Source organism: Vibrio sp. MMH1-50 (assembly GCF_022347645.1).
Taxonomy (GTDB): Bacteria; Pseudomonadota; Gammaproteobacteria; order Enterobacterales; family Vibrionaceae; genus Vibrio; species Vibrio harveyi.
This window is the reverse complement of sequence record NZ_JAKRGG010000002.1, coordinates 172,788-230,458: the sequence shown is the minus strand read 5'-3', so window position 1 is coordinate 230,458 and position 57,671 is coordinate 172,788. Positions and strand designations below refer to the sequence as shown.

Annotated in this window: 50 protein-coding genes and 1 riboswitch (2 of these 51 cut by a window edge); of the genes, 25 read left to right on the top strand and 25 right to left on the bottom strand. The window is 44.7% G+C overall.

What is annotated here, in order from left to right:
* Positions 1-65, bottom strand: the start of a protein-coding gene (locus MHO32_RS03095) for a DUF3360 family protein (protein ID WP_005446706.1). 1,483 nt of this gene lie to the left of the window's left edge; 65 of the gene's 1,548 nt are visible here — the first part of the coding sequence; it begins with the start codon at positions 63-65; its stop codon lies off the left edge, out of view.
* Positions 66-522: 457 nt separating this feature from the next.
* On the opposite strand from MHO32_RS03095, the gene MHO32_RS03090 reads away from it, so the two are divergent.
* The 5 genes from MHO32_RS03090 to MHO32_RS03070 all read left to right on the top strand — a co-directional run bounded on the left by MHO32_RS03090 (position 523) and on the right by MHO32_RS03070 (position 5,352).
* The gene (locus tag MHO32_RS03090; protein WP_053052838.1) at positions 523-1,989 is read left to right on the top strand and encodes a hypothetical protein; all 1,467 of its coding nucleotides are present in this window, start codon (positions 523-525) and stop codon (positions 1,987-1,989) included.
* Positions 1,990-2,228: 239 nt separating this feature from the next.
* Positions 2,229-2,999, top strand: coding sequence for an ABC transporter ATP-binding protein (locus tag MHO32_RS03085; RefSeq protein ID WP_005446708.1), 771 nt, complete (start codon positions 2,229-2,231; stop codon positions 2,997-2,999).
* A gap of 79 nt (positions 3,000-3,078) precedes the next feature.
* A complete protein-coding gene (locus MHO32_RS03080) occupies positions 3,079-3,849 on the top strand; it encodes an ABC transporter substrate-binding protein (protein WP_009698306.1) in 771 nt (256 codons plus the stop codon).
* Between the two features lie 81 nt (positions 3,850-3,930).
* The gene (locus tag MHO32_RS03075) at positions 3,931-4,671 is read left to right on the top strand and encodes an ABC transporter permease (protein ID WP_017819029.1); all 741 of its coding nucleotides are present in this window, start codon (positions 3,931-3,933) and stop codon (positions 4,669-4,671) included.
* Positions 4,672-4,674: 3 nt separating this feature from the next.
* On the top strand, positions 4,675-5,352 hold the full coding sequence (locus MHO32_RS03070; RefSeq protein WP_005446711.1) for an ABC transporter permease: 678 nt from the start codon (positions 4,675-4,677) through the stop codon (positions 5,350-5,352).
* 100 nt (positions 5,353-5,452) lie between these two features.
* Here the strand turns inward: MHO32_RS03070 and xthA are convergent, their stop codons facing one another.
* Positions 5,453-6,259, bottom strand: coding sequence for an exodeoxyribonuclease III (gene xthA / locus MHO32_RS03065; protein ID WP_009698305.1), 807 nt, complete (start codon positions 6,257-6,259; stop codon positions 5,453-5,455).
* 177 nt (positions 6,260-6,436) lie between these two features.
* On the opposite strand from xthA, the gene MHO32_RS03060 reads away from it, so the two are divergent.
* The gene (locus MHO32_RS03060) at positions 6,437-8,554 is read left to right on the top strand and encodes a methyl-accepting chemotaxis protein (RefSeq protein WP_239210634.1); all 2,118 of its coding nucleotides are present in this window, start codon (positions 6,437-6,439) and stop codon (positions 8,552-8,554) included.
* A gap of 74 nt (positions 8,555-8,628) precedes the next feature.
* Here the strand turns inward: MHO32_RS03060 and rsmS are convergent, their stop codons facing one another.
* Genes rsmS through dinG form a run of 4 tightly spaced genes read right to left on the bottom strand, consistent with a single transcriptional unit; the run spans position 8,629 to position 12,210 of the window.
* Positions 8,629-8,793, bottom strand: coding sequence for a pleiotropic regulatory protein RsmS (gene rsmS, locus MHO32_RS03055; RefSeq protein WP_005449861.1), 165 nt, complete (start codon positions 8,791-8,793; stop codon positions 8,629-8,631).
* Positions 8,794-8,795: 2 nt separating this feature from the next.
* Entirely contained in the window at positions 8,796-9,338 is a 543-nt protein-coding gene (locus tag MHO32_RS03050) for a primosomal replication protein (RefSeq protein WP_050936480.1), read from the bottom strand.
* A complete protein-coding gene (locus tag MHO32_RS03045) occupies positions 9,335-10,120 on the bottom strand; it encodes a sulfite exporter TauE/SafE family protein (protein ID WP_239210633.1) in 786 nt (261 codons plus the stop codon). Before MHO32_RS03045 ends, MHO32_RS03050 begins: the two co-directional genes overlap by 4 nt.
* Positions 10,121-10,134: 14 nt before the next feature.
* A complete protein-coding gene (dinG, locus tag MHO32_RS03040; RefSeq protein ID WP_239210632.1) occupies positions 10,135-12,210 on the bottom strand; it encodes an ATP-dependent DNA helicase DinG in 2,076 nt (691 codons plus the stop codon).
* Positions 12,211-12,724: 514 nt separating this feature from the next.
* Here dinG and MHO32_RS03035 point away from each other — a divergent pair.
* Together MHO32_RS03035 and MHO32_RS03030 are read left to right on the top strand one after the other, a co-directional pair.
* The gene (locus tag MHO32_RS03035) at positions 12,725-13,708 is read left to right on the top strand and encodes a porin (protein WP_009698301.1); all 984 of its coding nucleotides are present in this window, start codon (positions 12,725-12,727) and stop codon (positions 13,706-13,708) included.
* A gap of 264 nt (positions 13,709-13,972) precedes the next feature.
* Entirely contained in the window at positions 13,973-14,638 is a 666-nt protein-coding gene (locus MHO32_RS03030; protein ID WP_038898166.1) for a DUF2057 domain-containing protein, read from the top strand.
* Positions 14,639-14,735: 97 nt separating this feature from the next.
* On the opposite strand, the gene MHO32_RS03025 is transcribed toward MHO32_RS03030, so the two are convergent.
* The gene (locus MHO32_RS03025; protein ID WP_005449848.1) at positions 14,736-15,440 is read right to left on the bottom strand and encodes a pseudouridine synthase; all 705 of its coding nucleotides are present in this window, start codon (positions 15,438-15,440) and stop codon (positions 14,736-14,738) included.
* 371 nt (positions 15,441-15,811) lie between these two features.
* On the opposite strand from MHO32_RS03025, the gene MHO32_RS03020 reads away from it, so the two are divergent.
* Positions 15,812-18,037 (top strand): NADP-dependent isocitrate dehydrogenase, encoded by a 2,226-nt coding sequence (locus MHO32_RS03020; protein WP_239210631.1) that lies wholly within the window; start codon positions 15,812-15,814, stop codon positions 18,035-18,037.
* 129 nt (positions 18,038-18,166) lie between these two features.
* On the opposite strand, the gene cspD is transcribed toward MHO32_RS03020, so the two are convergent.
* The gene (cspD, locus tag MHO32_RS03015; RefSeq protein ID WP_005427548.1) at positions 18,167-18,385 is read right to left on the bottom strand and encodes a cold shock domain-containing protein CspD; all 219 of its coding nucleotides are present in this window, start codon (positions 18,383-18,385) and stop codon (positions 18,167-18,169) included.
* A gap of 711 nt (positions 18,386-19,096) precedes the next feature.
* Between cspD and clpS the strand changes: the two genes are divergently transcribed.
* Together clpS and clpA are read left to right on the top strand one after the other, a co-directional pair.
* Positions 19,097-19,417, top strand: coding sequence for an ATP-dependent Clp protease adapter ClpS (clpS, locus tag MHO32_RS03010; RefSeq protein WP_005427554.1), 321 nt, complete (start codon positions 19,097-19,099; stop codon positions 19,415-19,417).
* A gap of 48 nt (positions 19,418-19,465) precedes the next feature.
* On the top strand, positions 19,466-21,736 hold the full coding sequence (gene clpA / locus MHO32_RS03005; protein WP_005449844.1) for an ATP-dependent Clp protease ATP-binding subunit ClpA: 2,271 nt from the start codon (positions 19,466-19,468) through the stop codon (positions 21,734-21,736).
* Between the two features lie 347 nt (positions 21,737-22,083).
* Here clpA and infA read toward each other — a convergent pair whose 3' ends face one another.
* The 3 genes from infA to aat form a co-directional block, all read right to left on the bottom strand.
* A complete protein-coding gene (gene infA, locus MHO32_RS03000) occupies positions 22,084-22,302 on the bottom strand; it encodes a translation initiation factor IF-1 (protein WP_001040192.1) in 219 nt (72 codons plus the stop codon).
* Between the two features lie 80 nt (positions 22,303-22,382).
* Positions 22,383-23,084, bottom strand: a complete 702-nt coding sequence (locus MHO32_RS02995; protein WP_005450375.1) for an arginyltransferase — start codon at positions 23,082-23,084, stop codon at positions 22,383-22,385.
* The gene (aat, locus tag MHO32_RS02990) at positions 23,081-23,791 is read right to left on the bottom strand and encodes a leucyl/phenylalanyl-tRNA--protein transferase (protein ID WP_005450374.1); all 711 of its coding nucleotides are present in this window, start codon (positions 23,789-23,791) and stop codon (positions 23,081-23,083) included. Before aat ends, MHO32_RS02995 begins: the two co-directional genes overlap by 4 nt.
* Positions 23,792-23,832: 41 nt before the next feature.
* On the opposite strand from aat, the gene MHO32_RS02985 reads away from it, so the two are divergent.
* Both MHO32_RS02985 and aroA read left to right on the top strand, forming a co-directional pair.
* Positions 23,833-24,309 (top strand): glycine zipper 2TM domain-containing protein, encoded by a 477-nt coding sequence (locus MHO32_RS02985; protein ID WP_005450372.1) that lies wholly within the window; start codon positions 23,833-23,835, stop codon positions 24,307-24,309.
* Between the two features lie 339 nt (positions 24,310-24,648).
* Complete coding sequence (aroA, locus tag MHO32_RS02980) at positions 24,649-25,929, top strand: 3-phosphoshikimate 1-carboxyvinyltransferase (RefSeq protein ID WP_005450370.1); 1,281 nt, start codon at positions 24,649-24,651, stop codon at positions 25,927-25,929.
* A gap of 65 nt (positions 25,930-25,994) precedes the next feature.
* Here the strand turns inward: aroA and MHO32_RS02975 are convergent, their stop codons facing one another.
* Positions 25,995-26,243 carry a YciN family protein gene (locus MHO32_RS02975; RefSeq protein WP_005450369.1) on the bottom strand — a complete coding sequence of 83 codons (249 nt, stop codon included), beginning with the start codon at positions 26,241-26,243 and terminating at the stop codon, positions 25,995-25,997.
* A gap of 479 nt (positions 26,244-26,722) precedes the next feature.
* On the opposite strand from MHO32_RS02975, the gene topA reads away from it, so the two are divergent.
* The 4 genes from topA to MHO32_RS02955 all read left to right on the top strand — a co-directional run bounded on the left by topA (position 26,723) and on the right by MHO32_RS02955 (position 33,482).
* Positions 26,723-29,353 carry a type I DNA topoisomerase gene (topA, locus tag MHO32_RS02970; protein ID WP_029789004.1) on the top strand — a complete coding sequence of 877 codons (2,631 nt, stop codon included), beginning with the start codon at positions 26,723-26,725 and terminating at the stop codon, positions 29,351-29,353.
* Positions 29,354-29,885: 532 nt separating this feature from the next.
* Positions 29,886-31,103 (top strand): glucose-1-phosphate adenylyltransferase, encoded by a 1,218-nt coding sequence (glgC, locus tag MHO32_RS02965; protein ID WP_005450367.1) that lies wholly within the window; start codon positions 29,886-29,888, stop codon positions 31,101-31,103.
* A complete protein-coding gene (gene glgA, locus MHO32_RS02960; RefSeq protein WP_239210630.1) occupies positions 31,093-32,556 on the top strand; it encodes a glycogen synthase GlgA in 1,464 nt (487 codons plus the stop codon). The genes glgC and glgA overlap by 11 nt, the downstream gene beginning before the upstream one ends.
* Positions 32,557-32,678: 122 nt before the next feature.
* Positions 32,679-33,482 carry an alpha/beta fold hydrolase gene (locus tag MHO32_RS02955; RefSeq protein WP_005450365.1) on the top strand — a complete coding sequence of 268 codons (804 nt, stop codon included), beginning with the start codon at positions 32,679-32,681 and terminating at the stop codon, positions 33,480-33,482.
* Positions 33,483-33,514: 32 nt separating this feature from the next.
* On the opposite strand, the gene MHO32_RS02950 is transcribed toward MHO32_RS02955, so the two are convergent.
* The 5 genes from MHO32_RS02950 to torD all read right to left on the bottom strand — a co-directional run bounded on the left by MHO32_RS02950 (position 33,515) and on the right by torD (position 37,816).
* Positions 33,515-33,832 (bottom strand): putative signal transducing protein, encoded by a 318-nt coding sequence (locus MHO32_RS02950; protein WP_005450364.1) that lies wholly within the window; start codon positions 33,830-33,832, stop codon positions 33,515-33,517.
* Positions 33,832-34,521 carry a TVP38/TMEM64 family protein gene (locus MHO32_RS02945; protein ID WP_005450359.1) on the bottom strand — a complete coding sequence of 230 codons (690 nt, stop codon included), beginning with the start codon at positions 34,519-34,521 and terminating at the stop codon, positions 33,832-33,834. The genes MHO32_RS02950 and MHO32_RS02945 overlap by 1 nt, the downstream gene beginning before the upstream one ends.
* Before the next feature lie 120 nt (positions 34,522-34,641).
* Complete coding sequence (locus MHO32_RS02940) at positions 34,642-35,232, bottom strand: TfoX/Sxy family DNA transformation protein (RefSeq protein WP_005450356.1); 591 nt, start codon at positions 35,230-35,232, stop codon at positions 34,642-34,644.
* 116 nt (positions 35,233-35,348) lie between these two features.
* Positions 35,349-35,438: riboswitch (cyclic di-GMP riboswitch) on the bottom strand.
* A 279-nt stretch (positions 35,439-35,717) separates the two neighbouring features.
* The gene (purR, locus tag MHO32_RS02935; protein ID WP_005450353.1) at positions 35,718-36,722 is read right to left on the bottom strand and encodes an HTH-type transcriptional repressor PurR; all 1,005 of its coding nucleotides are present in this window, start codon (positions 36,720-36,722) and stop codon (positions 35,718-35,720) included.
* Positions 36,723-37,168: 446 nt separating this feature from the next.
* Positions 37,169-37,816 carry a molecular chaperone TorD gene (torD, locus tag MHO32_RS02930; RefSeq protein WP_005450351.1) on the bottom strand — a complete coding sequence of 216 codons (648 nt, stop codon included), beginning with the start codon at positions 37,814-37,816 and terminating at the stop codon, positions 37,169-37,171.
* A 233-nt stretch (positions 37,817-38,049) separates the two neighbouring features.
* On the opposite strand from torD, the gene torR reads away from it, so the two are divergent.
* Positions 38,050-38,763 carry a two-component system response regulator TorR gene (gene torR, locus MHO32_RS02925; protein WP_005450350.1) on the top strand — a complete coding sequence of 238 codons (714 nt, stop codon included), beginning with the start codon at positions 38,050-38,052 and terminating at the stop codon, positions 38,761-38,763.
* Between the two features lie 80 nt (positions 38,764-38,843).
* On the opposite strand, the gene elyC is transcribed toward torR, so the two are convergent.
* Entirely contained in the window at positions 38,844-39,635 is a 792-nt protein-coding gene (gene elyC / locus MHO32_RS02920; protein WP_005450349.1) for an envelope biogenesis factor ElyC, read from the bottom strand.
* 114 nt (positions 39,636-39,749) lie between these two features.
* On the opposite strand from elyC, the gene cmoM reads away from it, so the two are divergent.
* Genes cmoM through mukB form a run of 4 tightly spaced genes read left to right on the top strand, consistent with a single transcriptional unit; the run spans position 39,750 to position 47,053 of the window.
* Entirely contained in the window at positions 39,750-40,541 is a 792-nt protein-coding gene (gene cmoM, locus MHO32_RS02915) for a tRNA uridine 5-oxyacetic acid(34) methyltransferase CmoM (protein WP_239210629.1), read from the top strand.
* 2 nt (positions 40,542-40,543) lie between these two features.
* Positions 40,544-41,881, top strand: coding sequence for a chromosome partition protein MukF (mukF, locus tag MHO32_RS02910; protein ID WP_005450346.1), 1,338 nt, complete (start codon positions 40,544-40,546; stop codon positions 41,879-41,881).
* Complete coding sequence (mukE, locus tag MHO32_RS02905; RefSeq protein ID WP_172580476.1) at positions 41,862-42,587, top strand: chromosome partition protein MukE; 726 nt, start codon at positions 41,862-41,864, stop codon at positions 42,585-42,587. The genes mukF and mukE overlap by 20 nt, the downstream gene beginning before the upstream one ends.
* 2 nt (positions 42,588-42,589) lie before the next feature.
* A complete protein-coding gene (mukB, locus tag MHO32_RS02900; RefSeq protein WP_239210647.1) occupies positions 42,590-47,053 on the top strand; it encodes a chromosome partition protein MukB in 4,464 nt (1,487 codons plus the stop codon).
* 125 nt (positions 47,054-47,178) lie between these two features.
* Here mukB and MHO32_RS02895 read toward each other — a convergent pair whose 3' ends face one another.
* The 7 genes from MHO32_RS02895 to MHO32_RS02865 form a co-directional block, all read right to left on the bottom strand.
* Positions 47,179-47,331 carry a hypothetical protein gene (locus MHO32_RS02895; protein WP_005450343.1) on the bottom strand — a complete coding sequence of 51 codons (153 nt, stop codon included), beginning with the start codon at positions 47,329-47,331 and terminating at the stop codon, positions 47,179-47,181.
* Positions 47,332-47,530: 199 nt separating this feature from the next.
* Complete coding sequence (locus MHO32_RS02890) at positions 47,531-48,499, bottom strand: alpha-L-glutamate ligase-like protein (RefSeq protein ID WP_005450342.1); 969 nt, start codon at positions 48,497-48,499, stop codon at positions 47,531-47,533.
* Between the two features lie 3 nt (positions 48,500-48,502).
* The gene (locus MHO32_RS02885) at positions 48,503-50,008 is read right to left on the bottom strand and encodes an inactive transglutaminase family protein (protein WP_005450341.1); all 1,506 of its coding nucleotides are present in this window, start codon (positions 50,006-50,008) and stop codon (positions 48,503-48,505) included.
* A gap of 11 nt (positions 50,009-50,019) precedes the next feature.
* Entirely contained in the window at positions 50,020-50,766 is a 747-nt protein-coding gene (locus MHO32_RS02880) for an ATP-dependent zinc protease family protein (protein WP_005450340.1), read from the bottom strand.
* A gap of 221 nt (positions 50,767-50,987) precedes the next feature.
* Positions 50,988-51,959, bottom strand: coding sequence for a tRNA 5-methoxyuridine(34)/uridine 5-oxyacetic acid(34) synthase CmoB (cmoB, locus tag MHO32_RS02875; RefSeq protein WP_005450339.1), 972 nt, complete (start codon positions 51,957-51,959; stop codon positions 50,988-50,990).
* A gap of 147 nt (positions 51,960-52,106) precedes the next feature.
* A complete protein-coding gene (gene cmoA, locus MHO32_RS02870) occupies positions 52,107-52,844 on the bottom strand; it encodes a carboxy-S-adenosyl-L-methionine synthase CmoA (protein ID WP_005426299.1) in 738 nt (245 codons plus the stop codon).
* Between the two features lie 104 nt (positions 52,845-52,948).
* Positions 52,949-53,815 carry a DUF72 domain-containing protein gene (locus tag MHO32_RS02865; protein ID WP_239210628.1) on the bottom strand — a complete coding sequence of 289 codons (867 nt, stop codon included), beginning with the start codon at positions 53,813-53,815 and terminating at the stop codon, positions 52,949-52,951.
* Positions 53,816-54,087: 272 nt separating this feature from the next.
* Here MHO32_RS02865 and aspS point away from each other — a divergent pair, with 272 nt between their 5' ends.
* The 3 genes from aspS to MHO32_RS02850 form a co-directional block, all read left to right on the top strand.
* Positions 54,088-55,866 carry an aspartate--tRNA ligase gene (gene aspS, locus MHO32_RS02860; protein WP_005426152.1) on the top strand — a complete coding sequence of 593 codons (1,779 nt, stop codon included), beginning with the start codon at positions 54,088-54,090 and terminating at the stop codon, positions 55,864-55,866.
* 100 nt (positions 55,867-55,966) lie between these two features.
* Positions 55,967-56,488, top strand: a complete 522-nt coding sequence (gene ruvC, locus MHO32_RS02855; RefSeq protein WP_005426231.1) for a crossover junction endodeoxyribonuclease RuvC — start codon at positions 55,967-55,969, stop codon at positions 56,486-56,488.
* Positions 56,489-56,610: 122 nt separating this feature from the next.
* Positions 56,611-57,671 carry the 5' portion of a methyl-accepting chemotaxis protein gene (locus MHO32_RS02850; protein ID WP_239210627.1) on the top strand. Its footprint extends 391 nt past the window's final position, so 1,061 of the gene's 1,452 nt are visible here — the first part of the coding sequence; the start codon lies at positions 56,611-56,613; its stop codon lies beyond the right edge, outside the window.

Here is a 57,671-nt window from a genome sequence, read left to right as displayed (position 1 = left end):
AGCTCGCGGTAGCTTTTAGTCTCAATATCCGAATCAGAGTGCGCTTTATTAACTGCGTCTGACATAGATTCCTCATATATTTAAAAGTTATGAATTCTAAATTGAATTGTGTTTTTCCGCTTCCTGCGGCACGTCCTATGCTAGCTATTATTAGATTTTGTCACACGAATATCTCGTGCCTAAGCATAGCTAATAACTTGTTGTGTTGAGGCACAAAAAATTCCTCATCATTGGGGCGGAGTCTAACAAGATAGCCCTTTGGGGTGATTGATTTAGATCACTTTAAGAATAGATGTGAAAGAAAACTACAGAAAGTGTCTGGCATGCGAACAACTTGGTTATTTCGTGTGTAATTCGATTACACAAGTTGCATAAAATTAGATGTGGTTTTGCGGAAATAATACTCAACGATATTTATTGATATCATTCATGAGTGATATTAAAAGCTGGCTTTATTCTTGCTTAGTACCGAGCAAAGACGATTTTTTGGCTAACCATTGCCGCTCAGTTTAGGAAGAAGACATGAAACAGCTTAAAGTACTGCCGCTAGTGGCAATCATTTCGGGATTAATGGTCGGTTGCGGTGGCGGCGGCGGTGGCGGTGGTGGCAGTTCTACACCGAGAACTACATTCACTTTTACTTTTGCTGCCCCAAATGTCATCAGTGAAGCAAACGCACAAAAAGATAGTTGTACTGTTTACGAGCGTAGAGTAGATGGTAATGGCATCAATCAAGTATTAACTTATCAACCAGCTGTAAGTGCACAGTTGACAGGGGATAAGGTTGTTGGTTTCTATTCTGACAAGAATGGTGTCCGTCAAGGCGACTTTATCTACCCATCAGGCACTACTTTAAAATTTGTTCTAGAAGACATTCCTGAGGATGGCTACTTTACTTATCAGTTGCTTGATGCTTCTGGAACCGTATTTACGGCAAACAGCTTTAGTCGAGACTTTTTACAGGACAATAACCTTAGAAACTCAACGTTCTCGATGAATCGAGAGGCGGTGTCTGCTTGTAACAAAAATGGTAACTTTAATAAGACTACCCGAACCGATCTTAACTATGTGGCAACAGAAGCTGGTGGCTTAGAGTACAACTTTATATCTCAAGTTGCTAAAGAGTCTAAGCCTGCTTATTCCATTGACTCTTTGGATGTGAGAGCTATTGGTTCGAAGATGGAGTCGACAGTCGTGCTGCAATATGCGGACGCAGCGAAAACAGAACTGCACCAATATGGTATTCGCGATTGGTCAAGTGAATCACCATTGCCGTTGGTTGGCATGACTGGTTCTTCACCAATCCTGAACCCAACATCTTTTAAATATGACACTTTAGACATCAGTGTACTGGTTGGTGATTACAACTACGAAGTTGCAGAGTTACCTATGTCAACGACGAAGTTCTACCACCCGCTTGAACCTAAAACGGAAACTTGGACTTACAGTGTTGCAGCTGAAAAACCGATCAATGGTTGGACAGTTGTGCTGAACCAAAAGATGTACCAGGACGCAAAATGGGATATCTCAATTGATCCAAGCGCTTACTACAACCTAAATGCTCTGCCTGCAGCGCATGTGGTGAGAGGTTCAACGATTGATACTGGTTTTGCTTTCAATGACCAAGATAAAGGCTTTAGCCGCCTCGCATATCGTGCAGAGTCTAACTCTGGAACACTACACCGAGTAACACACAAGATATTTACAACTTTAGAGAGTGATGTCGTTGTTCCGGAATTGTACTACTACACATTCGATGACAGTGTGAAGCAAGATTTGAAAGTTTCTTCTACCAGTGATTACTCACAATCTATTGTCGTGGAGTCTGCTGAAGCAAACCTAAATAGCTATGACTTTGTTTCTCTATTCTCTCATGGTGATGTGACCGATCTTAAAGTGGATCACGATGGTCTTGTGATCAGTGAAGTTGATTCTGAGAAGGTCAATACGAATGCTCAGAAGTCTGACTTTATGGTGTTGATTAAGTAATAATTAACATTTTTACAAAAAAGAGCCCCTTCCTGTGAGGGGCTTTTTTACGTCTAATATTCAGCATTAAAAGAATATATTGCTAAAAATTGCATATTCATTTGATTGTTGTATCTATCTATTCGAATTATTTAGGTTAATAATTTGTTGCAACTTGCGATGGGTGGTGATAGTTTGTTCCAATTCAAAGAGGGCGGAGTCCCTTAATTGCAGTGACAAAAACACAGGGAGTAAGGCGCATGAATGATGTACCAGCGCTAGATATAAAAGACCTGCACAAAACATTTGGACAAAATGAAGTCTTGAAAGGCATTTCACTTGCCGCTCATAAAGGTGATGTTATCTCCATCATCGGCTCTTCCGGTTCAGGTAAGAGTACCTTCCTTAGATGTATTAACCTTCTTGAAACTCCGACCGCCGGTGAAATTTGGGTAAATGGTGAACTTATCCAGATGAAGAACAACCGAGCAGGAGAGTCAGTTCCAGCTAATGAGAAACAAGTTCAGCGCATTCGCTCTCGTTTAGCCATGGTGTTTCAAGGCTTTAATCTTTGGTCACATCTAACCGTTCTAGAAAATGTGATTGAAGCACCAGTTCATGTGCTTGGCGTACCGAAAGCTCAAGCCATCGAAAACGCTGAACTGCTTTTGAAAAAAGTGGGATTGTACGAACGTAAAGATTACTACCCTGGACATCTATCCGGAGGTCAACAACAACGTGCTGCTATTGCTCGTGCTCTTGCTGTTGATCCAGAAGTGATGTTGTTCGATGAGCCGACCTCAGCACTCGATCCTGAGTTGGTTGGTGAGGTGTTAGGAGTAATGCGAGATTTGGCAGATGAAGGGCGAACGATGTTGGTCGTTACCCATGAAATGGCATTTGCGCGTGACGTATCTAACCATGTGATGTTTTTACATCAAGGCTTAGTGGAAGAACAGGGAGATCCAGCTAAGCTATTTACAAACCCAGATTCAGAACGATTACAGCAATTTATCTCATCTATCTACTAATATTTCTTGGGTGGCAGTCTTTTGCCACCCATAAGCACAACAATCAAAACCAAATAAAAGCAATCACAGGAGTATGGAAATGAAAAAGTGGTTATTAGCAGCAACGCTTGCTGCAACAGCAGTGTCTGGTGTCGCTCAAGCGAAAGAATGGAAAACCGTTCGCTTTGGTATTGAAGGCGCTTACCCTCCGTTTAGCTGGACAGAAACGGACGGCTCTCTAAAAGGCTTCGACGTGGATATGGCGAACGCACTTTGTGAAGAGATGAAAGTGAAGTGTCAGATCGTTGCTCAAGATTGGGATGGAATTATTCCTTCTCTACTTGCTCGTAAATACGATGCGATTATTGCTGCAATGTCGATCACTGAAGAACGTAAGAAGAAAGTCGACTTCACAGGAAAATACGCGCTGATTCCAAACAAGTTCATCGCTAAGAAAGGTGCAAACCTAGATTTTGATAACCTTGATGGTCAAAAAATTGCCGTGCAGCGTGCAACGACTCACGACAAATACCTGACAGATAACTATGGCGACAAAGTTGAAATCGTGCGTTACGGATCATTTGACGAAGCGTACCTAGATCTTGCAAACGGTCGTGTTGCGGCAGTGCTTGGTGATGCGTCTGCACTAGAAGAGGGTGTTTTAAACAAAGCTGGTGGCGATGCTTATGAATTTGTTGGTCCTTCACTAACGGATCCTAAGTGGTTTGGTGATGGTTTTGGTATTGCAGTTCGTAAGCAAGACAAGGATCTAACGAAAAAGCTCGATGCAGCTATTTTGTCACTACGTGAAAAAGGTGTTTATCAAGAAATCGCAGGTAAATACTTTAACTACGACGTTTACGGCGAATAAGCTGTAATTAAGCGACCGTTGGCTTGTTCCTAGAAGTAACCAACGGTCGATCTTTTGAGTTTAGGGATTAGGAACTCACCTATGCTGGATCTACAAGGATATGAAGCCTCGATCTTAAAAGGGGCTCTAGTAACCATCGAAGTCGCAATACTTTCTCTACTTTTAGCGGTCATTCTCGGAATGCTGGGTGCATTGGCGAAATTGGCACCGTACAAGTGGGCAAGAGCAGTTGCGACGCTTTATACCACCATCATTCGTGGCATCCCTGATTTAGTTCTGATGATGCTTATCTTCTTTGGTGGTCAAATTCTACTTAACAATAGCCTTTACTCGATCAATGAAACACTCAATGAATGGTTTACTGCAAGTGACCCAAATCATGAGTGGACTTCGTATTTGCCAGATTACATCGATGTCAGCCCCTTTATTGCCGGTGTTTTAACCATTGGGTTTATCTTCGGTGCATACATGGCAGAGACGTTTCGTGGCGCTATCATGGCGGTAGACAAGGGTGAACTAGAAGCCGCAAAAGCTTATGGCATGAGCCCGATAATGTCGTTTCGAAGAATTCTATTGCCTCAAATGATCCGACATGCTTTACCAGGCTTTGGTAACAACTGGTTGGTTCTACTGAAAACGACCGCGTTAGTATCCATCATTGGTCTGGAAGATATGGTGCGCATTAGCTCGTTGGCTGCGGGTACAACCAAAATGCCATTCACTTTTTACATGGCGGTTGCAATCATCTTCTTGTTCTTTACCAGTGTTTCAACAGGCTTACTTAAGTTGGTTGAACGCAAATTTAGTATTCACGCGAGGTAAACCATGGATTTTTCATTGATAATTGAAAGTTTCCCGGTCTACCTAGATGGATTGTGGACGACGGTATGGCTTGTTGCGTTAGCACTGGTGATTGGGTTAGCCGTATCGATTCCTCTTGCGATTGCACGTAATAGTGCAAACTACGCACTAAGCCTGCCTTCATGGGCGTTTATTTACTTTTTCCGAGGCACTCCTTTGTTGGTGCAGCTGTATCTGATCTACTACGGCATGGACCAGTTTTTTCCGGTAAAAGACACGCTTTGGGAAAACGCATGGTTTTGTGCGCTGGTGGCGTTTGTTCTCAACACGTCCGCTTATACTGCTGAAATTATTCGCGGGGCAATCAATGGCTTGCCGAAGGGAGAGGTAGAGGCAGCTAAGGCATACGGCATGAGTACGTTTATGACTTACCGTCGCATTATTCTTCCAAGTGCTTTGCGTCGCGCGTTACCTGCCTACTCGAATGAGGTTATCTTCATGCTTCATGGCAGTGCGGTCGCCGGCATCATTACCATTATGGATCTGACAGGTGCAGCACGTTTGGTGAACTCAAGATACTACGCGCCATTTGAGTCATTCTTGACAGCGGGACTCTTCTACATGGCGCTGACATTTATTATTTTGTGGTGCTTCAAAGTGGCAGAGAAGCGCTTCTTGGCGTACCTAAGACCATTGAGCTAACAAGATGGGTTGTTAATTCCACTTCATGTAGGACAATACAAACATCAAAAAAGAGCGCTTGTTGGCGCTCTTTTTTATTTTTAGTCGATGTTAGTAAGAACTACTTGAAGGTTGACCAGATTGGCGCGTGATCTGAAGGTTTTTCAATGCCTCGTAACTCATAGTCAATATCGGATTCTATGCATTTTTCCGCGAGTGATGGTGTGGCCAAAATAACATCAATACGAAGACCACGGTTATCATCGAAGCCACGCGAACGGTAATCAAACCACGAGAAGCGGTCATCGACTTCAGGGTGTAAGTTACGGAAAGTATCTTCAAAGCCCCAATCTAGAAGCGTTTGCAACCACTCACGCTCTTCTGGTTGGAAAGAACATTTACCCGTTTTCAGCCAACGTTTACGGTTTGGTTCGCCGATACCGATGTCCGCGTCGATTGGGCTGATATTGATGTCGCCCATGACAATCAGCTGCTCATCGTTAGTGTGGTGATCGTTGAGGTAAGTCATCAAGTCTTTGTAGAACTGACGCTTGTATGGATACTTAGTTTCGTGAGCAACGTTATCGCCTTGCGGGAAATAACCGTTAAGAACCGTCACTTTTTCACCGTTTTCATCTTCAAACGTCGCCATGATCATGCGCTTTTGGTGTTCTTCATTATCGGTTGGGAAACCTTTTTGAACGCTTATAGGCTCTTGTTTACATAGCATTGCCACACCGTAATGGGCTTTTTGACCGTGAAAGTAAACTTTGTATCCCATTGCTTCTACATCGTCGATAGGGAAGGCTTCGTCGTGAACTTTGATTTCCTGCAGACCAATCACGTCAGGTTGGTGCTTGTCGATGAGGGCTTGGAGTTGATGCAGACGCGCACGAAGTCCATTGATGTTAAAGCTAATTACTTTCATTTTTTATCCTTCTCAGAGGGCGTGTTTGAGCATGATGTTACCATTGCAAAGGCAAGCTGAAAATGGTTCTCATGTAAACGGAATAAGTTTAAAGAATTGTTAAATATGTAATTGCTATTGTGCCCGCGTATGGTTTAATGAGTCTCAAAAATGAGTTTGCTTGAATAAGGATGTTGTATGCGAACCATATCTGTGCAGTGGAAAATTACATTACTCTCCGGGCTTTGCCTGCTCGTCACTTCTTTATCTTTAATTGGTTTTTCGGTCTACAACGCGCTCGGTAACCAAAAGTTGTTGCAGCGAGAAACTAGCTCTTCTGTTATCGAAAAATCTGAACAACTCTTACAGACACGAGCGTTATTAAACGCGACGGAAGTGTCTGAGTATCTCAATGAAGCGACTTACCGCGCTGAAATGTTGGCAGCAAATGCGCTGTTTTTTAAAACCAACTCGGAAGAGAATTTTGGCAGTAGTGAAGATCTTCGCTCCGCTCTGAATGAAATGATTCGTCAGGCAGTGTTACGCTTTGACACGATACAAGCGGCTTATCTGGTGTTTAATCCAGACATGCTCGACAGTGAAGATGCCAACTATCGAAGTGCCGATTACGTCGGTTCTAATGAAGTCGGTCGGTTTGCGACCTATTGGTCCAAAGCGAGCAATGGTGAAAACGTGTTAGCGAGTACGATAAGTGAGCAAGCCTTGAATGAGAATGACAATGCTGAGCGCTTTTACTGTCCGCTCTCGTCTGGTCAAACTTGCATTGCATCGCCGCGGGTTAACACCAACGATGCTGGTTCCTTCTTAACAACATCGATCTCCATTCCGCTCATTGTCGAGAGTATGCCGATTGGCTTCTTGGGTATAGAGCTACGATTAGACCAGTTAGCGAGCATTGCGATTAATTCTGATCAAAGCTTGTTCGCTGGGGCTGGAAAGGTATCAATGATCAGTCTCGATGGAACTTTGTTAGCGTCAGATAGTAACACTGATTCCCCTGGACAGCCTTTTTCGAGTTCCACCATTTCTAATGACAATCTCACTGATTTATTGTTTGGCGGTGAAGCCAAGGTTGAATGGGATGCCTCTGGTGAGTGGATGACGGTCTTTTCGCCTATCCAAATAGCGAATCAAACGTGGGGTGTGATCTTTGAAATGCCTCGTTCTGCAGTGCTTGCTGATGCGGATCAGTTAGACGCTTTGATTACCAATAAGATGCAAGACGGCGTTATTATTGAATTAAGTGTTGGTGTCGCACTTGTCGTTGTTGGACTGATTACAACCGGACTGCTGGCTAAGACCTTAGTGAAGCCGATTCGAGAAGTTGTCGCTCGTTTGGAAGATATTTCGACAGGGGAAGGAGACTTAACTCAGCGTTTGGAAGCTAAAACAGACGATGAAATTGGTCAACTTGCGAGGGCGTTCAATCGATTTCTTGAGCGTTTGCAATTAACGATTAAAGAAGTCGCAGAAACATCTCGACAAATTGCAGATAAGACCGAACATGCAAAACATGTTGTAGCCGTTACTCGAAATAGCAGTGATGCGCAGTTTAAAGAAGTTGATTTAGTCGCGACTGCTGCTGAAGAAATGACGCAAACAGCGGCTTTGGTGGTACAAAATGCCGAAGTTGCGGTAAAGGCGGCTGGTGAGGCGAGTGAATCTGCAGAAAACGGTCAGAAAGTGATCTTGGCGTCTGAAGCTCAGATGCAAAAACTATTATTAACCATGATGAATGCCGTCCCGGTTGTAGAAGAGCTAGCGAAGAACAACGCCAGCATTACCGAAATTCTTTCTGTTATTGAAGGCATTTCTGAGCAAACCAACTTGCTAGCTCTCAATGCAGCAATAGAAGCCGCACGAGCTGGTGAACAAGGTCGTGGCTTCGCTGTGGTGGCTGATGAGGTTAGGAGCTTAGCAAGTCGAACTCAAAGTTCGGTGGGTGAAATTCGAGATGTCATTGCTAATGTTCAAAAGGGCACGCAAGCGGTTGTTGAGTCCATTACAGAAGGGAATCAAAGTGCGCAATCCTCTTCTCAACAGGTGAATATGGCGGTAGAAGAATTACAGAAAGTATTTGAGTCAATTGCTGCGATAAGTGATATGAATAATCAGATAGTAAAAGCGGCAGAAGAGCAGCAATCTGTCTCTAATGAGGTGAATCAAAGTGTGGCGAACATTCGCGATCTGAGCAGAGAAATCCTTAATCAAGCGCAAACGTCGGAAAATGCAGGTATCGAGATGACCTCACTTTCTGATCAACAGCAAACCTTAATGTCTCAATTCAAAGTATAGCGTGGTATCAACGTAAACTCAGCTTAAACAAAGAGGAGCGAAATCGCTCCTCTTTTTTGTCTATTTGTTGTCTATCAGTTTGCGTTGATCTTATTTTCAAGATCGCTTTGTACGATCTTAATCGCTTTTAGCGCTATTTTAGGATCGATTTCATTCGTTTCTAGCAAGTAAATTAAATCGACAGCTAGTTTGATCTCTTCTGGGGCATCATCCAGTGGTGATTTCGATTCTTCAGACATGCTCAATTGTTCTCTCTTTGGATTACTTGCTTCTCTAGCTCGCTTAATGCTGCTTCACAGCGAATCAGTCGTTGTTTTGCGGTTAATACAGCTTTCTGCGCTTCGGTGTGTAAATGAGCTGGAGCAATGGCAACTATTTGTTGTTTTTCTATAACCATCTCGCGCAAGCGACGAGCCCATTCTTTATGCTGCGCGACTTCTTGTTTTAGTGCATCAAGGGACTTGTCTTGTCGAGCGGATTTCTTAGGCTTTGCTTTAGGTATCTCGGCGATAGAAATTTCGCGTTGAATTGCCGTGATTTGGGCAACCAATCGGTCAGTCAGATATTCTGCTCGTTGTGCATTTAACTCACCTTCTTTTTGCTCCTTGATGATGTCGTTTAATGTCGCTCTTGCTTCATTGACACAAGGAACTAACAAACGAGAGCGGCAGCGAAATAGACGTTCATCAAACAGCATTGCCTCATGATGACCTCGCTGATGGTCAAGTGAAGCCGCTTTCTCAGACATTTGTTCTAGACCATTGGAAAGCTGTTTGATGTTCATGATAAGCCTACAAACCACGCATCATAAGCGAGTTTAATTGCTAATACGCTGACAACAGAAACAAACACAGGGCGAATAAATTTAGAACCAAAGCGGATTGCAGAGTGAGCCCCAACAAATGCGCCTGCCATTAAACATACGCCCATTGTTAATCCTAGCACCCAATTTATATGACCCAAAACAGCAAAAGTGGCAAGAGAAGTGAAGTTGCTAGTAAAGTTCATCGCCTTTGCTAACCCGGAAGCGAGCAAGATGTTCAACCGATAAAGCGCCATTGAGCTTACAGTCCAAAATGCGCCAGTCCCTGGTCCGGCTAGACCATCGTAGAAGCCGATTGAGAATCCTTGCAGATACTGCTTTTTATTCAACATTGGGCATGGTTCGGGTGTCGGGCTCTGGTGAGTCGATTGTGGAGCTTTATGGAACACGGTATACATCGCGGCAGCAAGAATAATGAGAGGTAAAACCTTCTCTAGCCATTCAGTACTGATTGCGTCGACAAACAATGTGCCGAGCGTGGCACCAACAAGAGTCGCCACAAACGCTCGTCCCCAGCATTGTGGTTTAAACAAACGCTTCTTGTAGTATGTGAAAGCGGCAGTAGAAGAGGCAAACGATGCTGCCAGTTTATTTGTGCCCAATGCAATGTGCGGAGGGAGTCCCAATGACAATAAGGCAGGGACGGTGAGCATACCGCCACCGCCTGCAACCGCATCGATAAATCCAGCAACAAAAGCGACGAGCGCCAAAACCAACAGCATGGTTGGCTCAATCATTTCCATAAATCGTTATTCTTCTAATATTCTATCTTGCGTTTAAATGGCGGCAACGAGTCAATTAAGGCTTGCCCGTAGCGTTTTGTTATCAAACGTCTATCAAGGATGGTCACTCTACCAGAATCGCGCTCTTTGCGCAGTAAACGACCGACACTTTGAATCAGTTTTTTGCTCGCATCAGGCACAGTAATTTGCATGAATGGGTTGCCCCCTTTCTTTTCTATGTACTCTGAGTGCGCTTGCTCTACGGGTGAGGTAGGGACACCAAAAGGAATCTTAGTAATGACCAAGTTTTCCAATAGCTCTCCTGGTAAATCAAGACCTTCCGAGAAGCTACCCGTGCCAAAGAGAATACTGGTTTTCTGTTGGTCGACGAGCTTTTTATGTTTTTTTAGAATTTCTGCACGTGAACTTTCGCCTTGTACTTGCAGTGCCCAGCCTCGTTTTACAAAATCAGCACTTAGAGCATCTGCGACTTGGTTCATCTGCCAATATGACGAGAATAATACCAAGTTCGCTTTGTTGTCTTCTAAATACTTAGGCAAAATTTCAATAAGATATTCGGTAAACTGTGGCGCTTGAGGTTCATACTTCATCGCAGGGATTAAAAGCTCCGCTTGGTTCTGATAATCAAACGGTGACGCCAAGGCTAAAAACTGCGTACCTGACTCAGGTTTTGCGTCTACTCCCACTTGATGGCAAAAGTAATGGAATGAATTCAGTGCACGCATCGTAGCAGAGACTAATACCGCACCGATACAACGACTCCAGATTTGTTGATCAAGTTGCCAGCCGATTTCCAAAGGTGAAACGCTCACAATATAGTCACCTTCACGATCTGGGTGCTTCTCAAGCCACCTTGCTAACGGTGCCCCTTTTTCTCGTGTTGGCTCTGCCATCAAGTTCCAAACTTGAGCAAGATTTTCTAAGCGCTGAATGTAGAACCCCAATTCAGCCAGAGCTGGCTCTGCTAACCTTGAAGAAAGTTCCCCGTCTTTTACTCGCTCAGCAATCAAATCCGCAATTTTCGCGACACTTTGGTTTGCTTTTTTACTGAGCTGTTTTAAATCTTTAGATTGATTTTCTAACCAAGTTGGAAGTTCGCCATGTTCAAAGCGATAGATGTTTTCTTCAAATTGGTTTGGGTCAAATTGCTTTGTTAATTGGCTAAGCGCGGGAATGAGTTCTTGTACCGACTCCTGCAAGTCGTTGCGAAAGCGTGCGACGCGTTTCTCGTCTGCCAATGATGAGAATTTGCTGGTGGACTGATTGAGTTTTTCTAACCAAGCTGCCGCTCCTTTTAAGCTTGCAGATGCGGAAGCGTGGTCTCGTGCGACGTGCGGAAGATGATGCGCCTCATCAAAGACATAAATAGTATTTTCCGGCTCGGGCAGAATTACGCCACCACCCAGATCGGCGTCTGCCATTACTAATGAATGGTTTGCGATGATGACATCATTTTTATCCAGTTCTGAACGTGCTTTTTGGAAAGGGCAGTTACGATGAGCTGGTAGGCTGTTATTACAGCTGTGCTTGTCACTGACAATCAATTGCCAGATATGGTCATCAATAGGTTTTGGCCAGGAGTCGCGGTCGCCATCCCATTTGCCTTGAGCAAGAGAACTGTACATGGTTTCCAACAAATCAATGTCTTTCTTTTTTGGCTTAGTCTCAAACATGGCAAGTTGTCCGCCATCGACACCACTTGCCGTTGCGAGTTTCTCCGCGCAGCAATAACGTTGGCGCCCTTTTGCCAGAATAAAAGAAAACTCTCGGTCGGTAATACGACGAAATAATGGGAGATCTTTATTCACCAACTGTTCTTGCAACGCGACTGTTGCAGTCGAAATCACGACTTTTCGGTTGTTGTAGACTGCCACGGGAATAACTGCCATCAGATATGACAATGACTTACCGATCCCTGTTCCTGCTTCTGCAACAAGCATTCTATTCGATTTGTGGTATTGCCCGCACAACGTCTTAGCAATTTCTGCGACTAGGTAATTTTGCGCTCTTCGAGGTACAAAGTTATCCAGTTGAGCTTGTAAGTTCTGGTAGCTGGTTCTGATCGATTTTTGGATGTTACTAGTTAGCATAAGTGCCTCAAACGCGTGGGGCGCGCATAGTAGCACACATCACTAGTTGTACTGTAGTTCACAAAACGGAATGCTTTTATGTGGAATGTAGATCTTGTTCACAAAAAAATATTGAACTCAATCTAAATGAAAATAATTTCATTAGGTGAAAAATATAAAGCTTCAAAAATACCATTTGACCAGAATTTTATTCTAAATTAATTCGGTTTTTTGTTGTTGTAAGGTTGTTTATCTCTTTTGTTTATCTTTTGCTAAATTAAGAAAAATCAAGTCGATTGTTTAGAACTTCATCGAATAATTGAAACTTAAATTTCTATGTTGCTGTAAAATAAAGATTTTTTTGTTTTTTGATGTTGTGATTTAGAAAATTTGACAGCCAGAATAATCTTTTGCACTCTAGTGCCCAGATTTTGCAGGTAAAGCATTGTTGCGATTTGATAACAAGCGACCTCAAAAATATAAAAAAGGGAATCGGAAAGGATATCCCAATCTAAGAAAAGGCAGTGGATTAATTATGAAAAAGACTCTAGTAGCTCTTGCAGTAGCAGGCATCTCTACGTCTGCACTAGCAGCAGGCAACATCTACGACAACGGTACAACTTCTTTCAACCTTAAGGGTGAGATCGATACTTACGTAAGTACTGTAGAAGGCAAAGAAAACGGCAAAACTACAGTTAAGCGTGACGTAGACGTTGACCTATGGGCTAAAATCCAAATCGATGCAGAGCACAAACTAAACGAAGACATCAAAGTATTCGGTTCATTTGAACTAGAAAACGGCGAGTTCTTCGATAAAGACAGCAGCTCTGACCACGCTCGCGTACGTACAGATGACCTATACTTCGGTGCTTACTTCGGTGACAACTGGGGTGTGGCTCTAGGTGAAGTTGGTGATTTCGGCGACTCTCTAGACGCAATCACTATCGACAACACTAACGAAGGTCTTGGTTACGTTGATGATTTCGTAAAATCAAAAGAAAGTGCTGGTCACGCTGTTTCAGTTAAAGGTAGCTTCGACAAGCTAACTGTTATCGCTGATGCATACCTAGATCAAAACGAGAAAATCGATACTGCATTCGGTCTATCTGCACAATACGCAATCAACGACATGTTCACTGTTGGTGCTTCTTACCAAGATCAAGAGAACCGTGACGTTGCTGGTACTGATTACCAAGTAATGGGTGCAGCTGTTCGCTTCAACATGGATAACTTCTCTGCTGCAGTTAACTACGTTGCTGAAGAGCTAAACAAAGCTGACCAAGATACATGGTCTGCAGTAGCTGCTTACCAAATGAACGAAGCACGCGTTTACACTTCATTTGGTTTCACTGAGTACGAAGGCGACCACGACCAGTCTTACTACACGTTTGGTGCTGACTACGCTGTAACTGGTAACGTTCTAACGTTCATCGAATACACTGCAAGCGAAAACGACGAGAAAAACGTTTCTAAGAAAGAAGCTGACCTAGTTGTTGCTGGTGTTTACTACACGTTCTAATTTTAGAACTTAAGTAGATATAGTAAAGGTCGCATTTATTGCGGCCTTTTTTATATTAAAAGCTTGCATCTCCTTAGGCTCCTGAAAGCATGGACTAAGTGAGTACATGAAGATTTTTGAGACTTGAATGCGCTTACCAATTATCTACAGTCAATGATGTAGAAATGATTGGCTTTTCAGCAATGATTTCCTCAAACTGTGATGAATCGTAAGCGATATTTAACTCTTTTGATGTAATTAATTGAATTTTAAGGTTATTAGGATATGAGACTAAAAGCTTGGACTGTAGCATTTGTGCTTGGGTTGTTTGGTACAACAGCGAACGCAGACACAACAAATAAAGCTGATACTTCAGCAACCTTAACTACCGCTCAAGGCGTTCAAGTGCTGTTTGTAAATGGCGTTAGTGCGGATGATTTGAGTGAACCGTTTGGTCTTGTTGATGGCTCTAACCAAGTAGTTGTAAAAGTAAACAAAGCTATTGGGCGCGGTGATAAGCGTACTCAAGTTTACTCTGCACCGTATATTCTTGGCTTTAGCTCTGGTGCGGGTGAGCTTTATATTGATGCGCCATCTTTTAGAGAAAAACGTCAGGCAGACAAGCTGTTCGAACAAGACAAAATGGACTGGAAAGTAAGTTTCAACGATAAGTCAATTGATTACTCGCAATATAAAATGCCAGGTGAGAAAGGTGCGTTCCCTTACTCAAACCTAGATGAGCAACTAGCGGAATACAATGAAGCTAATGGCGTTTTCTTTGCTAACGGTAAGAGAGTCGAATTGTCTGAGCTACAAGCAGCGACGGCTGTAACGGCAACTAGCAAAAGCGCGCAAAGAGTAAAATCACCGGTAACAAAAGCGAAGATTGCCTACCTAGAAATGACAGACGAAGAACGTCAGGCATTCATGAAGTGGGTTGCTCAACAATAAATATTATTGGTGATGACAAAAATATAAAAAGCAGGTCTTGACCTGCTTTTTATATTTTTTGATGTGGGTGTTTTTTGATGTGCGAGCTTAGACGAGCTTAGAGAGTGACTTCTCGCCATTCTCCCGGCTTCAAGTCGTCAAGCGCAATATCACCCATGGAGTAACGTACTAAACGCAGTGTCGGGAAGCCAATATGTGCTGTCATTCGTCGTACTTGGCGATTTCGACCTTCAATGATCGTAATTGCTAGCCAAGTTGTAGGAATATTAGCTCTAAACCGAACGGGCGGATTTCTATCCCAGATCTTTGGTTCAGGCATCACTTCTACTTTTGCTGGTAATGTCATGCCATCTTTCAATTCAACACCTTTACGAAGTTTTTCCAAGTCCTCTTCATTAGGTGCTCCATCTACTTGTACCCAGTAAGTTTTTGGCGACTTTGATTGAGGTTGTGTCAACTTTGCTTGCAAGATGCCATCATTTGTTAGCACCATCAGACCTTCGCTATCTCTATCTAACCGTCCTGCCGCGTATACATCTTTGACAGGGATGTAATCCGCTAACGTTTTACGACCATCTCCATCGGTAAATTGGCTCAACGTATCATAAGGTTTGTTGAAGATGATCACCTTACGGTCTTCTGGTGTAATGCGTGGTTTTGTTGACTTTGATGAACGGGTAGAGCGCCCTGGTCGATTTTTCGCCTGTCCATTTGAATGGTTTGACTTGCCTGAGCGTTTAAAATGGCTCGGTTTAGAGTGGTTACTACGGCGACCTTTTTCATGACCCGTGCGAGATGACATGTTAACTACCTTGCAAAAATGTAAATGAACTGTGTTTGAAAGTTTTAAGTTTTCTTCTTATCGGCTATCATTTGCGCGCCTAAAACTAACAAAAGCGCACAGAATAATAGACTATTTCGTGTTATTTGTTTAATGATATAGCCAAGTTGCTTTTAGAGAGGTGTTTTTGCAAAAGAACTTCATGAAAGCAAACTTGGCACAAAGTGCACTCATGGATAGAGAGCCATAGAGCTTCAAACTATAAGAAAGAGTGCAAACCGCATGTCACGTTGGTGAGGAGGAATGCACTACTAACGTTAAGCAATGCGTAAATTCAACGAACTCAGTTGCTGAGTTGTTCAGCTTAGTTGAGTAAAAAATAGGGAAATTTCATGCCTACAGAAAAACCTACAATTATCTACACAATCACTGATGAAGCCCCGGCGTTAGCAACCTATTCATTACTACCAATCATTCAATCGTTTACTGCATCGTCTGGCATTAATGTAGATACTCGTGATATTTCGTTAGCAGGTCGTATCATCGCTAACTTCCCAGAGCATTTAAAAGAAGAACAGCGCATCGGTGACGCGCTAGCAGAACTTGGCGAGTTGGCGAAAACACCAGAAGCAAACATCATCAAACTTCCAAACATTTCTGCATCTATCCCGCAGTTAAAAGCTGCTATCAAAGAGCTGCAAGCAAAAGGCTATGAGTTACCAAACTACCCAGAAGAGCCGAGCACTTACGAAGAAGAAGCGATTAAAGCGACTTACGACAAAATCAAAGGTAGTGCGGTTAACCCGGTTCTACGCGAAGGTAACTCAGACCGTCGTGCGCCACTTTCAGTAAAGAATTACGCGAAGAAGAACCCACACTCAATGGGTGCATGGTCAGCGGATTCTCAATCTCATGTTTCAAGCATGGCAGACAACGACTTCTTCGGTAGTGAAAAATCGGTAACCGTTTCTGGTGCTACTGACGTAAAAATTGAATTTGTCGCTGCAGATGGTTCGGTGAAAGAACTTAAATCGGCGTTCCCTTTACAAGACAAAGAAGTGATCGATTGTTCGGTAATGAACAAGAAAGCGCTTGTTGAGTTCTTTGAGAAGGAAATTGCAGAAGCAAAGCAGCAAGACGTTCTGCTCTCTCTACACATGAAAGCGACCATGATGAAGGTATCGGATCCAGTTATCTTTGGTCATGCTGTTAAGGTTTACTACAAAGACGTGTTTGCGAAATACGGCAAGCTATTCGAAGAGCTAGGCGTTGATGTAAACAATGGTATCGGTGACGTATACGCGAAGATCGATGCGCTACCTGCTGAACAAAAAGCGGAAATCGAAGCGGCGATCCTTGCGGTATACGAAACACAACCAGCACTCGCGATGGTTGACTCAGATCGCGGTATTACCAACCTGCACGTACCAAGTGACATCATCGTTGATGCTTCTATGCCAGCAATGCTGCGTGCATCTGGTCAAATGTGGGGACCAGACGGCAAACAGAAAGATACTAAAGCAATGATTCCAGATCGTAGCTATGCAGGTATTTACCAAGCGGTTATCGATTTTTGTAAAGAACATGGTGCATTTGACCCAACAACTATGGGTAGCGTACCAAACGTAGGTCTAATGGCTCAGAAAGCTGAAGAATACGGTTCACACGATAAGACATTCATTTTAGATGCAGCAGGTACAGTACGTGTTGTAGATGCTTCTGGTGCGGTTCTTCTTGAGCAAGAAGTAGAAGAAGGTGACATCTTCCGTATGTGTCAGGTCAAAGATGCGCCAATCCAAGATTGGGTGAAACTTGCGGTAACTCGTGCTCGTGCTTCGGGTGCGCCGGCTGTGTTCTGGCTTGATGAAGCGCGTGCTCATGATGCAGAACTTATCAAAAAAGTGAATGCCTACCTTCCAGCACACGACACTTCAGGTCTAGAAATTAAGATCCTTGCGCCAATCGATGCATGTAAATTCTCTCTAGAGCGTATCAAAGAAGGTCTAGATACCATTTCTGTAACGGGTAACGTATTGCGTGATTACCTGACCGATTTGTTCCCAATTTTGGAGCTTGGTACTTCAGCGAAGATGCTATCTATCGTTCCGCTAATGAACGGTGGTGGTCTATTTGAAACGGGAGCAGGAGGTTCGGCACCTAAGCACGTTCAGCAAGTTGAAAAAGAAAACCACTTACGTTGGGATTCTCTAGGTGAGTTCCTTGCGCTGGCAGCTTCTCTAGAGCACCTAAGCTCTGTGGCGGGCAATGCGAAGGCTCAAGTTCTTGCTGACGCTCTTGATAAAGCAACAGGCGAGTTCTTAGACGAAAATAAATCACCTTCTCGTAAAGTAGGTGAGTTGGATAACCGTGGTAGCCATTACTACTTAGCATCGTACTGGGCGAAAGCATTGGCTGAGCAAACAGAAGACGCGGATCTTGCAGCAGAGTTTGCCCCTGTCGCAAAAGCGTTGGCAGAGAAAGAGGAAGCGATTGTGTCTGAGCTAAACAACGCGCAGGGTGTAAAAGGCGAGCTAGGTGGTTACTACTCTCTTGATGATTCTCTAGCGTCTACATTGATGCGTCCAAGCGCAACGCTGAACGCTATTATCAATAAATAATCTTGTACACGCTACTTCGGTAGACCTATAGAAACAATAAACCCGCTTTACGCGGGTTTATTTTTCTCTTCATAAAAGCTCGTGTGCTTCTACGAGAGCAAATGATTTGTCTTTCCGACAGCGCTCTATTTATTTGGCTTGGCCTTCTATTGGAACAACGCTGCTTGCGTGTGAACCTTTTGGACCTTTTTCAATCTCGTATGAGACTTGTTGGCCTGCTTTCAGTGTACGATAACCGTCCATTTGGATAGTTGAGTAGTGGGCGAAAATGTCTCCTTCCTCTTCGTCTGAACAAATAAACCCAAATCCTTTGGCGTTGTTAAACCACTTTACTGTACCTGTAGCCATGCTTTTACATCCCTCATGCATTTTTTACTGATGTTGTTACTTCACCCAAGCCATCCCTTCAGCTTGGTCTCATTGTTAGCCTTGCTATGCTAGTAATTGCTAACACACGTCGAGTGTGCACATCCACATTCATCAAATTGTTAGAAATCCAACAAATTCAGAATGAGGATTTATGCATCAACACTTTCCACTGTAGTCAATGAATCTCGTCAGTCAATAGTGAAAGACAACATTAAGAAACATATTTGAAAACAAATCACTTTTGAGATTAACAATTTTGCAAACTCAATCGAGGTGGTTCGCCGAAGTTTAGATAAAAGGTCTGCAAGGTATTGAAATAGAGCGAAGGCATTCTAAACCAAGTGTGTACATTAGAAGATTCTACTAAATGAATAAAAAGTGATGTTTTCGTGATATTTAGCGACTTTTCCGTTGTAAGTGTGATCTTGGCAGTTTAAGAATGTTTATCGGTTATATGGAAACAGAGCAAAAATTGATAGTTCTAACAGCAAAAAATAACCGTTCTAAGAGATAAAAATCTTTTATTTGCGCGCCTGCCGGAGGTGCATTAGTCTCTATATGAGGACGCAAATTTTATCTATCAAAATCGAATTAGGTGTCATATCTCACTACACCGCACGGCATGCTTATGGTAGATTGTTTTTATAGGTCGAAAACATCAACCCTTTGATACGATATCTTTGAATTGCCATGAGTAAAAATTTTGAATGGGTGACTCCAGACTCAGATCTTCTGGAGCGAGAAAGTACAAAAGTTCAGCCGCCAAAGCTATACAACGTTGTACTCAATAATGATGACTATACACCTATGGATTTCGTCATAGAGGTGCTTGAGCGATTCTTTTCACATGATATTGATAAAGCAACGCAAATCATGCTCAAGATTCACTATGAAGGAAAGGCAATTTGTGGCACATACAGTGCAGAAATTGCCGAAACAAAAGTAGCGCAAGTGACGATGTACTCAAGGGAAAATGAGCATCCGCTACTATGTACTATGGAGCAAGCGTAATAAGAAGACTTGCTCGAGCAACCAAAGTTGTTCTTTCGGGAGGTACTTATGCTAAATAAAGAACTAGAGTCAAGCCTTAACGGTGCATTCGCTCGTGCACGTGACAAACGCCACGAGTTCATGACTGTCGAACACCTCCTACTTGCATTATTGGAGAATGATGCAGCTAAGGAAGCCCTTCTAGCCTGCAAAGCGGACCTTGATGCTTTGCGTAACGAACTCGATATTTTTATCGACCAAACAACGCCGCTCATCCCAGAAAGCGATGAGACGCGCGAAACCCAGCCGACATTGAGTTTCCAGCGTGTACTTCAACGCGCCGTCTTCCATGTTCAGTCGTCTGGTCGAAGCGAAGTGACCGGGGCAAACGTTCTTGTTGCTATTTTTAGTGAGCAAGAGTCTCACGCCGCTTATCTGCTGAAAAAGAATGATATCTCTCGTTTGGATATCGTTAACTTTATCTCTCATGGTATTACCAAAGCTTCTGGTTCAAGCGAAGACTCTTCTTCGTCCGATTCTTTTGGCTCGGAAGCGCCTGAAGAAACCAACCCAGAAGAACGTTTAGAAAGCTTTGCTACAAATCTAAACCAAGTTGCAAAAGCCGGTAATATCGACCCTCTTATTGGTCGTGATAAAGAGCTAGAGCGTACAATCCAAGTACTTTGTCGCCGCCGCAAAAATAACCCATTACTTGTGGGTGAAGCTGGCGTAGGTAAAACGGCGATTGCCGAAGGTCTCGCTTGGAGAATCGTTGAGGGGCAGGTTCCTGAAGTGATTCAAAACAGTGTGATTTACTCACTGGACATTGGTTCTTTACTCGCTGGTACTAAATACCGTGGTGATTTCGAGAAGCGCTTTAAGTCTGTGTTAAAGCAGCTAGAGAAAGAAGAAGACGCGATCCTGTTTATCGATGAAATTCATACCATCATCGGTGCGGGTGCCGCTTCTGGTGGTCAAGTCGATGCCGCTAACCTGATCAAGCCTCTACTAAGTAGTGGTAAGTTGCGTTGTATCGGTTCAACGACGTACCAAGAGTACAGCAACATCTTTGAGAAAGAGCGTGCATTGTCCCGTCGTTTCCAAAAGATCGATGTGGTAGAGCCTTCTCTGGACGATACAACCAAAATCCTAATTGGTTTGAAACCTAAGTATGAAGCGCACCACGAAGTACGTTATACCAACAAAGCGCTGCGTGCAGCGGTAGAGCTGTCAGCGAAGTACATCAACGAGCGTCACTTGCCAGACAAAGCAATCGACGTTATTGATGAAGCAGGCGCCCGCAGTCGTCTAGCGCCAGCAAGCCGCCGTAAGAAGACCGTTGGTGTTGCAGACATCGAAGCGATGGTCGCTAAGATGGCACGTATTCCAGAGAAATCAGTATCATCTTCAGATAAAGACATTCTGAAGAATCTGGATGACAAGATGAAGATGCTTGTGTTCGGTCAAGATACGGCAATCGATGCACTGTCAGAAGCAATCAAGCTATCTCGTGCTGGTCTTGGTGTGGATAACAAACCTGTTGGCTCATTCCTGTTTGCAGGTCCAACAGGCGTTGGTAAAACAGAAGTTACCGTTCAGCTTTCTAAACTGCTAGGCATTGAGCTACTGCGCTTTGATATGTCTGAATATGGTGAGCGTCACTCGGTCAGTCGCTTGATTGGTGCGCCTCCTGGTTATGTTGGCTACGACCAAGGTGGTCTATTGACGGATGCGGTGATTAAACATCCTCATTCGGTCGTGCTGCTTGATGAGATTGAAAAAGCACACCCGGATATCTTTAATTTGCTACTGCAAGTGATGGATAACGGTACGCTAACGGACAACAACGGTCGCAAAGCGGACTTCCGCAACGTGATCCTTGTAATGACCACGAACGCAGGTGTAGCTGAAACTGAGAAGAAATCGATCGGTCTTATCCAACAAGACAACAGTCATGATGCGATGGCGGAAATCAAAAAGGTATTTACCCCTGAGTTCCGTAACCGTCTAGACAATATCATTTGGTTCAATAGCCTAGATGAAACGGTTATCCATCAAGTGGTTGATAAGTTCATCGTGGAGCTACAAGTGCAGCTGGACGCTCGTGGTGTGTCGATGGAAGTATCGCAAGATGCGCGTCATTGGTTGGCTCACAAAGGGTACGACAAAGCGATGGGAGCTCGCCCTATGGGACGTGTTATCCAAGAGCAGCTTAAGAAACCTTTGGCGAATGAACTTCTATTTGGATCACTGGTTGACGGTGGTACAGTGAAAGTTACGTTGGTGAAAGACGAGCTTAAGTTTGAGTACTTAAGTGAGAAAGAAGCTGCGCTTCACTAAGCTTAGGTCTTATTTTTTTTCTAAAAGCGTGCGCTTAGTCGTGCGCTTTTTTATGCCTGCTATATATTCTCAATTAACCTCAATGAGCTTTGTTCAGCGAGAATGACTTGATTTGAAGGCAGGCAACTATTTGAAACGCTGGCTATTTCGCTTCATTGTCTTCCTTGCTTACTTTCGGTAAACAGAGAATCAATGATAACGCTTTGAATCCTGTAACTTGAAGTCACTTGAGTATAGCTTGTAGCGTGAATTGAATTCCCAAAGCCAGACTGGTTTTTAAAGCAAATGACAAGCAATAAAAAACGGAGCTACGAGCTCCGTTTTTTATTGTATTCGAAAATCAGAGATTAACGAGCACGGAAGACGATGCGGCCTTTAGATAGGTCGTATGGAGTCATCTCTACAGTTACTTTATCACCAGTAAGGATACGGATGTAGTTCTTACGCATCTTGCCAGAGATATGTGCAGTCACAACGTGACCGTTTTCAAGTTCAACGCGGAACATAGTGTTTGGTAGAGTGTCAAGCACAGTGCCTTGCATCTCAATTACGTCTTCTTTAGCCATTTAATCCTCTTTAGAAATTAGGCGGTATTAGCGGGCTAATTTTGCCGCTAAACAGTAATTATGTAAAGTTGGGGCGTATTCTACCCTTGCCAACGCTGATTTACTAGCCTTTGGTGTCTCTGAAAGCGAGTTTTGTAGTTCATCGCCGGACATTCATCGATTTGATACCCTAGATACAGCCAATGTTTGTTGTGCTGTCGGCAGTATTCTAGCTGGAAAAGCACGCCTAAGGTCCCGAGAGACAAAGGATAATCTGGGTCAAAGAAGGTGTAAAACGCACTCGCACAATGCTCCATAATATCAGTGACAGCAACGGCTACTAGGCGCGCTTCGTCATCATAAACATGAAGAAAGCCAGTCGTTAACCATGTTGTTTGAGCAAATCGCGCGAACTCGTCTTCCCGAGGTGGATACATAGTACCATTTTGGTGCCGTTCGCAAATATAACGGCTGTAGAGTTCAAACCAATTTGAATCGAGCTCAGGTTTCATCTCCCAATGCAGTGCCTTTCCTTTGTTTAGCAAACGTTTCTGGCTTTTGGATGCTACGAAATCCGGTACTGCGATTCGGATTGGTTGACAAGCACTACAGTGCTGACAATGCGGCTTGTAAATGGTGTCTCCACTGCGGCGGAAACCATTAGCCATCAATACTTGATAGCTTTGCTCTGTATGCAAATCAGCATCAAGAGCTACTGCCACACGCTCTTCACGCTCAGGTAAATAGCTGCATGGATGGTTGTTGGTTAACCCAATACGAATATGTTGGAGATCTGTGCTCATGATACCGCGCCCTGCAAAATCTGTGGCTCAAACGTGCCCAAATCGGTTTTCTTATCTCTTAAAGATAGTAGTTTTTGTATGAAATCGTCGCGTTGGAGTTCAAATGCACCAAGCGATGCTAGGTGTGGGTTCATCACCTGACAATCAATCAATTGACCTTGATTTGACGCCAAGTGTTCGCACAGATACCACAATGCGATTTTTGAAGCATTGTCTTTGAGGCTAAACATCGACTCACCACAAAAAAGTCGACCGACGCTAATACCATATAGACCGCCAATTAATTGATCGTCGTGCCATACTTCTACTGAGTGACAATGACCACGCTTTGCAAGCTCGATATAAGAAGCTTGCATCTCGTCATTGAGCCAAGTCTCTTCCGCAGGGCGGGTGGAAGAGCAAAACTGAATGACACGTTCGGTTGCGTTGTTTAACGTTACTTTATACTGTTGTTTACGCTGAAACTTTTTCAAACTCTTGGAAGGCGTAAAGGTCAAAGGATCGAAAACAGCTCGTGGTGATGGACTCCACCAGAGAATTGGCTCTCCGGGACCATACCAAGGGAAAATGCCTTGTTGATAGCCACATAGGATGCGGTCGGGGTTAAGGTCGCCACCAAACGCCAATAAACCGTTTGGATCGCTCAGCGCATCATAGGGAGATGGAAAAGAGAGCGAATCATCAAGTTCAGTTAAATAGATAGCCATAAAGAGAAGTTTACCAACATCAGAGCCTATAGGAGCTTATTATGAGCAGAGAAAGACTTAATATAAAACGATGGGCATGGATCATACTGTTTTTGCCATTTTTCGCCAATGCAGCTTATGAAAGAAATGTAGCAAAACCAGTCAATCAAGTGGTGTATGGCAAAGTCGATTCTGTGCGATACATAACTCAACAAGAAGTAAAGCAATCACAAAGTAACGGTTGGGAAACGCTTCTTGGTGCCACAATTGGTGGTCTAGTTGGCAACCAATTTGGTGGTGGCACAGGTAGAGAAGTCGCAACTGCCGTGGGCGCACTCGCGGGGGCCGCAGTCGTTCGAAATCGAAATAACTACGAATACACGGTTGAGTATAAATTGGTTGAGCTGCTAATTAAGGTTGATGGCAACAAACTTATCAACGTCATTCAAGACGTTGATAATAGTATGCTGTTTAACCGTGGTGATGATGTACGCATTCTGTATTTTGATGATGGTGTCAGGGTTGATATTGCGTATTAGATATTTCTAAGTAACCTCGAGATGTTTGGGGTAGCGACAATGGCTTGGTTTGTTAGCGTGGTTAGGATTTGAAGGTTCAGTGGAGCCAAGCCAAAAGTTGGCAACCAATACACTGCGTTGTTTTCTTTGCTCTCGAGTCAATGACAACGGTCTGAACCATGCATCTTGAAGTCACTTGGGTATATGTTTGTACTGCAAAAACGAAGTTGACTAATTATTCAAAAATTAGCGTAGATTTGCTCTGGTTTTGTGGTGGCTTTTTCGTTAGTCTGAATTCACGAAGAATTGTTTAGCTCTCAAAAATTGTGAAGTGAGAGCACAAAGGATTAACAACTTTTAATGGAAAGCCTAACGTTACAACCTATCAATAAAATTCAAGGGGAAGTGAACCTTCCTGGATCAAAAAGCGTTTCCAATCGAGCTTTGCTTCTTGCCGCTCTAGCAAAAGGCACGACTCGGTTGACCAACCTTCTCGACAGCGATGATATTCGCCACATGTTGAACGCTCTGACTAAGCTTGGTGTTCAGTATCAGTTGTCTGAAGACAAGACAGAATGTGTTGTAGAGGGGCTTGGTCGTCCATTTTCTGTTTCTGAACCTGTTGAGCTATTTTTGGGTAACGCAGGTACAGCAATGCGCCCATTGGCAGCAGCCTTGTGCTTAGGTGAAGGTGAATACGTTCTTACTGGCGAACCTCGCATGAAAGAACGCCCAATTGGTCACCTAGTGACAGCCTTAAAAGCAGCAGGCGCTGACGTCGAATATCTAGAGAACGAAAACTACCCACCGCTGAAAATCACTGGTACTGGACTTAAGTCTGGCTCTGTATCGATTGATGGTTCAATCTCTAGCCAATTTCTGACAGCGTTTTTAATGTCAGCACCGCTGGCTGATGGTGAGATTCGCATCAATATTGACGGTGAGTTGGTTTCTAAACCATACATCGACATTACACTCCATATTATGAAGCAGTTTGGTGTCAACGTAATCAACAATGATTACCAAGAGTTTGTGATTCCAGCTGGTCAGCAATATATCGCTCCGGGTGATTTTTTGGTGGAAGGTGATGCTTCTTCTGCTTCTTACTTTTTGGCCGCAGCTGCCATCAAGGGTGGTGAAGTAAAAGTAACCGGTATTGGTAAGAACAGCATTCAGGGAGATATCCAATTCGCTGATGCACTTGAAAAAATGGGTGCAGAAATCGAATGGGGTGATGATTACGTCATTTCTCGTGTTGGTCAGTTAAAAGGCATCGATATGGATTATAACCATATCCCTGATGCAGCAATGACTATTGCAACGACAGCGCTTTTTGCTGAAGGTACAACCGCAATTCGCAATGTATACAACTGGCGCGTAAAGGAAACGGATCGCCTTTCAGCGATGGCGACTGAGCTTCGTAAAGTCGGTGCTGAGGTGGAAGAGGGTGAGGACTACATCATCGTGAAACCAGTCCCTAAGCTTACGCACGCAGCGATTGATACTTACGATGATCACCGCATGGCGATGTGTTTTTCATTAGTGGCACTGAGTGATACTCCAGTGACGATTAACGACCCTAAATGTACGTCAAAGACCTTCCCAGATTACTTCGATAAGTTAAAGGCACTAAGCTGCTAATTCGCCTTATTGAAAGTGAAAAGCCAGAGTAGAGACTCTGGCTTTTTTATTGGAATTTGAAGCGCTTACTTGTTCAATGTGAACTCTTTTGAAAGGTGGTGCGCTAGGTACTTAAACATATTGAAAACCGCAGTAGTGTTGGTTGTCGGCAGACCTTTTTCATCTAAGAAGTACTCACCTTTAAACACCAAAACACCGTCTTTTTCTTCTACACTTGTTGCGCGCATGCCTTCAATGTAGTCATCGTGCTCTTGGATGATTTGGTTCGCAATTAAAAGAAGGTCGAACTCTTCAATGTGTTTTCTATCAGACATACCATTCTCGTCATTCAATGAAACTTTAAGTGGGGGCAGTATACCCACAATTGTGAAGGGTTTGCATACTAAAAACAGTGATTGCGTGTTTTACGAACGTCACACGTTAATATAGAGGGAGTAGCGAAGCGATTCTCATCTGCAAATAGCCGATATTTCACTGGCATAACTTAAGCTTACGTTCTGATCGCGTAAGACAAATTATTTTGTGATGAGAGACAAAATTTATCGAATTCGACTAGCGAGAGGAAACTTTGCCTGCTTAGTATATGCCGCTCAAGACCTTTTGCAGTACCCTGCCTCGTCAAAGTACAAAGGCGATGAATTGTCAACCAATCGGATCTGAATTTCAAAAAAGCAGTTGATCTTCTTTTCATCTCGCACAATAGTAAAAAAAGAAGCAATGAAATAGAACATTATGCGGGTAGCTTCCTTTGGGCTAGTTACCCGCATTATTATGAAGGACGTTAGAGTCAGTTATGGGTAAATCGCTCGTTATAGTGGAGTCACCAGCCAAGGCTAAGACGATAAATAAATACCTTGGTAAAGACTTTATTGTTAAGTCTAGTGTTGGTCACGTGCGTGATCTGCCTACGGCCGGTCAAAGCACTGGTGAGAAAAAAGCCGCAGCCATTTCTACTAAAGGAATGAGCCCGGAAGAAAAAGCGCGTGTCAAAAAAGAAAAAGACCGTAAAGCTCTAATCAAAAAAATGGGGATTAACCCATATCATGACTGGGATGCGAATTACCAAATCCTTCCAGGCAAAGAAAAAGTCGTTAGCGAACTGCAAAAATTAGCCAAAGATGCTGATTACGTTTATCTCGCAACCGATTTAGACCGCGAGGGGGAAGCAATCGCATGGCACCTTCGTGAGATCATCGGTGGCGATGAAGAGCGATACAAACGCGTAGTGTTTAACGAGATCACGAAGAATGCAATCCAGCAAGCTTTCCAAACGCCTGGTGAGCTAAACATGGATGGTGTTAACGCACAACAAGCACGTCGATTCATGGACCGTGTAGTAGGTTTCATGGTTTCTCCATTGCTATGGAAGAAAGTGGCGCGTGGTCTGTCTGCTGGTCGTGTACAATCAGTAGCGGTTAAACTACTGGTTGAGCGTGAGCGTGAAATCAACGCTTTCATTCCAGAAGAATTCTGGGATATCAACGCAAATACGCACACAAAAGATAAGACGGCGTTCAAACTGCTTGTTGCGCAGAAAGATGGCGTTGCGTTTAAGCCAGTTAACGAGGCTGAAACCAAGGCGGCGATGTCGGTACTGGAAAACGCAAGCTACGAAGTATGTAAGCGTGAAGACCGCCCAACGAAAAGTAAGCCGTCTGCACCATACATTACGTCTACACTTCAGCAAGCAGCGAGTACTCGTTTAGGCTACGGCGTTAAGAAGACAATGATGCTGGCGCAGCGTCTATACGAAGCGGGTTACATCACCTATATGCGTACCGACTCAACCAACTTGAGCGCGGAAGCAGTAGATGCAGTTCGCGGTTTCATCGGTTCTGAGTTCGGTGACAAATACCTTCCAGCTAAACCGCTAACATACGGTAGCAAAGAAGGCGCACAAGAAGCGCACGAAGCAATTCGTCCTTCCGATGTTGCTGTGAAAGCTGAAGACCTACAAGGTGTTGATGCGGACGCACATAAGCTGTACGCGCTGATTTGGAATCAATTCGTTGCGTGTCAAATGACGCCTGCAGAATACGATTCAACCACCATCAGTGTGAAAGCGGCTGAGTACACGCTAAAAGCGAAAGGTCGTATTCTTAAGTTTGATGGTTGGACTCGCGTTCAACGCCCAATGGGTAAAAACGAAGATACGATTCTTCCTGCTGTTCAACTGGGCGATAAGCTGGATCTTGAATCACTAGATCCTAAACAGCACTTTACCAAGCCACCAGCACGTTTCACAGAAGCGGCGCTGGTAAAAGAACTTGAGAAGCGCGGCATTGGTCGTCCTTCTACATACGCTTCAATCATCTCTACGATCCAAGATCGCGGCTACGTAAAAGTAGAACAGCGTCGTTTCTACGCAGAGAAGATGGGCGAGATTGTTACTGACCGTCTGGATGACAGTTTCAACGATCTAATGAACTACGACTTCACTGCGCGTATGGAGCAGAAGCTTGACCAAATCGCTGAAGGCGATGTGATGTGGAAAGATGTTCTAGATAACTTCTTCACAGACTTCACTGGCGATCTAGAGAAAGCGGAGCAAGACGAGAACGAAGGCGGCATGAAGTTGAATCACATTGTGATGACAGATATCGAGTGTCCGACTTGTAGCCGTCCTATGGGTATTCGTACCGCGTCAACAGGCGTATTCCTAGGCTGTTCTGGTTACGCATTGCCACCTAAGGAGCGTTGCAAGACAACCATCAACTTGGGTGACGAAGACGGTATCATCAACGTTCTAGAAGAAGATGTGGAAACAGCAGCTCTGCGTGCTAAGAAGCGTTGTCCTATCTGTGAAACGGCGATGGACGCATACTTGATCGATGATAAACGCAAGATGCACGTTTGTGGTAACAACCCGAACTGTGAAGGCTACATCGTCGAGCATGGCGAATTCAAAGTGAAAGGCTATGATGGTCCAGTTGTTGAGTGTGACAAGTGTGGTTCTGACATGGTGCTTAAGAACGGTCGCTTCGGTAAATACATGGATTGTACAAGTGAAACGTGTAAGAACACTCGTAAGATCCTTAAGAACGGTGAAGTAGCACCGCCGAAAGAAGATCCAGTTCATTTCCCTGAACTTCCATGTGAAAACTCAGATGCGTACTTTGTTTTACGTGATGGTGCTTCTGGTCTGTTTATGGCTGCGAGTAACTTCCCTAAATCACGTGAGACTCGTGCACCATTAGTTTCTGAACTTGCTCGCTTCGAAGAACGTCTTCCTGAGAAGTTTAAGTATCTGACTACCGCGCCAACTGCGGACCCTGATGGTCGCCCTGCTGTTGTTCGCTTTAGCCGCAAGAGCAAAGAGAACTACGTGCGCACTGAAGACAATGGCAAACCAAGTGGTTGGACGGCATTGTTTATCGATGGTAAGTGGGAAATCACGGACAAGCGCAAAAAAGCGAAAGCATAATCCTAGAGATTGAATCGATAAGGCAGCTCATACGCTGCCTTATTTTTTACCTGCTATTTTATAATTCATTCATTTCACCAATCATTTTTCTTCCATTTTTCACCATTCTTGTTTTCATCCAACGGTCATAGTTTCATCGTATCCTGTCGCAAAACTGCACTTGTGTAGTTAATCGGTTTGTAAATTGTTTTCACAATGTAATCGTTTGCGTCCCATTGTGTGATCAAGATACCGTATTGAGTAAGCAACATCTGTACACTACACGGAATGGCATATTTTAAATTGTAATTTAGTTCCAGTTCGATAACTTATTAGACAGATAATGCAACTGTATGCTGTTATTTAGCGCCGAAAATAAAGAATAACTAAGGCGTGTGCGTACGAGGATGTGCAATAGCTTTTTCAGTTCGTATTGTGAGGGTTCATAGAAACTCATCAGTATGGACGTATTAACGTATTCGCTTGACTCCCCGAGTTCTGCTCATATCAAGCGAGTACCAGTTCCAAGCTATAACTATATGGAGAACAACGAATGGCTGGTGTTTTGGGAATGATTCTTGCTGGCGGTGAAGGCTCTCGCTTGAGACCTTTAACGGAATCCCGCAGTAAACCTTCGGTCCCTTTCGGCGGAAGTTACCGACTTATTGATTTCGCTCTGAATAACTTTGTGAATGCGGATTTAATGCGCATTTACGTCCTTACTCAATTCAAATCTCAATCTCTATTCCACCACTTGAAGAAAGGGTGGAACATCAATGGCATCACCGACCGCTTTATCGACCCAATTCCTGCGCAGATGCGTACAGGCAAGCGTTGGTATGAAGGAACGGCAGATGCTATCTACCAAAACCTGCGTTTTATGGAGTTGGCAGAACCTGATCAAGTATGTATCTTTGGTTCCGATCATATCTATAAAATGGACATTAAACAGATGTTGGCTTTCCACCAAGAGAAAGAGGCTTCGCTAACGGTTTCAGCGCTAAGAATGCCGCTATCTGAAGCGTCTCAATTTGGTGTTATCGAAGTAGACAACGAAGGTCGCATGATTGGCTTTGAAGAAAAGCCAGCTAATCCGAAATCTATCCCAGGTGATCCAGAGCACGCACTCGTGTCTATGGGTAACTATATCTTCGAAGCTCAGACACTGTTTGCCGAACTTATTGAAGATGCTGATAACGAAGCGTCAACGCACGACTTTGGCAAAGACATTATTCCTAAAATGTTCCCGCGTGGTGATGTGTTTGTTTATGACTTCAGTACCAACCGCATCACGGGTGAGAAAGAAGAAGTATATTGGCGCGATGTAGGTACGATTGATGCGTACTGGCAAGCTCATATGGATCTTCTTGAGAAAGACGCACCGTTCTCTCTATACAACCGCAAATGGCCACTTCATACTTATTACCCACCATTGCCACCAGCGACATTTACTGACTCTGTTAATGGTCGAGTTCAGATCATCGATAGCTTGGTATGTAACGGTAGCTACGTGCGTGGTTCACGTATTGAAAAATCAGTATTAGGTTTCCGTAGCAACATTGCTTCGGCGTGTGACATCAGCCAGTGTATTTTGCTCGGTGATGTGAAAGTCGGGGAAGGTTGTGTGCTTCGTCGCGTGATTGTAGATAAAGACGCAGATATTGCGCCGGGTACGCAAATTGGTGTAAATCTACAAGAAGATAAGAAACACTACCATGTGTCAGATGATGGCATCGTTGTAATTCCAAAAGGAGCACGTGTTGGCTACTAACAATTTGTCTGTTCTGTTTGTAGCGTCTGAAGTCGAAGGACTAATTAAAAGTGGTGGCTTGGCTGATGTAGCCAAGGCACTGCCGGAAGCCCTTCAAAATCTTCAGCAAGATGTACGAATTTCTATTCCAGCCTATACTGGCATTGAGCAACTATCGGAAGCGGAAGCGGAAACGGTTCTAGAAACAGAGTTAACGAGTTGGCCACATACGGCATACCGAGTGCTTAAGTTAACGCTTGGGGATAATCCAGTTTACTTAATTGATTGTCCGCCGTATTTCAATCGTCCTTCTATGTACGCCGAAAACAACCAAGCTTATACAGACAATGGTGAACGCTTTGCATTCTTTAGTGCAGCGTGTTTGGACATGTTACCTAAGCTTGGCTTCCAGCCGGACATTGTTCACGCTAATGACTGGCATACAGGATTAGTCCCATTCTTGCTCAAACATCGATACGGCAATGAAGCCTTCTTTGCAAACACTCGCAGCGTTATTTCAATTCACAACGCGGTGTTCAAAGGGGTATTTAGTTACGACGATGTTCAATGCCTTCCAGAGTTCCATAGTCGAAATGTGCCTGATGCTGCCGTCAGTGCCACTCACATCACCATGCTCAAAGCGGGGGTGATGAATGCAGACAAAATCAATGCAGTAAGCCCGACTTACGCAGAAGAGCTTAAGACTGAGCTAGGTAGTCATGGTATGGCGTGGGAGTTTCAACAACGCGCTGACGATTTAGTGGGTATTCTAAATGGTTGTGATTACAGTGCGTGGAATCCAGAAACGGACTCTAGTTTACCGTTGAACTACAAAGCGAACCGACAAAGCATGGTGCGGGGCAAAAACGCTTGTAAGAGAGCCCTACAAGAAAAGCTGGGTCTTGAAGTATCTGATTGCGCTATGTTTGGTATGGTTTGCCGTTTAACGCAACAAAAAGGCGTGCATTATTTGCTACCTGCATTGGCTGACTTCCTCAAACATGATGTTCAAGTTGTCGTCGTGGGGACTGGCGATCCTATCCTTGCTGCCCAACTGAGAGACGTCTCAGCACAGTTCGCTAATAAGTTGGTTTTTGTTGAAGCATACGATAATGAACTCGCACACCTTGTTGAGGCTGGCTCAGATTTCTTCCTGATGCCTTCAGAATTTGAACCTTGTGGTTTAAATCAGATCTACAGTATGGCTTATGGCACGTTGCCGATTGTTCGTGGTGTAGGCGGTTTGAAAGACAGTGTTAATGACTACGACGCAGATCTTGAAGAAGCCACAGGTTTTGTATTCTATGAGCCAACACCACAAGCGTTGTTATTGACGATGCTAAGGGCACTGTTGCTTTACGCACAGAGTCCGAACGAAGTAAGGCGTGTACAGCTTCATGCAATGCAGAAAGACTTTTGTTGGCGGAAAGCTGCGGAAGAATACTTGCAGTTGTATAGAGCCGCGTTAAATTGACGCAAAATCTTTAAAAAGTGTAACGAAAGGCACCGAATAGGGTGCCTTTATTATCTTACCCATAAGGAGTGTGGTAGCATTTATCCATTCCTGTTCACAAAGAATGTTTTTCATACTGATACATGACTCAGCCACTTTTATTCCATAAAACCTATATACACCCTACTAGCAAAGAGTGGGTCGTTTTTGTGCATGGCGCTGGTGGCAGTTCTTCGATATGGTTTAAGCAGATCAAAGCGTATAAGCAGCACTTTAACTTACTGCTGATCGACCTTCGAGGGCATGGAAAATCTAACCAACTGCTTAAAGAATTGATGACGAGTCGCTATACCTTTACGGCGGTGACTCAAGATATTCTAAAAGTTTTGGATCATCTTAAGATTCAGTCTGCGCACTTTGTCGGTATGTCTTTGGGTACTATTATTGTTCGTAATTTGGCTGAGTTAGCCTCTGAGCGAGTACGCTCTATGGTTCTTGGTGGCGCTGTTACGCGTTTAAATACTCGCTCACAAATCCTGGTGAAGTTAGGTAATCTAGGAAAGCACATTCTGCCTTATATGTGGCTGTACAAGTTGTTTGCCTACATTGTTATGCCGCAAAAAAACCAACGAGAATCACGTCACTTATTTATCCGCGAAGCAAAGAAATTGTGCCAGAAAGAATTCAAACGATGGTTCATCTTAGCCGCTGACGTTAATCCTCTGATGAAATACTTTAAAGATCGTGAACTGCCTATCCCAACATTGTATTTAATGGGTGATAGGGATTACATGTTCATCAAGCCAGTTAAAGAGATGGTTGCGGTACATAAGCAAAGTGTTCTACGCGAGATTCCAGACTGTGGTCATGTGTGCAATGTAGAACGACCTGATGACTTCAATCAACACTCTATCGAGTTCATTAAGCAGCAAAGCTTAGCCGCTTAAACTTAAAATGATTGAAAAGAATAGGGGAGCCATTAAGGCTCCCCTATTTGATATCCGCATTGCCAACAAGCGCCAAATTGACCTTCATTTTGCTCCGAACATTGTGGGCACTGCCAATCTTGGTAAATAAGTTCTGCTTGTTTTCGATAGTCTTCGACGATGGCTGATGCTTTCAACTGTTGCTCCGGATGTAAAAGCCAAACATACGGGTCAGTATCATCGCTAAAAGGCAGCTCTCCCTTCAATCCGAACATGCCTTCACCTCGCACTTCGCAGGCTATTTGCTCGGTTTTAAGAAGCTCACAAACGATATGAGCTTCAGCCGGATTTTTAGCGATGTATATTTTCATTAAGCGTTTCCATTCTGTACTTGTGCAGGGCGAACCTTATTCATAACCCATTTAGCGATAATAGGGAACAAACCAAGTAGAGCAAACGATGCTAATACGGTTGGTGACACAATTCCAGAAAGACTATCAATGGTTGCTAGCTGTGTACCTGCATTCAGATAAACCGCAGTGCCAGGCAACATACCAATTTGGCTTGTTAAGTAGAATCGAGCAATAGTCATTGGTGTCAGGCCCATTAACAAGTTGATTAGGAAAAATGGAAAAACAGGGATTAAGCGTAGCGAAAATAGGTAAAATGCGCCGTCTTTTTCTACACCCTGGTTGATCGCACCTAGCTTGTTTCCAAACTTACTCTGTACCCATTCCCTCAATAGGTAGCGGCTGCTTAAAAAGGCGATCGTTGCACCGATTGTGCTGGCAAAAGAAACCAGCAGCAAACTTGTCCAGAAACCAAATAGCGCCGCACCAAGCAAAGTCACCACTGCTGCACCTGGAATCGAAAACGCAGTGATGGCAATGTAAGCAAAGAAATAAGTGGCAGCAGCGAATACGAAGTTTTCGCTAATAAAAGTGTTCAACGCTTCTTGTTGCGCCTTCGCGTTTTCTAGTGTTAGGTATTGACCAAAATTCACGCCTAAAAAGATAATCGTCGCGAGTAGGATCAGTCCTAAAATCAGTTTCTTATTCATATCAATAGCTCCGTTTGGCTTCTTAGATAATAAGACAGAATGGGGCAATAAAAAATTTCAAAAAAAAACCGCAGTTTGAAAACTGCGGTTTTTACTCAATGTCATGCTGATATAAATGCTTTAGGAAAGAGCACTCATCAATTCTTCTCGACGAGACTGAGGTACGACACTCCAATGTGTGCCTTTGATTGCACCTTCTAACGCCCAGAGCAGTTCAAGGCTTACCGTAGAGGCATGCGTATCTTGGATTGCTTTGTATGCGTTTAGCGCGCCTTCTGCTTCAAGTTGCTCTACAGAGTCAATGCCCGCTTTCTTGAGCATACGCTCAGTTGCTAGACGCAGGTTAGGTAGATCTTTCAATCGATTAGGCTTGGTGCTTGCTTGTTGTTTTTTCTCTTGCTTAGCAGTCTCGAGGGATTGCTTGGCAACTTCAATCAAGCGGTCGGTTGTGTCCCAAAGATCATCAGAAATTGCATAGTATTTCGTAACGACTGGGAAACCACGTTTCTTGTAGACGTACGGTTTTAGTCCTTGAGTCTCGAAGTCAGATGAAGTTTGTTGGTCAGCTCGAATATGAAGTTGATTGTTTACGACAAGCGCAAACATCGTTTCATCGGCGAAGAGCCCAAAACCACCAAACATTGAGCGCGACTTGATATTACCAAGTGCCTCAAACAGCTTCATTGAGTCTTTGAGTATCGGTTTATCCATGGTGTGTTATCTCGGTGTAATTAATATTACGCCACCAAAAATCAGGTCCGAGAGATTAGCAAATGCATGCAGACACAATGTCATTAAAGGGTAAACTCACTTAATGCATATTTGCCATCGGTAACCCCGCTACCTTCCATCTAATAAGATGGTTCAGGCCGGAGGCTTTGCGTCCCACCCTTTCGGATGGTTTGCCCTGTGCGTGACTCTTTGAGGATACTTCGTATATTGAATTAACATCACGTTTCAAACTTTGAAGTGTGATCTTGGTTCAGTTAATAGTGGTAATTTGGTGTGTAAAGTTTCATATGCTGGAATGTATAATTGTAATACAAAAGGTCTATCAAGGATATGTGCTACCTTGAGTTAAAACAGCAACTTATCTTCGTTCTTTAAATTATTTTTCTGATGAAATGTCCAAAAAAAGTTATTTTTAGGCAATAAAAAAGCGCTCCTAGGAGCGCTTTATAAAATCAAGCGAGAGATCAGTTCAATTTCTTAACTGTATTACGCACAACGATCTCTGGTTGCATTTCGAAAACACGCTTCTCATGCTCTTTATCTTTGATGCGCTCAAGTAGGATCTCAAATGCATTTTTACCCACACGACGTTTTGGTTGGTGAATCGTCGTTAGCGGTGGAGAGAAGTACTCAGCAAGTTCGATATTGTCGTAACCGATAACAGAAATATCGTCTGGTACTTTGATACCGTTTTGTTGTAGGCGGCTCATCAAGCCAAGAGCCATAGTGTCATTGAAACAGAAAACAGCGGTTGGACGTTTGTCCATAGCACTGATGTTATCTGCAGCTAAGACAGCCGTGTCACACTCAAAGTTGCCTTCAAGAATCCAGTCTTCGTTAACGGCTAGGTTTGCTTCAGCCATGGCACGGCGGTAACCCGCAATACGTTCTTGGCAAGCTGCTTTTTCGAAGTGACCGCTCAGACAAGCAATATCAGTATGACCATTGTCGATCAGGTATTTTGTTGCGATGTAACCGCCTTCTTCTGAATTATCGATGATCTTGTCTGCTTGTGAGCTTTCAGGACCCCAATCCATGACAACTTTAGGAATGTCTGAATGACGGTCAAGCATCTCTTTTAGCTCTTCCGTAAGGTCAGAACACATTACTAGAATGCCATCTACACGTTTCTCAGCTAGCATGCGGATGTAGTCACGTTGCTTCTCGTAAATACCGCCCGTGTTACATAGGATCAGAGTGTATCCTTGACGGTAACAGTAGCTCTCAACGCCGTCGATTACTTCAGAGAAGAATAGGTTGGTAGATTGAGTAACTAACATACCGATGGTACGAGTTGAGTTGCATTTTAAACTGCGCGCAACGGCACTTGGTGCGTAATTAAGTTCATCCACCGCTTTCATTACTTTTTCTTGAGTTGCTTCAGCAACAAAGCGAGTTTTATTAATTACGTGCGAAACCGTAGTGGTAGAAACGCCGGCTAAGCGAGCAACGTCTTTAATAGTGGCCATAAATGATGTCCTGTATCGAGCTACTGTAAATACCGTAGTGAAGACAACCATACGCTTAGGGTCTTGCGCAAACCGAGCAACTGCGAATAGGGGCATTGCTGAGATATTTGGCAGCGGTTGTTCCGAAATCGGTATAAAAAGGTTTGTAGCAACATTTATCGCTGAGTCTCATATTCCTTTCTTATATAAGTGAGGAATTGGTCAGCAATCCTGTTAAGAAAACACAAAAACCGCTTTATTTCAGCGGTTTACATATAAATCATATTTAATCGTTTGCGCTCACATTTTAGACTGATGCGAGCAAGCTGGCAATATTCTAGGCAGTTGTTTTGTGCCCCTGAGGTCACATTTTAACGGCTAAATTGATTGTATTTCTCTGTGCCAGATTAAAAACAAACGAATAAAATAGGGAGTCTGAATGACAGACTCCCCAAAATAGGTGGCAATTATTCACCAAGAAGGTAGGTGCTGTCCAGTTTACAAAATGCAATTAATAGTTGCGTAACGCTAATGTAGAAGCCAAATTCGTCGAATTGCTTACATTTAGCAGCAAACTGTGGCAGCCAAGTCATAAGGTGTTGCTGGATGAACTCGTTCTGTTTTCCGAACGCTTCTTCCATATGTTTATCTTGCTCTAGTTCGTTCGAGCGGATAATCATGTTGCCTAGAAAATCTAGCTCGACCGCTAAATGGTCCGCTGGTTCTTTCAGATTTTCGTCCACTTGCACGCCAAAGTCTGCCATCAGTTTTTCCATCTCTTCTGCTGGCTTATCATTTAATAAACCAGATTCGCCGATGTACATTGAAGCATAAGGTAGTGCGCCGTGTTTTTCTGTTTTTAGAAAGAGTTCACAGAAGTCCGCTGCTAATTCTAACTGAGCGTCTTCACGGTCTTGTAAACGGTTGAGTGCATCAACAAGGGTATCAACAGCTGGTTTTAGTGATTCGTTTTCACCAAGACCCGCTAAAAAGCTTCGAATTTCAACACTGTGGTAGGTTTCTAGTTCTTTCTCTGTCAGTTCTTTTGCGAACAGGCTAGAAAACCACCAATAGATTTCTGCGCGTTTCTCGTTAAAAGCTTTCACTTCTTGCATTTTTTTGCTCCTGAATGGTTATCCCTTAAGTGTAAACAATTAAGATGAATAGCAGTAACTATAATTGTTATGCATTATTGGAAAATATGCGTATTTGTGAATGGCTGTAAATAAGCTTGCTTTGAATCAATAAAATCGCAAAATCTTGCTTTTTAATGTATCTATGACTAGAAATGTTACTAGTTATGAATAGAATACGTCTTGGAAAATAAAAAAGACAGAAAGTGGTGTAAATGAGCTATCACGTATTAGTCGTAGAAGATGATGTTGTAACTCGCAGTAAGCTCGCGGGCTATTTCCAAAATGAAGGTTACAAAGTCAGTGAAGCAGAAAGCGGCGCAGAGATGCGCGAAGTGCTTCAAGGCGGTGATGTTGACCTAATCATGCTGGATATTAACCTGCCTGGCGAAGATGGTCTTATGCTTACGCGTGAATTACGCAGCCAATCAGATATCGGCATCATATTAGTGACAGGACGCACGGATAGCATTGACAAAATCGTTGGTCTAGAAATGGGCGCAGACGATTATGTGACAAAGCCTTTTGAACTAAGGGAATTATTGGTTCGCGTGAAGAACTTGCTATGGCGCATCTCTGCGGCACGCAGCGGTTCTCAAAAAGCAGCGAACGACACTAATGAAGAACACATTGTACGCTTCGGTGAGTGGACGTTTGATATTCAGCGTCGAGCTCTAAGCCGTAATGGTGAGCCAGTGAAACTAACCAAAGCTGAATATGAGTTATTGGTTGCACTGTCCTCGTACCCAAATCAGGTACTAAGCCGCGAGCGTATTTTGAATATGATCAGCCACCGAGTGGATGCGCCAAATGATCGTACGATTGACGTACTGATTCGCCGCATGCGCGCTAAGATGGAGTTTGATCCTAAGAACCCACAAATCTTTGTGACGGTTCATGGTGAAGGCTACATGTTTGCTGGTGATTAAATCATACCTAAAGAAAAAGGAGAGCATTGGCTCTCCTTTTTTGTTTCCGCAATTTGACCACTGAATCGTTTTTAAGTGTTTTATGGTTGTTCTACTTCAACCATTGGTGTTTGACCTACGTTATCACGCAACTTTTGCCACAACCCACCTAAATACTCATGCCAATACAACTCGGTTTGTTCTAAGTAACGAGCTTTCGGAGTGTACTTTTGCCATGGCTGTTCAATGTCATCAATTGCCATAAAGTTAGTTGGCGCAGGGATTGGCTTGATACCTGCAGCATTAAACTCGTACAAAGCACGCTTCATATGGCTTGCTGAGGTTACCAGCACAATGTCTTTTTGCTTCACAAAGGCAGCGGCTTGGCGGGCTTCTTCCCATGTGTCTTTAGCGTCTTCGAGAAGGATGATGTCGGACTTTGCGACACCAAGAGAAAGTGCCACGTTAGCCATCATGCGCGCATGACTGATTTCAGATCCACCTGCGTAACCGGACAAAATTAACTTAGCGCCAGGGTACATACGTAAAATACGGATGCCCTCGGTAAGGCGCATTAGCGCTGTACGGCTTAGTTGAGAAGTTGGTGGGATCTCATCATCGACGACATGACCATTACCAAGCACCATGACATAGTCAATGCTACCTGATACAGGTAAAAACGCTTTGTACTCGCGCTCAAGAGGCATCAGAAGCTTGGTTGAAACAGGTTGGAAGGCAACGAGGAAAATGCCGACAAAAGAGAATAGAACAACAAAGCAGCCAGTTTTACGTTTCGTGGTAAAACTAATGAGAGCAAGACCTAACAAGCCTATGATTAGCAATGCCGGAAGCGGCATTAACAAGGCTGACATTACTTTTTTCAGCTCAAACATACATAAATAGTCCGAAAAAACATCAATTGATAATAAAAATGAGGATAACCCTCTTTATTCCTGCTTTCCTTGTGACAGAATAGCGGCACAATCCGTTATGATAACTCAGCAGAAGTGACAGAAGACCGCAATTTCGACGATATCGCCCACAAATTTGCAAAAAATATTTACGGCTCCGATAAAGGGGAGATCCGACAAATCATTGTGTGGGAAGATTTTCTACAGATTCTAAGTGAATTAGACGCCGACCATCAAGCATTACAAGTCCTTGATGCTGGTGGTGGTTTAGCACAAATGTCGCAAAAGCTTGCTAAGCTCGGACATCATGTCGCTTTGTGTGATCTATCTTCGGAAATGCTGCAACTAGCAAAGCAGAATATTGAAAAAAACGGTTTGCTTGAGCAGTATCGCCTGATTCATTCGCCTGTCCAATCCATTGGTGAACACATGGAAGCGCAGGTGGATCTTGTCATGTTCCATGCCGTTATGGAGTGGTTGGTTGATCCGAAAACCGCACTTGAAACGCTTTTGGAGCAGGTCAAACCGGGGGGCATCGCTTCGGTTATGTTCTATAACCACCACGGCTTGGTCTATAAAAATGTGGTTTGTGGCAACATTCCTCATGTTTTAGACGGCATGCCTCACCGAAAAAGATTTAAACTACAGCCACAAAAAGGGCTAAAACCTGAAGAGGTTTATCAATGGATAGAAGATTCTGGTTTTAGTATTTGTGGTAAATCTGGTATTCGTTCATTCAGTGATTACATAGGTAATATGCAATACATGGGCGATTACGAGTTTGAAGATGTGTTGGCGCTAGAAAAACAACTTTGTCGACAAGAGCCATACCTCTCATTAGGCCGCTATATTCATGTGTGGGCTAAGAAGAACGATAAACAGGAATAACGATGAGTGAGATGACTCTCAATGCTGCAGAGCAACCAATCGATGAGTTGGTTGGCTGGGTAAAGCAGCACGATTTCTCGTTGAACCTGACCACTGAGCGACTGGCATTTTTGATTGCTATCGCTGTATTAAGTAATGAAAGGTTCGATGAAGAATTGGGTGAAGGTGAATTGCACGACGCATTTGCCATCGTCACTCGACTTTTTGATGAGACGGGAGAAGCTTCGGCTTTCCGTGCGAACAATGCCATTAACGAGATGGTTAAGCAGCGTCTTATGAGCCGTTTTGTCAGTGAGATTACTGACGGAGCGAGCATTTACCGCTTGTCGCCATTAGCGATAGGAATTACCGACTACTACGTGCGCCATCGTGAGTTCTCGAAACTGCGCCTTTCTATTCAGTTGTCTATGGTCGCTGATGAAATGGCGAAAGCGATTGAAGCGGCACAAAAAGGTGGCACTCCGGGCCACTGGAAGAAGAACGTGTACGGGATATTGAAATATTCTGTAGGCGAAATCTTCGATCAAATTGATCTCAACCAACGTGTGATGGATGAGCAGCAACAATCTGTGAAACAACAGATTGCTGACCTGCTTAACAAAGACTGGCGTGAAGCAATCAACAACTGTGAAGCGCTTCTGTCAGAAACATCAAGCACGTTGCGTGAACTTCAAGATACGCTGCAAGCTGCCAGTGATGAACTGCAAACCCAGATCCTAGACATTCAAGAGATTGTCTATGGTGACCCTGAGCTTGAGTTTATCGAGGAAGCCTTGTTTGGTCTTCAGATGAAACTGGACCGAATCACAAGCTGGGGCCAGCAAGCGATCGACCTTTGGATTGGCTACGACCGACACGTGCACAAGTTCATCCGTACTGCTATTGATATGGATAAGAACCGTGCTTTTAGCTCGCGTCTACGCCAGTCCGTTAAAGACTACTTTGATTTGCCTTGGTATCTGACTTATGCAGATGCGGAAAGGCTTTCTGACCTTCGTGATGAAGCCCTAGTACTGCGTGATGACGAGGTAACAGGTCAAGTTCCGATGGAAGTGGAATACGAAGAGTTTCAACAAGTCAATGATGAGTTGGCGGAGCGAATTGGTGACATGCTGAAAGCGCATAAAGACCAAGGCGCGCCTATTGACTTGAGCGTGGTACTGCGAGATTACCTTGCACAGCACCCTCATACTCATCACTTTGATTTAGCTCGCATTGTCGTTGATCAGGCGGTACGTCTGGGTTATTCAGAATCCGACTACCAAGCTGTTCAGCCAGACTGGAAAGCAATCAACGAATTTGGGGCAAAGGTACAAGCGAATGTCATCGACCGATACTAATGAATACATGTCAGAGAATCTGGCAAAAGCAATTTCTAACCCTCTGTTCCCAGCGCTAGACAGCATGCTTCGAGCAGGGCGTCATGTTTCAAGTGAAGATCTGGACAACCACGCGTTGTTGTCGGATTTCGAACTTGAGCTTTCTTCTTTCTACCAGCGCTACAACACTGAATTGGTTAAAGCGCCAGAAGGTTTCTTCTACCTCCGTCCACGTTCAACGTCTTTGATTGGTCGTAGTGTCCTTTCTGAGCTGGACATGCTGGTGGGTAAGGTACTGTGTTTCCTTTACCTAAGCCCAGAACGTCTTGCGCACGAAGGCATCTTCACTAACCAAGAATTGTACGACGAGCTACTTGCTCTGGCTGATGAAAACAAGCTGATGAAGCTAGTGACGAACCGTGCGACTGGTTCTGATCTTGATAAAGAAAAGCTGTTTGAAAAAGTACGTACATCACTCCGTCGCCTGCGTCGCCTAGGCATGATCATCAACATCGGTGAAACCGGTAAATTCAGCATCAGTGAAGCAGTATTCCGCTTTGGTGCCGATGTACGAATTGGTGATGATATGCGTGAAGCGCAGCTACGTCTGATCCGTGATGGTGAAGCGGTAGTGCACACCAAAGAGCCAAGCCAAGGCAGCCTATTGTCTGAAGAAGATCAAGGCGACCAAGCCCAAGAAGAAACAACAGAAGAGGGTGAAGCATGAGCATGATTGAACGCGGTAAATACCAATCGCTGACCATGGTCAACTGGAACGGCTTCTTTGCCCGTACGTTTGACATCGATGGTCTGGTCACCACGCTATCAGGTGGTAACGGTGCAGGTAAATCAACCACAATGGCGGCGTTCATCACCGCCTTGATTCCTGACCAAACGCTACTGCACTTCCGTAACACCACAGAAGCAGGCAGCAGCCAATCGTCTCGCGACAAAGGTCTGTACGGTAAGTTACAGCCGGGCGCATGTTATGCGGCGCTAGATGTGGTGAACTCACGTAACCAACGCCTATTGTTTGCAGTAAAACTGCAGCAAGTAGCGGGTCGTGATAAGAAAGTAGACATCAAACCGTTTGTTATCCAAGGTCTTCCAAGCCATGTGAAACCAACGGATATCTTGGTTGAAAGCGTATCTGCGACTCAAGCTCGTGTACGTCAAATCAATGAAGTAAAAGAATCGATCGCAGAATTTGAAGGCGTTCAATTTAAAGCCTTCTCTTCTATCGTGGATTACCACTCGCAGATGTTCGAATTCGGTGTGATTCCGAAGAAACTGCGTAACTCTGGTGACCGTTCTAAATTCTACCGCCTGATCGAAGCATCGCTTTACGGTGGTATCTCAAGTGCAATCACGCGCTCGCTTCGTGACTACCTTCTGCCACAAAACGGCGGCGTGAAGAAAGCGTTCCAAGATATGGAATCAGCACTGCGTGAAAACCGCATGACGCTAGAAGCGATCAAAACCACGCAAGCAGACCGTGACTTATTCAAACACTTGATCACAGAGTCGACTAACTACGTGGCGGCGGACTACATGCGTCACGCGAACGATCGTCGTAACAAGTTGGATAAAACGCTGTCATTACGTTCAGAGCTGTTCGGTTCTCGTGAAACTCTCGTTGAGCAAAACAACCTGCTTAACCGTGTTCAAGAAGAGCTAGAACTGCTGATCGAGTCGGAATCTGCGCTAGAGCAAGATTACCAAGCGGCTTCTGACCACTTGCAACTGGTGCAAAACGCATTACGCCAGCAAGAGAAGATCGAACGCTACCAAGAAGATCTTGAAGAGCTGAGTGAGCGTCTTGAAGAACAGATGATGGTAGTGGAAGAAGCGCAAGAACGCGTGATGATGGTGGAAGAGCAAGCGACCGTTGCGGAAGAAGAGGTGGATAGCCTTAAGACGCAGCTGGCTGACTACCAACAAGCACTCGACGTTCAACAAACTCGCGCCCTTCAATACCAACAAGCGGTTCAAGCGCTGGAAAAAGCGAAGCAACTACTTGGCGATGACAGCCTAACGGCAGAATCGGCACAAGCGCTTGTCTCTGAGCTTAAGAGCAAAGAATCAGAAAGCACCAACGCGTTGCTATCGGTTAAGCACAAACTGGACATGTCTTCTGCGGCAGCAGAGCAGTTCGAAACCGCGCTTAAACTGGTACAAAGCATCGTTGGTCAAGTTGAGCGTAAAGACGCGTCTGAACATGCGAAAACCGCAATTGCGAAAGCGCGTGAATCTCAGCAAGTCGCGCAAAACGAACAGCAATGGCGTGCACAGCACCGTGACCTTGAGCGTAGCCTTAACCAGCAACGTCAAGCGCGCGAGCTAGTCAACGAGTACCAAAAGCAATTCCATGTTGAACTGACTGACGAAATCACGTTTGAACAAGAGCGTGAACGTCATGCGATGCAAATCGACTCGCTAGAAATGACGCAAGAAGACGTGCGTGAACAACGCAGCGAACAGCGTCGTCTAGAGCAAGATGCAGCGGCGGAAATCAACAAGCTAGAAGCCATTGCTCCAACATGGATTGCGGCGAACGATGCGCTAGAAAAACTGCGTGAGCAAAGTGGCGCTGAGCTAGAAGATAGCCGGTCAGTCATGAGCCAAATGCAAGTGGTGCTTGAGCAAGAGAAGACTCTTTCTCTGGCGAAAGACAAACTGGCAGAGCGTCGCAGTCAGCTCGACTCTGAGATTGAGCGTCTTGCTTCACCTGGTGGTTCAAACGACCCTCGTCTGAAAGGTTTAGCAGATACTCTAGGCGGCGTATTGCTGTCAGAGATCTATGATGACATCACTATTGATGACGCGCCTTACTTCAGTGCGATGTACGGTCCGGCTCGTCACGCTATCGTTGTTTCTGACCTATCTGGTATCGAAGAGAAACTGGTAGAGCTAGACGACTGTCCAGAAGACTTGTACATCATTGAAGGTGACATCGATGCCTTTGATGACAGCTCATTCGACGCAGAAGAGTTAGAAGGCGCGGTTTGTGTTCGCATGAACGATCGCCAAATGCGTTACTCTCGCTTGCCTGAAATCCCACTGTTTGGTCGTGCAGCACGTGAGCAGCGTTTAGAGCTACTGCGTAACGAACGTGAAGAAGTGGTTGAGAAGCACGCGAAAGCGGCATTCGATTCGCAAAAAATGCAGCGTCTGTACCAAGCGTTCAACCAGTTTGTGGCAAGCCACATTCAAGTAGCATTCGAAGCTGACCCAGAGCAAGCATTGGCAACCATTCGCGACAAGCGTAACCAAATTGCGCGCGTACTGGCTGATCTGGATGCAAAAGAGCAGCAGCAACGTTCTCAACTGCAAACCAGCAAGCAAGCATTGTCTTCTTTAGACAAGCTAGCACCGAACATGGCGTTGATTGAAGATGAGTCGCTGCAAGCGCGCTTTGATGAGTTGGAAGGGAAAATCGCCCAGCTTTCAGAAGCAAAAGCTTTCCTAAATAACCACGCGAAAGCGGTGGCAGAACTGGAAAAAGTCGCAGTTGCCCTAGATGCTGACCCAGAGCAATTCGATGCGCTAGAAGCAGAATACAAAGCGGCAGACGAACAGCTACAAGATCTTAAGAAGCAAATCTTTGCGCTCTCGGATCTCGTTGAACGTCGCCACTACTTCGCTTATTCAGATTCAGTAGACCTACTGAACAAGAGCAGCGAACTGAGCGAACAGCTAAAAGCGAAATTGGTTCAAGCTGAACAAATGCGTACTCGCTCTCGTGAAGAGTTGAAACAATCGCAAGGTCAAATGAACCAATACAACCAAGTATTGGCTTCTCTGAAGAGTTCACACCAAGCGAAACTGGAAACGGTTCAAGAGTTCAAACAAGAACTTCAAGAGTTTGGCGTGAACGCTGACGAAGGTGCAGAAGAGCGTGCAATGCGTCGTCGTGACGAACTGCATGAGCGTCTACACACTTCTCGTAGCCGTAAGAGCGAATACGAGCGTACGATCACCTCTACTGAACTAGAGATGAAAGGCTTGGCGAAACGTCTGAAGAAAGTTCAGAAAGAATACGTTGAGCTGCGTACCTTCGTTGTTGCAGCGAAAGCTGGCTGGTGTTCGGTACTTCGTCTAGCGCGTGAGAACGATGTTGAGCGTCGTCTACACAAGCGTGAACTGGCTTACATGTCAGCGGATGAACTGCGTTCAATGTCGGATAAATCATTGGGTGCGCTGCGTCTAGCGGTTGCGAACAATGACGACCTGCGTGATGCGCTGCGTCTATCAGAAGACAATGCACGTCCAGAGCGTAAAGTTCTGTTTTACATCGCGGTTTACCAACATCTTCGTGAACGTATTCGTCAGGATATCATCCGTACTGATGATCCAGTCGAAGCGATCGAAGAGATGGAAGTAGAGCTGGCGCGTCTAACGGAAGAGCTAACGCAACGTGAAAACCGCCTAGCGATCAGCTCTGAGTCAGTAGCGAGCATCATCAAGAAGACGATTCAGCGTGAGCAAAACCGTATTCGTATGCTGAACCAAGGTTTGTCGAACATCTCGTTTGGCCAGGTGAAGGGTGTACGTCTAAACGTGAAGATCCGCGAAAGTCACGAAGTGCTACTGAACGGTCTAGCGACACAACAAGAGCAGCATAAAGATCTGTTTGAATCGACTCGCTTTACCTTCTCTGAAGCAATGGCGAAACTGTTCCAACGCGTGAACCCACACATCGATATGGGTCAACGTTCTCCTCAGGTTCTGGGTGAAGAGCTACTGGATTACCGTAACTACCTAGAGCTAAGTGTGGAAGTGAACCGTGGTTCTGACGGCTGGCTACAAGCTGAATCTGGCGCGCTATCTACGGGTGAGGCGATCGGTACTGGTCAGTCAATCCTACTGATGGTTGTTCAAAGCTGGGAAGAAGAATCACGCCGTTTGCGCAGTAAAGATATCGTGCCATGTCGTCTGTTGTTCCTTGATGAGGCAGCACGTCTGGATGCGAAATCTATCTCAACCCTGTTTGAACTGTGTGACCGTCTGGATATGCAACTTCTTATCGCGGCGCCAGAAAATATCAGCCCAGAGAAAGGTACGACCTACAAACTGGTGCGTAAGGTGTTTAAAGACCACGAGCATGTACACGTAGTTGGTCTGCGTGGTTTTGGTCAAAACGATAAACCTAAGACTGAAGCACAAGAGATGATTGAAGAGTTTGAGTCCTAAACTCCGAAGCTAAAAACGCCCGCAAGAAACGCGGGCGTTTTTGTATTTGTAAAACGAAATAAGCCGAGTCTGTAGGGCAACAGGCTCGGCTTTTTTGCAGGCGCTTAAATGTGAAAAGGTAAGTCCTATTCTTCTGAAAAGTCGTTTCCTTTTTCGATCATTTCAGCAAGCTCATCAAGTGCTTGGACAGAGATTTCCGACAAACGTTGTAGGTGTTGGTCAAAGTTCTCTTGTTCAACAAGCGGAGTATCATTGTTATTAGTTTCTTTTGTTAGCATCGCCCAACCTCTCGAGTTGAGTAAGGGGGAGAAAATATAAAATCAAAAATCGGCAGAAAAAAGAAACGATCGATGTGTATTTTGTTAGCTGGATCATCGATTGCAGTGATAAAAACGATGAATTACTTAGGAAGAGAGCGATAGTGCTCAAATATGAAAAGAAAGCTAGCAACCACGAGAATGGCTGCTAGCGATTAGATTAGAACTGAGATTTTACGCCAAATTGCTCTGCTGCGTACGCAACACGCTCTTTTGGTTTTGGATACTCAGCAGGAGTGCCAAGGTTCTCAATGTGTTTCAAGCGAGGTAGGAGACCTGCACCGTTTGCAATTTGGATTGCTAGACCAGGGCGAGCGTTTAGCTCCAGAACCATTGGACCTTCTTCTTTGTCCAATACCATGTCGGTGCCCATGTAACCTAGACCTGTCATTTCCCAAGCACTGGACGCAAGCTCTAACAAGCGCTCCCAATGAGGCACTTGCAGTGTCGACAGGTCTTTACCCGTATCTGGGTGATGAGTCACTGGTTGGTCAAATTGCACCGCGCGAATGGCTTTACCAGTAGCAATGTCGATACCGACACCTACCGCGCCTTGGTGAAGGTTAGCCTTACCATCCGATGCTGCTGTAGAGCAACGCATCATCGCCATAACAGGGTAGCCCTTAAATACGATAATACGTACGTCTGGCACACCTTCGTAACTGAAGCCGTCGAAGCAGTCATCAAACTTAATTAAGTTCTCAACCACAGCTACATCGTTCTTACCACCAAGGGAGAAAAGACCCGCGAGTGCGTTACTGATGTGACGCTCAACTTCTTCTTTATTGCAGGTAGCACCCGATGGCTTTGTATATACGCCATCTTTGTGCGAAGTGATAACCAAGATACCTTTACCACCACTGCCTTGAGCAGGCTTGATTACAAAACCGGGCCAGTTCTCAACCATCTTGTGAATCTTTTTCACTTCAGCTTGGCTGGCGATCACGCCAATAAGAGCAGGCACAGTCGCACCTGCTGCTTCAGCGATAATTTTGGTTTTGAGCTTGTCATCCACCAAAGGGTATTTAGAACGATCATTGTAACGACCAATGTAACTGTGGTTACGCTTGTTCATCCCCATAATGCCTTTATGGCGGAGTTTTGCTGGCGAAGTAAAACGTTCAAACATCGTTTAGTCCTCCGCTAGTGGTTTAAAGCGACGTAGCTCAGTTAGACGGTAACCCGTGTATGTACCTAGTAGTAGAATACCTGCCAGTACAATGAGCTGTAGGCCGATAAAGTTAAACGTTAGGTGCTGGATGTAGGTGTTGGTCATTGCCAAGTAAACCAGTACCGCTGTCAGTAGTGAGCCACCACCTTGAAGGGCAACTTCTTTCGCGCCTTCTTCTTCCCATAGAATCGACATACGCTCGATCGTCCATGACAAGATGATCATTGGGAAGAAGGTAATGGTTAGACCCTCAGTCAGACCAATCTTGAATGCCACAACGGTAAACACAGAGATGATCATGATTACTGTGATGATAACCGCGGATATCCTTGCGACCAGAAGTAAGTTTAGCCTCGATAAGTAACTTCGGATGATCAGACCCGTACCGACAATCAGTAGGAAGCCGACGATACCTGTTACAAGTTGCGTTTGTACAAAGGCAACCGCAATAAGAACTGGCATGAAGGTACCGGATGTCTTAAGACCGATGATAACGCGCAGGAATACAACAATAAGAGCACCAATTGGAATCAGCATGATGGTCTTAAACATCGCCTGCTCTTCAAGAGGTAGGCTGTGGATAGACAGGTTCAATAGACCGTCAGCTTCCACTTTGTTGTTGGTTGCTTCTTGCGGTGTAAGCTCCTGCTTGATCATAGAGAAGTGAACTTGGCTGTTTTTGCCGCCCACTAGGTCAAGTAGCGAAACATTCGATTCATCCCAAACAAGCAGGTTAGGCTGCGCTGCAGCTTGCTCAGAGTTTGGTGAGAAGAGTACCCACTTATCGCCAGACCAAACTTGAACCATAGGTTGAATCGTTTGACGGCGACGTCCATCTTCCAGCTCGATAACGCCAACGGTCTTACTCTGTACGCCAGCGGTAAGCAGAATTTTGTGCAGAGCATCGGTACGATCAAAGTCATTTAGAATCAGTGCTGCGTTTTGGCTATCTGGATCGTTCAGAGTTTTGATCAGCTCACGAGCGAATGTCTCATTGTCTGCTGAACGGCTCATTGCACGCTCAATCAACGCATTTGCTGCCGCTTGTTGAGGTGCTGAAAGGGTTGGTTTGGCAATTTCACCGGTTGGTGGCTGTTCATCCACTTTTGCTTGTGGATCAACCAAGAATTGGGCTTTGTAGTAAATGGTTTGTGCGCCAGTTGCTTGGCGGATAGACCATTCAGCACGACGACCTGAATCAGAGTTTACGTAAGAAACACCATAACCAGGAGATGACGCCGACTCACCGATTAAGGTGTAGCCTTTTTGTGTATGAGGAGCAGCGAGAGAAGCTTTAACTTCACCGCCATTTGCATTGAACTCAATGCGGGCTTCAACATCCCAAACTTGACGCGTTTCACCTGGAGTCCATGGAACGCCGTAATTCTGATGTCTGAAAACACTCAAAGCGATGCCCGCAACCACCAAAAGGATGATTGACAGGTAAAACGGTATTCTTGACGTCATAATCTACCTTATTATTTTTTATCTTCTTCCGTTTGAATATATTTACGACTCACATCGACGAGTGCGATGTCGCGCATAAATTCTCTTCCTAGTAACACAGGATGGTTCATTTGAGAGCGATCTGCCAACGTAAATTGCGCTTTTTCATGAATTTTTCCAACGCGCACCCAAAGTTCAACTACAGCACGACGCTCTAGTTCTTCATTGGTTGCTTGACGGATTTTCACGTAGCGAATAATTGGTGCTTCAATCCAAATATCTTTCTCTTCATCTGACTTGGTATTATCAGCTAGGTGGAAACGCACCCAGTTTTTGCCATTTCTTTCGAATTCTTCGATATCAACAGCGTTCAGTGAAGATGTTGCCGCGCCGGTATCTACGCGAGCGTCGAACGTTTGTTTGATTGAATCGATCGTCACTCGCTCAATTGAGCCAAGGACAATGTCATGGGTAGGAGTTGCTTGAACGGGAGCAGGAGCTTGAACAATGATAGGTTCTTTAGGCTTTCTCACTTCGTCCATTGCTTCTTTACGGAAGGTATTGAGTTCGCCATTTAACTTATCCACTTGGTCTTCCAAACTTTCGATGTAATCCGACTGGTTACTAAGTTGAAGCTCTAAGTTGGTAACGCGAGTATTGAAATTCGTTTCTGAAGCCTGAATAGCAGCTAACGTTTCTTGGTGGTACTGTTCGCCTTTGGTCAAAGTACATCCAGATAGTAAGGCGATGGCAACAACCGGAGTCAATCGTATAAACATTGAAAACCTTGGGATTGGAGTAAGTTGTTTGTTTTTTAAGAGTTTAGCGTTATCGCCAAAGGCTCACAAGCAAGAATCTGCTTCAGACTCTTACAGAATGAGGAATAGTGACGAAAAGCCAAAAAATTAAGGACGCAAGACGCATCCTTAATTAGATTTGAAGAGAGGTTAATGTCTTAATGGAGGGAGTGAGTTAAGACAATGTCAGAAATCTCAGTTAATTATGGCTTGGTTGCGACAAGCACCGCACGGCGAGGTGCAGGGTAGCCTTCAACGGTTTTGCTTGGGTCGTTTGGATCTAGGTAATCCGGCAGTGAATTGTGCGTCATCCAGTCGGTCGTACGCTGCTCATCTACAGACGTTACGTTCTCATCTACAATACGCACATCTTTAAAGCCAACCAGTTCTAGCCATACTTTCAGCGCTTTCGCTGACGGGAAGAAGTACACGTTACGCATTTGCGCGTAGCGAGACGTCGGAACCAATACCGCGTTCTCATCGCCTTCGATAACGAGTGTTTCCAGAACAAGCTCGCCACCTGATACTAACTGGTCTTTTAGCTGCACCAAGTGATCCAGTGGAGAGCGACGGTGGTAAAGCACGCCCATACTAAATACAGTGTCGAACGCTTCTAACTTTGGTAGTTGTTCAATACCTAATGGAAGAAGGTGAGCACGTTGGTCATCGCCCATTAACTTACGAATCGCTTCGAACTGAATTAGGAACAGATGAGAAGGGTCGATACCAACCGTTAGGCGTGCACCTTCACCCAGCATGCGCCACATATGGTAGCCGTTACCACAACCTACATCGAGCACGCTGCGGTTTTTTAGTGGCGAGATGTGCGGAAGAACGCGATCCCATTTCCAGTCACTGCGCCATTCAGTATCGATATGAATACCGTGCACTGTGTATGGACCTTTACGCCATGGGTGGAATGTACGCAGTAGGCTTTCTAGCTTTTTCAGCTCACCTTCATGGAAAGGCGTATCGTTGCTGATGGTTACTGAGTTTTTGATGTCCACTTGGTTTGGTGCACCTTGTGGAATCTTGTTCAGCGCTTTTAGCCAGCGACCAAAGTCACCGTGCTCAGCGTTTTGCCAATCTGTTAACTGTTGAGGTAATACGTTTAGCCACGGCTGAAGACGAGTGTCTTGAGCGATTAACTGATAAAAATTAGCAAAATTAAACATAGTTTTTCACTGAGTAATAAATTAAAAAATTGACACTAAATGCGAAACGTTAAGACTTTCTCGCTTCTCGCTTCTCGCTTCTCGCTTCTCGCTTCTCGCTTCTCGCTTCTCGCTTCTCGCTTCTCGCTTCTCGCTTCTCGCTTCTCGCTATTTAATCGCGAACATCGAACCGAAGTTAAAGCACTGGAACCAAACGTCGTAGCTTGAGAAACCAATTTCTGCGAAACGCTCTTTATGATCTTTCTTTGAATCAGGGCGCATCACGTTTTCAATTGCGCTACGCTTTTGGCTGATCTCAAGTTCGCTGTAGCCATTTGCACGTTTAAAGTCGTGGTGAAGGTCAATCAACAACTCGTTAGATACTTCATCTTCAAACACGAACTTTTCAGACAGAATCAAAATGCCGCCTGGGCGCAGACCCGCGTAGATTTTCTCTAGTAGAGCATAGCGGTCTTCTGGAGAAAGGAATTGCAGCGTGAAGTTCAATACCACCACAGACGCGTTTTCGATTTCGATATTACGAATGTCCGCTTCGACTACATCAACTGGCGTATCACTGCGGTACGCGTTGACGTGAAGCTTACAGCGTTCAACCATCGCAGGAGAGTTGTCCACTGCAATGATTTGGCAACCTTCTTGTTTGATATGACGACGCATAGACAGCGTAGCAGCACCCAAAGAACAACCTAGGTCGTAGATGTTTGAGTGAGGCTTAACAAAACGCTCTGCCAACATACCAATTGCAGAAATGATGTTGCTGTAACCCGGCACCGATCGCTGAATCATGTCAGGGAAAACTTCCGCCACGCGTTCATCGAACGTGAAATCCCCAATTTTATCGATTGGAGCCGAAAAAATAGTATCTGGATTGCTCTTAGGGTTCATAACCAAATCTCTGCATACAAGCCGCCTGAAATGTCAGGCATCAAAAAAGGCGCGTATTTTATGGGAAATTCGCGCCTCTGTCATTTGCTTAATTATAAGCTTGCCTAAAACATTTGTATTTGCGAGTTGCCATCGTTGGCAGGAAATACAGACAAATTTGGCAGTGAGAGCTTAAGTTGTAGCTGCTTATATAGCTTTTCAGCCAGTTCTGGTGCTAAGACGTTATCTGGTGTGTGAATCATCAAGTACGGTTGAATGCCTTGTTCAATCCACATCGGCAGCTTCTTTAACCAAGGTTCGAAAAAGCGCAGGTTGTCGTCCATGTCTGGATGACCGATAAAACGAATCATCGGGTGTTTGGCGGTTGCGATTGCATGAACCGGAACGCGAGGCTTTTTCTGGTGGGCATCGATTACCGCTTCAGTCGTCGGCTGCGCGGCGAATACAGGGCGGCTGTCCGTAATAATGCGGTCAATGCCGCTCTCTAACAGCCACTGATTCAACGCACGTTCTTCTTCACCTTTGGAGAAAAACGCCATATGACGAACTTCCACTCCAAGTGGGAAATTCGGCGGAAAGCTGGCACAGAACTTCTTTAATCTATCGAGGTGTTCTGGACCAAATGCAGCAGGGAGCTGAATCGTCCATTGCCCAACACGCTCATGAAGCGGTTCCATTACCTTCATAAAGTCACGTAACTGCTCGTCGCAACCTCTGAGCATCTGTTCGTGAGTAATGGCTTTTGGCAACTTAAAGGTGAATTTGAAATCGTCGTGAGTCGCGGCTTTCCAGTTTTGCACCGTGTTGAGCGTCGGTGTGGCGTAAAAGGTGGTGTTGCCTTCTACGGTGTGGAACACCTGCGCGTACTTTTCAAGTCGCTCTGCGGGTTTGGTGCCACTGCCATAAAAGCTTTGCTGCCACTGGTTGTGCGACCACATGGTCAATCCAAGTCGAAGGGGTAAATTATCCATATCTCTGCTTTACGTTTTTTCCTGAGCCCACTTTACGAGAGTTTTGCTGAAATAGGTAATTTCACGCTATAATCCCCACCAATTTTTTCGCTTTGGTGCGCTTTTGAACATTTGTTGTACTAAAAACCACCAATGAATGATAAAACACACTTAATTGTATGTTGAGTAGTCGATTTTCATAGGCTTTCAGCGTATAAATGGATCTTTACTCTGCTCGGCAATGAGGCTGACAGAGCGTAGTTAACAATATTTGAGAGATTGGGAATTTCATTATGCGTACCCATTACTGTGGTCACCTGAACAAGTCCCTTGCAGGACAAACTGTAGAACTTTGCGGCTGGGTTAACCGTCGTCGTGATTTAGGCGGTCTTATTTTTATCGATATGCGAGATCGCGAAGGTATCGTTCAGGTAGTTGTTGATCCAGATATGGCAGATGCGTATGAAGTGGCTAACACACTTCGTAATGAATTCTGTATCAAGCTAACTGGTGAAGTTCGCGTTCGTCCAGAAAGCCAAGTAAACAAAGACATGGCAACTGGTGAAGTTGAGATCCTTGCAAAAGGTCTTGAAATCATCAACCGTTCTGACGTTTTGCCTCTAGATTTCAACCAAAAGAACTCTGAAGAGCAACGTCTGAAGTACCGTTACCTAGATCTACGTCGTCCAGAAATGAGCGACCGCATCAAGCTACGTGCTAAAGCGTCTAGCTTTGTTCGTCGTTTCCTAGATGACAACGGCTTCCTAGACATCGAAACACCAGTACTAACAAAAGCGACACCAGAAGGCGCTCGTGACTACTTAGTACCTAGCCGTGTTCACAAAGGTAGCTTCTACGCGCTTCCTCAGTCTCCACAGCTATTCAAACAGCTTCTAATGATGTCTGGTTTTGACCGTTACTACCAAATCGTTAAGTGTTTCCGTGATGAAGACTTGCGTGCTGACCGTCAACCAGAATTCACTCAGATCGATATCGAAACGTCATTCATGACGGCTGACCAAGTTCGTGCAACGACTGAGAAAATGGTTCGTGAAATGTGGCAAGAGCTACTGAACGTTGACCTAGGTGAATTCCCAGTAATGCCGTTCAGCGAAGCGATTCGTCGTTTCGGTTCTGACAAGCCAGACCTACGTAACCCACTAGAACTAGTAGACGTTGCTGACCTAGTGAAAGACGTTGAGTTCAAAGTATTCTCTGGTCCAGCAAACGACGAGAAAGGTCGCGTTGCAGTTATCCGCGTACCAGGTGGTGCTGAGCTTACTCGTAAGCAAATCGACGGCTACGCAGAATTCGTAGGTATCTACGGTGCGAAAGGTCTAGCATGGATGAAGGTTAACGACCGTGCAGCAGGCATGGAAGGCATCCAATCTCCAGTAGCTAAATTCCTAAACGAAGACGTGATCAACGGCATCCTAGATCGCACTCAAGCGGAATCTGGCGACATCATCCTATTTGGCGCAGACAAAGCTAACATCGTTGCTGAAGCACTAGGCGCACTTCGTCTTAAACTTGGTAAAGACCTAGGTCTAACTAAAGAAGGCACATGGGCTCCACTTTGGGTTGTTGACTTCCCAATGTTCGAAGAAGACGACGAAGGCAACCTGCACGCTATGCACCACCCATTCACATCGCCTCTAGGTGTTACAGCGGAAGAGCTAAAAGCGAACCCAGCAGCGGCGAACTCAAACGCATACGACATGGTTCTAAACGGCTACGAAGTTGGCGGTGGTTCTGTACGTATTCACAACGCAGAAATGCAAGCAGCAGTATTCGATATCCTAGGTATTAATGCAGAAGAGCAACAACTGAAATTCGGCTTCCTACTGGACGCGCTAAAATTCGGTACGCCTCCACACGCTGGTCTTGCATTCGGTCTAGACCGTCTAGTGATGCTACTATGTGGTACAGAGAACATCCGTGATGTTATCGCGTTCCCTAAAACAACTGCGGCGGCGTGTCTACTAACAGACGCACCAAGCCTTGCAAACCCAGCGGCTCTAGAAGAGCTAGCGATTGCAGTAACAGTTGCGAAAGAAAAAGACGCAGAATAAGCGCACAACAATTAAAGAAAAAACTCCCGCATCTGCGGGAGTTTTTGTTTTAATGGCAACTATTCTCATACTTACAGTGAGTTATTGATTAGGACTCTTCATGTCAATTATTTTGGGCATTGACCCAGGCTCTCGTATTACCGGTTACGGCGTGATTCGCCAGCAAGGGCGTCATTTGCAATATCTAGGCAGCGGATGTATTCGCACTTCTGAAAAAGAGCTGCCAGGTCGTCTCAAGCAAATCTACGCAGGCGTGACGGAAATCATCACCCAGTTTCAACCAGATGTGTTTGCTATTGAGCAAGTGTTTATGGCGAAGAACGCTGATTCTGCACTAAAGCTCGGGCAGGCGCGTGGTAGTGCGATTGTGGCGGCAGTGAATGCGGATCTTCCGGTGCATGAGTACGCCGCTCGCCTCATTAAACAAGCGGTAACAGGTACAGGTGGCGCAGACAAAGTACAGGTTCAACATATGGTTCAACACATGCTTAAATTGCCAGCCAAGCCTCAAGCCGATGCTGCCGATGCGTTAGGTGTTGCCATTTGTCACGCTAACACGAATAAGACGCTGGTGGCGCTCGCAGGCAAAGCAACCAGTGCAAGAAAAGGTCGTTACCGTTAGGCGTGTTCTCGTATTAAAAATGAGACATCTCAGACAGATTTAAGGATTAAATTTGTTGAGAAAATGTTACAAAACTATAGTGATCAGAGGTCTAATAAGAAATCAATCAAGGAAGATTGAACATGAATCCAGCCACGCTGTGGCGCAGTGCATTTATGCCGCGCCAAACTCAATGGACAAGAACACAACAACGTCAAGCCGACATCCTCTCTCTATTTACCCTCATCGCTTTCCTCGTCGGGATCTACAGCCTGATCAAATGGTCCAAACATGGACATGAAAGCTTAATTTTTACCTCAATACTCTTAATCGCACTCGAACTGATATCCGCCTTAAGCCTGAAATGGTTCAAGCAACCAGCGTTGTCGCTAAATCTGGGGTTTGTGGGCATGTCGGTGCATGCGCTCAACATCATTTATCAAAGTGGTGGTGTGGTCGATTCTACCCAAACTTACTGGGTGCCTTTGTTAGTCGTCGCTTTCTTTTTATCTGGCACTCGTATCATGGCGATCTCTTGGAGCGCGTTAGTGATAGTGCTCTCTGCAGTAATGACGTATCAGCATATATCTGGTTTTGGTTTTCCCCAACTCGTGTTGTCTGAATCTGCGCAGCGTGTGGAGATATGGTCAGGCACTGTGTTACCGCTGGTGGTGATTTGTATTGCACAAGCTTTTACCGCTAAGCAGCGAGACATCGCGATTGCAAGTGCAGAGAAAGCCAAGGCAGAAAGTGAGTTGGTGGCGCAAAAGGCCACAGAAGGGGAGCTGCATTTGGCGGAGGTGCTTGAGCAAGCTAATCAAAATTCAAGTGAGTTGAAACAAGTCTCCCAAGTGTTGGATGAACAATCATCGCAATTGGATGCTCAAGTGAACGCCCTTAATGTAAACAGTGAATCCCAAGCCAGTGCAGCCGAGCAAATGAGTCAGCAAGTGCATCACATGGCGACTGGGATTGAAGAGTCCAGCAAGTTTGTCCAAGAGCTGCGCGAGAAGAGTGAGGGCGTTCATCAACAAGCTGAGAAAAGCTCGGAATTATTGGAGGACTCTACCCAAGCGATCAGCCAGATCATTACCAGCCATGAAGACATCATGAAAGTGGCGGACTTGATTACGTCGGTTGCGGAACAAACCAACTTGCTCGCTCTGAATGCCGCTATTGAAGCGGCGAGAGCGGGTGAGCAGGG

Coding starts and splice junctions, on each gene's coding strand:
- infA (WP_001040192.1), bottom strand. CDS start 22,302: ATGGCTAAAGAAGACGTAATTGAGATGCAAGGCACTGTGCTTGACACT.
- rsmS (WP_005449861.1), bottom strand. CDS start 8,793: ATGTCTGAAGAATCGAAATCACCACTGGATGATGCCCCAGAAGAGATC.
- mukB (WP_239210647.1), top strand. CDS start 42,590: ATGATTGAACGCGGTAAATACCAATCGCTGACCATGGTCAACTGGAAC.
- clpS (WP_005427554.1), top strand. CDS start 19,097: ATGAGTAAAAATTTTGAATGGGTGACTCCAGACTCAGATCTTCTGGAG.
- MHO32_RS02940 (WP_005450356.1), bottom strand. CDS start 35,232: ATGGATAAACCGATACTCAAAGACTCAATGAAGCTGTTTGAGGCACTT.
- cmoA (WP_005426299.1), bottom strand. CDS start 52,844: ATGAACCCTAAGAGCAATCCAGATACTATTTTTTCGGCTCCAATCGAT.
- MHO32_RS02890 (WP_005450342.1), bottom strand. CDS start 48,499: ATGTTTGAACGTTTTACTTCGCCAGCAAAACTCCGCCATAAAGGCATT.
- ruvC (WP_005426231.1), top strand. CDS start 55,967: ATGTCAATTATTTTGGGCATTGACCCAGGCTCTCGTATTACCGGTTAC.
- purR (WP_005450353.1), bottom strand. CDS start 36,722: ATGGCCACTATTAAAGACGTTGCTCGCTTAGCCGGCGTTTCTACCACT.
- mukF (WP_005450346.1), top strand. CDS start 40,544: ATGAGTGAGATGACTCTCAATGCTGCAGAGCAACCAATCGATGAGTTG.
- MHO32_RS02950 (WP_005450364.1), bottom strand. CDS start 33,832: ATGAAAATATACATCGCTAAAAATCCGGCTGAAGCTCATATCGTTTGT.
- clpA (WP_005449844.1), top strand. CDS start 19,466: ATGCTAAATAAAGAACTAGAGTCAAGCCTTAACGGTGCATTCGCTCGT.
- MHO32_RS02895 (WP_005450343.1), bottom strand. CDS start 47,331: ATGCTAACAAAAGAAACTAATAACAATGATACTCCGCTTGTTGAACAA.
- MHO32_RS02865 (WP_239210628.1), bottom strand. CDS start 53,815: ATGGATAATTTACCCCTTCGACTTGGATTGACCATGTGGTCGCACAAC.
- MHO32_RS02995 (WP_005450375.1), bottom strand. CDS start 23,084: ATGAGCACAGATCTCCAACATATTCGTATTGGGTTAACCAACAACCAT.
- MHO32_RS03060 (WP_239210634.1), top strand. CDS start 6,437: ATGCGAACCATATCTGTGCAGTGGAAAATTACATTACTCTCCGGGCTT.
- cmoB (WP_005450339.1), bottom strand. CDS start 51,959: ATGTTTAATTTTGCTAATTTTTATCAGTTAATCGCTCAAGACACTCGT.
- aroA (WP_005450370.1), top strand. CDS start 24,649: ATGGAAAGCCTAACGTTACAACCTATCAATAAAATTCAAGGGGAAGTG.
- MHO32_RS02985 (WP_005450372.1), top strand. CDS start 23,833: ATGAGCAGAGAAAGACTTAATATAAAACGATGGGCATGGATCATACTG.
- mukE (WP_172580476.1), top strand. CDS start 41,862: ATGTCATCGACCGATACTAATGAATACATGTCAGAGAATCTGGCAAAA.
- aspS (WP_005426152.1), top strand. CDS start 54,088: ATGCGTACCCATTACTGTGGTCACCTGAACAAGTCCCTTGCAGGACAA.
- MHO32_RS03070 (WP_005446711.1), top strand. CDS start 4,675: ATGGATTTTTCATTGATAATTGAAAGTTTCCCGGTCTACCTAGATGGA.
- MHO32_RS03090 (WP_053052838.1), top strand. CDS start 523: ATGAAACAGCTTAAAGTACTGCCGCTAGTGGCAATCATTTCGGGATTA.
- aat (WP_005450374.1), bottom strand. CDS start 23,791: ATGGCTATCTATTTAACTGAACTTGATGATTCGCTCTCTTTTCCATCT.
- torR (WP_005450350.1), top strand. CDS start 38,050: ATGAGCTATCACGTATTAGTCGTAGAAGATGATGTTGTAACTCGCAGT.
- MHO32_RS02880 (WP_005450340.1), bottom strand. CDS start 50,766: ATGTTTATACGATTGACTCCGGTTGTTGCCATCGCCTTACTATCTGGA.
- MHO32_RS02945 (WP_005450359.1), bottom strand. CDS start 34,521: ATGAATAAGAAACTGATTTTAGGACTGATCCTACTCGCGACGATTATC.
- xthA (WP_009698305.1), bottom strand. CDS start 6,259: ATGAAAGTAATTAGCTTTAACATCAATGGACTTCGTGCGCGTCTGCAT.
- MHO32_RS03035 (WP_009698301.1), top strand. CDS start 12,725: ATGAAAAAGACTCTAGTAGCTCTTGCAGTAGCAGGCATCTCTACGTCT.
- cspD (WP_005427548.1), bottom strand. CDS start 18,385: ATGGCTACAGGTACAGTAAAGTGGTTTAACAACGCCAAAGGATTTGGG.
- MHO32_RS03025 (WP_005449848.1), bottom strand. CDS start 15,440: ATGTCATCTCGCACGGGTCATGAAAAAGGTCGCCGTAGTAACCACTCT.
- MHO32_RS03045 (WP_239210633.1), bottom strand. CDS start 10,120: ATGGAAATGATTGAGCCAACCATGCTGTTGGTTTTGGCGCTCGTCGCT.
- MHO32_RS03020 (WP_239210631.1), top strand. CDS start 15,812: ATGCCTACAGAAAAACCTACAATTATCTACACAATCACTGATGAAGCC.
- glgC (WP_005450367.1), top strand. CDS start 29,886: ATGGCTGGTGTTTTGGGAATGATTCTTGCTGGCGGTGAAGGCTCTCGC.
- MHO32_RS03050 (WP_050936480.1), bottom strand. CDS start 9,338: ATGAACATCAAACAGCTTTCCAATGGTCTAGAACAAATGTCTGAGAAA.
- dinG (WP_239210632.1), bottom strand. CDS start 12,210: ATGCTAACTAGTAACATCCAAAAATCGATCAGAACCAGCTACCAGAAC.
- MHO32_RS02885 (WP_005450341.1), bottom strand. CDS start 50,008: ATGACGTCAAGAATACCGTTTTACCTGTCAATCATCCTTTTGGTGGTT.
- MHO32_RS03080 (WP_009698306.1), top strand. CDS start 3,079: ATGAAAAAGTGGTTATTAGCAGCAACGCTTGCTGCAACAGCAGTGTCT.
- MHO32_RS03075 (WP_017819029.1), top strand. CDS start 3,931: ATGCTGGATCTACAAGGATATGAAGCCTCGATCTTAAAAGGGGCTCTA.
- elyC (WP_005450349.1), bottom strand. CDS start 39,635: ATGTTTGAGCTGAAAAAAGTAATGTCAGCCTTGTTAATGCCGCTTCCG.
- topA (WP_029789004.1), top strand. CDS start 26,723: ATGGGTAAATCGCTCGTTATAGTGGAGTCACCAGCCAAGGCTAAGACG.
- MHO32_RS03030 (WP_038898166.1), top strand. CDS start 13,973: ATGAGACTAAAAGCTTGGACTGTAGCATTTGTGCTTGGGTTGTTTGGT.
- MHO32_RS02955 (WP_005450365.1), top strand. CDS start 32,679: ATGACTCAGCCACTTTTATTCCATAAAACCTATATACACCCTACTAGC.
- MHO32_RS03085 (WP_005446708.1), top strand. CDS start 2,229: ATGAATGATGTACCAGCGCTAGATATAAAAGACCTGCACAAAACATTT.
- torD (WP_005450351.1), bottom strand. CDS start 37,816: ATGCAAGAAGTGAAAGCTTTTAACGAGAAACGCGCAGAAATCTATTGG.
- MHO32_RS02975 (WP_005450369.1), bottom strand. CDS start 26,243: ATGTCTGATAGAAAACACATTGAAGAGTTCGACCTTCTTTTAATTGCG.